This is a genomic window from Pseudomonas sp. PDM28 (assembly GCF_019219115.1).
Lineage (GTDB): Bacteria > Pseudomonadota > Gammaproteobacteria > Pseudomonadales > Pseudomonadaceae > Aquipseudomonas > Aquipseudomonas laurylsulfatiphila.
The window spans coordinates 1-56,894 of record NZ_JAHUWG010000013.1; the positions used below are offsets into that span (position 1 = coordinate 1).

A 56,894-nucleotide genomic window follows, 5' to 3' on the forward strand; every position below is an offset into this window, starting at 1 on the left:
AAGCTCGCTCCCACAGGTATTCGGTACATCTGCAAGATTTCGATCGGCTGGCAGGCCGTCATCGCGAGCAAGCTCGCTCCCACAGGTATTCGGTACATCTGCAAGATTTCGATCGGCTGGCAGGCCGTCATCGCGAGCAAGCTCGCTCCCACAGGTATTCGGTACATCTGCAAGATTTCGATCGGCTGGCAGGCCGTCATCGCGAGCAGGCTCGCTCCTACAGTTTTGAATTGAGCACGGTCAGGAAAACCAGGCCGGCCGGTAGGCCGCCTCGGCTGCTTTTGATCTGCCCGCCCCTTCGGAAGGCTGAGTGGAGGTGTTCATCCGGGGATGGGCGCGCAGCGCCGTTCGACGCAGTCGAACTCATTGCATGTAGGTCGAAGCGAAGCCGACCGGAGGGCAATGCCCCCGGATGAATACCGCAGCGAAGGTACCCCGAGCCTCAGCGAGGGGCCGTACGTTCGGGGCGAGCGTTTTTTGCTTCCTTTTTTAGGCGCTTGTAAAAAAGGGAGTCGCCGTAAGGGCGAAACCGCCAGCCGCCGTTACCTAAATAACGGATATGTACTCAACCAAAAAACCAAAACTACACCCCCAGACGAAACTGCTTGGGCGTAACCCCAAACCGCTTACGAAACGCCCGAATAAAATTACTGGCCTGCCGATACCCCAACCGCTCGGCTATCCGCTCAATCGGCTGATCCCCTGCCGTCAACCAATGCCGCGCCAACTCCAGACTGTCGCTACGACTATCTTGCGCCGCCGCAGTCTGCCAATGCCGCAACATGCTCTGATGCAAAAACGCATTAGCCCCCAGCAACGGTTCATCAAGGCTAACCGCTGGCAGGCTCAAACACGGATGTGCCCCCTCCAGCACCTCGATGCCCACGCTACGCAACCACTGCCCGGCTGCCTGCTGCGGCGTCAGGTGAACGCAGACAAACACCTCCGCCGGCGCCCGTCCCAAACGTCGGGCAATGTTGCGCACAAGCGTCAGGGTCGCCGCATCGAGGCCGAAAAAATGCGCCTGCCGGTCAGCGTTGCGCAGGTGCAGGCGGGCCTGCCCGTCACCCTCCTCCAGTTCCGCCACCACATAGTTGGTCACCCGTGGCAGGAAATCAGTGAAGCACGCCAGGCTCGCGCGCAAGGTGGCGGCGGAGTCCAGCAGGATGTTCAACCCCCGCAACGTGGTGGTCGCCATGCCATTGACCAGCTCACAGCCAAACGACACCCCCGCGCCCGCACGTTCGCATTCGTTCCACAAGCGCTCGACCAGGTGCGCAGGCACCTGCAGATCCTGCCCTTCGAGCAACGAAAGACAGATGCCGGCCCGTTGCAGCAGTTGGTCCTGACACAGGCCGGACTGCCGGGCATGGCTGAGAATGGTGCGGGTGAAGGCGCTGGAAATGAACGGTTGGCTGGTCATGGCACGTTACGGCGAGAAGACAGGCGTGTACTTATGCCAGCCTCTGTGTTATCGATCCAATGCATTAAAAGTATTCGCAAAATGCAGGAGACGCATGATGGATCTACGACAACTCCGCCACCTTGTCGCTCTGGCCGATTACCGCAATTTCGGGCGTGCCGCCGAGGCGATCAACCTCAGCCAACCGGCCTTCAGCCGCAGCATCCAGACCCTGGAGCGCGACCTCGACTGCGCGCTGGTGGAGCGCAGCAGCCGCGAATTCCGCCTGACGGGCCAGGGTGAACTGGTGCTGCAACATGCCCGGCGCCTGCTCGCCGGTAGCCAGGCCCTGCACAACGAACTGACGCAATACAACGGCCTGACCGGTGGCGAGTTGCACTTCGGCTGTGGTCCGTATCCGGCACAGTTGCTGGTGCCCGAGGCGCTGGCGGAATTCATCCAGGCGCACCCGGCGATCCGCATCAGTTTCCACCAGGGCGACTGGGAACAACTGGCGGTCTGGCTGCGTGAACAGCAGATCGAATTCCTCGTGGCCGACGCGCGGTACTTCACCGGCGACCCGCAATACCAGGTGCAGCTGTTGCGCCCCCGGCGCGGGCGGTTCTTTTGCCGTGTCGGTCATCCCCTGGCGCACCAGCAGGACCTGTCCCTGCGCGCCCTGCTCGACTACGCGGTGGTCGGCACGCGAATACCGCCGATGATTCGCAAGATCCTCGCCGACGCGCAGGGCGAGGCGGACTTCAACCCGAGCGTGGAATGCGCGCAGTTCGATGCCATCCGCCGCGTGGTGATGCGCTCCGACGCGGTGGGCATCGCGACCATCGAGGCCCTGGCCGAACTGGCCGACCAGGGCCTGATCCGCCTGCTGGAGTTTGCCGATGTGCCCAAGGACGACCCCGGCCTGCAATTGCACTACGGCATCGTCAGCCGCGCGGGGCACTCCCTGACACCGGCGGCGCTGGCGATGGTCGAGGCGGTGCTGACGGTTGACCGGCGTTTGTTGGCGTCGAACTAAGGCTTGCCTGCAACGCCGCAATCCTTGTGGGAGCGAGCTTGCTCGCGATAGCGGTTTGTCATTCAACAATGATGTCGGCTGACACGGCCCAATCGCGAGCAAGCTCGCTCCCACAGGGTTCGCCGTTGCCTTGATGTCACGCCCGCCGCGCCAGCGCCTGCAATGCCCGGGGCTCACCAAGGGCGCGCAGCAGGCAATGCATCGCTTCCTCGCGGCTGCGCTCGAAGCGATAGCGGGACTCGATGTACAGCGCCAGTTTCAACTCCACGGGTTCGTCCAGGGGCAGCGGCACCTGTTGCAGGCCCAGCACACTGGCGACCCGGCTTGGCAGGCTGATGCCCAACGGCTGTCGGTCGGCGATCAGTTTCGCGGCCAGGGTGCTCTGGGTGCTCATCGCGATATGGCGGCGCAGGCCTTTCAAGCCCAGTTGCAAGTCCACCGGGCTGAGTCCGTCGCGGCGGCTCGACACCTGAATCTGCGGTTGCTCCAGATATTCCTGCAGGGTGCGCGGCGGCGCCTTGAGCGCGGCGCCATAGGCGAACACGTAATGGTCGGCGGGCAATACCTGCTTGTGCAGGCCGGCAAGCCCGGCCAGCGGCTGGTCGAGGTCGATCAGGATATCCAGCTTGCCGCTGGCCAGGTCCTGCAAGGCGTCACGGCGCCGGGGCTGGAAATAACGCACCTGCCAATCGGCATGGGGCGATTCGAGCAAGGCATCGAGCAGCACCGGTTGCAGGCAATCCAGACAACTGATGCGCAGCAGCGGATTGTTCTGCCGCGCGGCGGGGATCATGCGCAAGCCATCGCGCAATGACTCGAGCGCCGCACGCACGTAGTCGGCCAGACGATGGGCGACCAGTGTCGGCGTCACGCCCAGGCGACTTTTGATGAACAGCGGATCGCCGCACAACTCGCGCAGGCGACGCAACGCGTTGCTCATGGCCGGTTGCGACAGGCACATCACCTCGGCGGCACGGGTGACGCTGCGCTGCTGGTAAATCGCATCGAAGGCGAGCAACAGGTTCAAATCGAGCTGGCGTAAATCAAGCATGGTCTTGCTCCGGCAAATCGCTTAACGTCGGGCAGCCTAACCAGTGTTCCGGAACAAGCTGTGAGCCCTACATGACAAAAAGCGATCAGCCAATGCACGATCAAGCCATACCCAATGCGTTCTACGCGCCGACCCTGCTGCCGGCCATCGAAGAGCTGCTGGCACGCGGTGTGGACCGCGAACACATCGAAGGCCTGTTTCGTCGCAGCCTGTTCGAGTTGCGCACACCCTTCATGCGCGTTCCGCTGTTCATGTCGCGGCGCTTCTGGGCGTTTGCCCTGGAACAGAGCGGCGACCCGCTGATCGGCCTGGCGGCCGGTCGGCGCTTCGTTTCCACCGCCACCAATGGCCTGACGTACCTGTTCGACGTGGCCGAATCACTGGACAGCGCCTGCCAGTATTTCGTGCGCTTCTTTCCGTTTTTCAACGGGCATTTCAAGGCGCAGATCCTGCGCGGCGGCGACACCGTCGAACTGCGTCTGCTCGATTGCGGCAGCGTGAAAGCCAGCGCAGCCACCGCCGATTACATCCTCATCAGCCTGTGCAGCATGTTGCGGCGCAAGTTCCTCGCCAGCGGCCTGGGGCGCGATCCGGTGCTGGGCATCGGGCTGACCGGGCCCTGCACCGCCAACCCGCAGGATCACGAGCAAGCCTTTCGCGCCCCTGTGCAATGGCAACAGGCACAACACTCGATCCGCCTCGATCCACAACTGTTCGTCATCCCGTTGACGCCCGGCAATCATGAACTGGAGCAGACACTGGTCGAACTGCTGGAGCAGACCCGACGCAACAGTGAACCGACCTTGCTGGAGCAAGTCTGCGACCATTTGATCGTCGACCTCGCACAAGCCAACTGGCAGCAATGGTGTAGCGCCCAGCATCTGCTCGAGCGCACCGCAGCCCGACGCTTGAAGGCGTTGGGCTGGAGTTTTTCCGAGTTGCTCGACGAGTACCGCCGCTACCGGACCGAAGACTTTCTGCAGGGGACAGACCTGGAGCTGGTGGAGATTTCCGACCGCCTGGGCTACAGCGATGTACAAAGTTTCAACCGCGCCTGCCTGCGGTGGCTGGGGTGCGCGCCGGGCGCCTGGCGAGCCCGGCTCCTGCAAGGGACCATGCCCACGCTGAAACTGTAGGAGCCAGCCTGCTGGCGATGGACTCTAATGCGCCGCGTTCATCCAGCTCACCCGCGTTATCGTTGACGACCATCGCTGGCAAGCCAGCTCCCACAAGGGACAGTGAAAGCCACAAAAAAACCAGGCTCGTGCGTCACGGGTGTCATCGGTTTTTTGCGTCCCCCCGGTTTCCAGCTACAAATGATGGGTGGGTTGAGTGTCCGCAATCCTGACAGCGATTGTCACGGGTCGGACGACGAGGGATGGCTGCGGTTTTAGGGATGGTCAGGCGCATGGCTCAAGGCAAGTATCGCTCCGACATTGATGGGCTGCGCGCTGTCGCGGTGATTGCAGTGCTGCTGCATCACCTCAAGGCCGGCCTGTTGCCCGGCGGCTACGTGGGCGTCGACATCTTCTTCGTCATCTCGGGGTTCCTCATCACTTCCCAGGTGTTTTCCGAGGTCAAGCGCAATGCGTTCTCGCTCAAGGGCTTTTATCAGCGGCGCATCAACCGCATCGTACCGGCGCTGGCGACGGTGTTGCTGGCGACCGTGATCGCCGGCGCCTTCATCCTGTCTCCGGTCGACCTGGTCCGGCTCAATGTCAGCGCCCTGCTCTCGCTGCTGGGCGTCTCGAACATCTACATCTGGGTCAAGTACGGTAACTACTTCGCCGCCGATGCCAGCGAAGCGCCTTTGCTGCACACCTGGTCGCTGGGTATCGAAGAACAGTTCTACGTCATCTGGCCGCTGTTCATCGTGTTGCTGTATCGCCTGGCGCCGCGTTACGTGTTGCCCGTGCTGGCCATCGGCGTGGTGCTGGCGGTGGGGGTTTCCGAGTACGCGACGGGGGTCTTCGCCACGGCCGCCTACTACCTGCTGCCCACGCGTTTTTTCGAACTGATGCTGGGCGGGCTGTTGGCGATCTACCTCCATTCACCGCGCGTGATCGGCAAACGGGCGGCCCATGGCTATGCACTGGCGGGCTACCTGCTGATCGGTTTCTCGCTGTTTGCCTTGAATCCCAACTCCACCTTTCCCGGGATCAACGCCTTGATTCCATGCCTGGGCGCCGCCTTGCTGATCCTGGCCGGCAGCGGTGAACGCCATTCACGCTTGCTCACCAGCCGGCCCATGGTGTTTGTCGGCCTGATCTCCTACTCGCTGTATTTGTGGCACTGGCCGCTGATTGCCTTCCTGAACTACGTGGAAATCCCCATCGACCTGCCCGTGGGCGCGCTGCTGATTGCCGCCGCTGTCCTGCTGTCGTGGCTGTCCTGGCGGTACGTCGAAGTGCCGTTTCGCCGTACCGGGACCAGCCTGCACTTTGCCCGGGTGTTCACCCGCCGGTTTGCCCTTCCGGCGTTGGGGCTGGCTGTGCTGGCGGGGCTGAGCCTGCAGTTCAACGGTTTTCCACAACGCTTCAACGCCGGCGTTTCGGCACTTGAAGCGATGACCCTGAACAAGCCTGCCGAGGTCCGCCGCGGCTGCCATGTGCCCAATGCGCTGTACAAGACCGAACCTAACGAGCACTGCCGGCTGGGCGCAACCAAGGATGAACTGGACGGCATCATGATCGGCGACTCGTTTGCCAATCACTTCACCGGCATGGTCGACATCCTGGCCAGGCCCAACAACATCATGCTCATGGACTACACCATGGACTCCTGCCCGCCGATCCTCGGCTACACCGCCGAAATGCCTGCGGTGTATGCGGCCCATTGTGCCAAACGCAACGAGCGGGTGTTCAGCCTGATCGAGCAGAACAAGTATCGCTACGTGGTACTGGCGGCGATCTGGCCCAAGGATGACCGGGCCAGGGATCTGGTCGAGGCGAGCCTGCGGCGGGTGGTGGAGAACAGTGGCCAGGTGATCGTCATCCTGAGCAACCAGCACATCGAAAAGGCCGCGAGCTGCCCGATTCGCCGGCTGATGTTCGGCACCGGGCGCAACTGCTCGGTCGCCCAGAGCGTTCTGCCGCCCTATTGGGCGGACGTGCAGGCCCGGTTCCCGCAGATACGCTTCATCGACCCCAATCAGGTGATATGCCCGGCCGGCGTGTGCAGCCCGATCATCGAGGGTCAGTTGCTGTACCTGGACGACTCACACTTGAACGAAGTGGGCTCGCGGTTTATCGGCCACACCTTGCTCGATCGTGGCTTCTCCCTGCTGCACGACCCCAAGGCCATCCCGCAAACCGCCGACGCCAGGTTGGGTGCCAGCGTGGTCAATTGACACCACCTCCACCCGCTCACGGGCGCCCGGCAGAAGGTGCGCCCGGCTCATGAAACCGCCAATGGCCAGCCTCTCTGTCGATCTGTCGGATCGTTGAATTTGCCATGCCCCGGCAGGCACCTGCCAATAGTTTGTCGGTTGATCCTTGACGATAGCATTGCGCCATACGTGCGCAAAAACTGCTGCACTTTGGGGAAAAGCGTCAAGAAACCGGTGACTCAAATCTGACACACTCAAGCTGCTACAACCCTTGTATTTCGCGGCTTACGACCGTTTATCGCTTTCTTTGGGCTTTCGCCAATCGCCCAAAATCGGGGGCAAACCCAACAGTGGTGCGAGGTTGATGGCAATTGGCCCCCCGAGTTTGGGGGTGTCTTGCCCATTTAACATGCCGGATGGCTGACGCGGTTTACCGAGGCTGGTCTATACCCCTTTTGACAGTTTTACTTCGCGACTCTCCACCGTCTTACGAGGCACGCCAATATGGACGTGAGCGTATTTGGTACGGGCTATGTTGGCCTGATACAAGCAGCGGCACTGGCCGATGTCGGGCATCGTGTCCTGTGTGTCGACATCGACCCGAACAAGATCCGGCAACTGCAACAGGCCGTGCCACCGATCAGTGAGCCAGGGCTTAGCGCCACCCTTGAAGAAAACATCAAGGCCGGTCGCCTGCTCTTCACCACCCAGGCCAGCGATGCGGTGGAGCATGCCGATCTGATCTTCATCGCCGTCGGTACGCCCGCCGACGAAGACGGTTCCGCCGACCTCAGCCATGTGCTGAACGTGGCCCGGCAGATTGCCAGTTTCATGGAGGCCGACCGCACCCTGATCATCAAGTCCACGGTGCCGGTCGGCACGGCGGACCAGGTCAGTGCCACCGCTGTCGAAGAGTTGCAGCGCCGCGGCAAAGGCTCGTTGAAGGTTCGGGTGGTGTCCAACCCGGAGTTTCTCAAGGAAGGCAGTGCCCTGGCCGATTGCATGCGCCCGGACCGGATCATCGTCGGTACCGCTGACGATGAAGCCCGCAGCCAGATGAGCGACCTCTACGCACCGTTCTGCCGCAACCGCGAAAAACTGATGTTCATGGACAATCGCAGTGCCGAGCTGACCAAGTACGCGGCGAACGCGATGCTGGCCACGCGCATCAGCTTCATGAACGAACTGGCCAACCTCACCGAGTTGCTGGGCGCCGATATCGAAGCGGTGCGCAAGGGCATCGGTTCGGACCCGCGCATCGGTTACCACTTCATCTACCCCGGTTGCGGCTTCGGCGGTTCCTGCTTCCCCAAGGACCTGCGCGCCCTCCTGCACACCGCCGAGCAAAGCGGCATGCCCTTGCGTCTGCTGCGCAGCGTGACCGAGGTCAACGACCGCCAGCGCCATATTCTGTTCAGCAAACTCAAGGCGCAATTCCCCGGCGGGCTGGCCGGCAAATCCATCGCCGTGTGGGGCCTGGCGTTCAAACCCAACACCGATGACATGCGCGAAGCCCCCAGCCGTTATCTGATGGAGGCACTCTGGGCCGAAGGCGCGAGCGTGCAGGCCTACGACCCGGAAGCCATGTCCGAATGCCGGCGCCTCTACGGCTACCGCGACGACCTGCATCTGTGCGCCACCCGCGATGACACACTCGAAGACGCCGATGCCCTGGTGATCTGCACCGAGTGGAAGAACTTCCGCGTGGTCGACTACGACCTGCTGGCGAGCAAACTGCGCTGCCGGGTGATCGTCGACGGGCGCAACCTCTACAACCCGGAACAGGTGGCAGCTGCCGGCCTGCACTACAGCGGCATCGGCTTGCGCCACATCGTGCCCGAGGCCGTACGGCCATGAAGATTCTCGTCACCGGAGCGGCCGGTTTCATTGGTGCCCATTGCGTGCTGCGACTGTTGCGCGACGGCCACCAGGTGTTCGGCCTGGACAACTTCAACAGCTACTACGACCCGCAACTCAAGCACGATCGCGTGCGCTGGGTGCAGGAGCAGGCACGCCCTTTCCCGCTATCAACGATTGACCTGGCCGATGCCACGGCCATCGAGACGCTGTTTGCCGAGGAACACCCTGAAGTGGTGATCCACCTCGCGGCCCAGGCCGGTGTGCGCTACTCCCTGGAAAATCCCCGGGCGTACCTGGACAGCAACTTGAGCGGTTTCCTGAACATCCTCGAAAGCTGCCGCAACCACCCGGTCAAACACTTGATCTACGCCTCGTCCAGCTCGGTGTATGGCGCCAACCAGCACACACCCTACTCGGTGCGCGATGGTGTCGATCATCCGCTCTCGCTGTATGCCGCGACCAAGAAGTCCAACGAGTTGATGGCCCACAGCTACAGCCACCTGTTCGGCATTCCCTGCACCGGGCTGCGCTTCTTCACGGTATACGGCCCCTGGGGACGGCCTGACATGTCGCCGATCCAGTTCGCCCGGGCCATCGCCGAAGAGCAGCCACTGAAGCTGTTCAACTACGGCGAGCACCAGCGCGACTTCACCTACATCGACGACATCATCGAAAGCATCACGCGCCTGATCGAGTGCCCACCGCAAGCCGATGACCAATGGGACCGCGAACACCCGGACCCGGCCACGAGCATGGCGCCCTGGCGGATTTTCAATATCGGCGGCCAGCACCCGGTAGCGCTCAAGGATTACCTGGCGCTGCTGGAAAAACACATGGGGCAAAAAGCCCGGGTCGAGCTACTGCCGCTGCAGCCCGGCGATGTCCTCAACACCTGCGCCGATGCCAGCGACCTGGCTCGCGCGACCGATTTCCAGCCGCGCATCGAGCTGGATGAGGGACTTGGGCGCTTCGTCGCCTGGTTCCGCGCTTACTACTAACCCAATAATTAGAACTAACTAAGTAACTATATAATTAGCACTAACCAAGTAATTAACTGATTAACACTAATCAACTAATTAATTAGTGATTAATACTAACTAACTGCCTATCGCCCACGCCGCACGCGGCTGAACTTTGCGGAGGAATTATGACTGGTCATGAGAAAAGTGTGCCCCTGGACACAATGCGCAGGGACAAGCGCATGGACCCCGAGCACCGCATGCGCATGGACGCCGCCATTCACATGCAGGGACGTGGCTGGATGACCGGTCGCGACGGTGGCCGACCCTGGACCCTGTCGCGCACCAACCGCGTGTTGGCCAGCTGCGGTGCGCTGCTGATCCTGGTGCTGATTGCGCCGGTGCTGCTGGGCCTGGCGCTGGCCATCAAATGTACAAGCCCGGGGCCGGTGATGTTCGTGCAGAAACGCACCGGTTACCGCGGCCGCCTGTTCGGCATGTACAAGTTCCGCACCATGGTCATCAACGCCGAGGAGCTCAAGGAGTCCCTGCGGCACCTGAACAAGCACGGCGCCGACGCCATCGATTTCAAGATCGACAAAGACCCACGCATCACCGGCATCGGCGGCTTTCTGCGGCGCACCAGCCTCGATGAACTGCCGAACCTGTTCAACGTCGTGACCGGCGACATGCGTCTTGTCGGCCCCCGGCCCACTTCGTTCAACGCCTACCGCTACAAGGACAAACACCTCGTTCGCCTGAGCATCTACCCCGGCATGACCGGCCTGTGGCAGATATCCGGGCGCAGCAATATCGATTTCGACCAGCGCGTTGAGCTGGATCTGCGTTACATCGCCCAACAGAGCCTGCTGCTTGATTTGAAGATTCTGTTGAAAACCCCTTTCAAAGTATTCAGCGGCCACGGAGCGAGTTAAATGGACGGTTCAACTGCTAAAAGCCTCAGCATTGCCAGCCCGAGCGAGTCCAACCTGACATCGACCGTGCTGGACCAGGACCTGCGGATCCTGTTCCTGACCGCCGCCAACCCCGGCGCGGGCACCACCACCAGCGCCCTGGCGCTGGCCAGCCAACTGGCGCAGATGAGCAGCGGCCTGGTGCTGCTGGTGGACGCCAGCCAGTCGGCGACCAACCTCACGCAACAGTTGGGGCTGACCAGGGAACGGGGGTTTCACGACTTGCTGTTCAACACCCAGAACCCGCCCTTGTTGCAGGACTGTGTGGTGAACGTGTCCAGCCTGCCGTTCCACGTCCTGCCGTTCGGCCGCCAGCCCCGGGGTAACGAACACATGACACCTGAACGCCTGGGCCCGCTGCTCGATCAACTCGGCAGTCAGTACCGCTTCGTGGTGATCGACGGCGATGCCGTGTATTCGGATTCCGACACCCTGGCCATCAGCACCCAGGCGGACGGCGTGGTCATGGTCGTGCGCTCTGAAGACACTCGCTGGGAAGTGGCCCAGGCCGCGGCCCAGCGCCTGAGCCAGGCTGGCGCGAAACTGGTCGGCAGCGTGTTCAACCGACGCAAGTACTACATGCCCAAGTGGCTGTACAAAAACCTGTGAGCCACCAGATAAGGATGACGCCATGAACGCCAAGATGCTTGTCCTGCTGTTGCTGCCGCTTGCAGGTTGCTCCAGCACTTCCTCCGACCAGTCCCAAAGCATGCCGGTGCAGATCCTCACGGCCCCGCCGGCCAATGCCCAGGCCACCGACGTGCCCAAGGTCGAGCAGACCTTGCGGCCACAAGATGTACTGGACGTGATTTTCCACATCAGCACCAGTGGTTCCGACGCCTATCGCGTGCAGTCCGGGGACATGATCTCGCTGAACTTCACCGCCGCCAGCCAGCTCAACGGCAACCAGCTGGTGCTGCCCGATGGCACCATCGAACTGCCCGGGGCCAACACCTCGGTGAAAATCGAGGGACTGACCCGCGATCAGGCTCGTGATGCGATTCAGCGCGCCTACGACCGCAAACAGCTGTTCCAGCCCAACCGCAATCAACTGTCGGTGAACCTGGTGAGCCCGCTGACCAATGAACAGAACCTCAAGTCCGTGCTCAACCACCCCGGCACCGGCATGAGCCGGGAAATCACCGTGGGCACCGACGGCTACGCCAGTTTCCCGGAAATCGGCGCCGTGCCGCTGCAAGGCATGACCGTCAACCAACTGGAGGCCTTCCTCAATAAACGCTACGCCACCTTGCCGGGGCGCATGACCGTGGACGTGCTGCTCAAGTCCACCGCCGGCAATGAGATTTTTGTGCTGGGTGAAGTCGGCCAGCCGGGCTCCTACCCGATCCGCCGCCCGGTGTCGGTGCTTGAGGCCCTGACCATGGCACGCGGCTCCAACGTCAAGGCGCGCCTGGACTCGGTGATGATCATGCGGCGCAACGGCAACCAGGTGGTCGCGCATCGTTATGACGTGGAGAAAGCCTTGTCCGGCGATGCCTCGCAGATCGCCTACCTGCAGGCGGACGACATGCTGTACGTGCCCAAGACCAAACTGGCCAGCGCCGGCGAGCTCGCCCGGCAACTGGCGGACGTGGTGTTGTTCCAGGGCGTGGGCATGAGCTTCAGCTATCGCGTCGACAACAAAGACAGCAACGACTAACTCTCAGGTGACCGCCATGAATCCAAAGGAAAACTACCTGCACGAGTTCTTCAGGATCTTTTTCGCCAACAAGCAGTTGGTGAAACGAGTATTCCTGGTCTTTGCAGTGATCGCCGTGGTCTTGCCGCTGATGCTCAAGCAGAGCTTCGATATCACCGCCCAGGTGATCGTGCAGTCCAAGAAACTCTCCCAGGGGGATGCCACCAGCACCCTCAATCAGGAGAACGCGTCCTTCATTCCGCCGTCGCTGGCGGACATGGAGACCGAGAGCAATATCTTGCGTTCGCCGGCCTTGATCCGCCAGACCATCGGCCAGTTGCGCGAAAAGGGTGAGTACACACCGCCCGTGAGCGTCTTCAACAAACTGCTGGTGCAGCCGTTCAAACGGTATGTCAGCAATCCCGTTCGCGAGCAGGTGATCAACCCGCTTCGCAGCATGCTGGGGCTGCAGACCGATCCGGTACGCGACACCGAACTCGATGTCCTCACGCAGGAAGCGTCCGACGCCCTCAAGGTTGAAACCTTGCCAGGCTCCAACGTGATCTCGATTGTCTACAGCTTCCCTGACCCGGCCCAGGGCACCCGCTTCGTCTCCGCCCTGCTGCAGAACTACCTGGTCAACCGCCAGGAAATGCAATCGATCGACCTGCCGCAGAGCTTCTACGAAACCAAGAAGTTGCAGTACCAGGTGCGTCTCGATGGCCTGGAAGCCAACCGCCTGGCCTTGCTCGAAAAGATCGGCTCGTCCGATCCCAAGGAAGAAATCACCTTTCGCCTCAACGCGATCAACACCGAGGAGCAGGCGCTCAACCTGTATCAGGACCGGTTGCTGCAAAGCCAGCGCTGGCTCGAATACCTGAAAACCAACCTGGCCACCGCCAACAACGCCCGGTTCAACGACTACACCTTCCCCTACACCTTCACCACCACGGTCGACAACGTCGCTTTCGAAGACCGCGAGATCAAGCAACTGGGTGAGCAACTGACGACCCTGGTCAGCCGCTACATGAGCGACCTGGCGATCTTTCAGCCCAGCAGTGAGCCGATGCTGCTGGCACGAGAGCAAATCACCCGCACCCGTGGGCAGTTCTTGAAGATTGTCAGCAACCGGATTCAGGAGCGCACCAGCGACCTGGCGACGATCAGTTCGGTCATCGACCAGAAAACCGCGCGCATTGCCGAGTTCAAGAACCGCATCCACCAGTTGCAGGAAACCCAGAGCAAGCTGCGGCAGATGGACACCGAGATCGATGCGCTGCATGCGGCGTTCTCCACCTATGCCCAGCGCTTCGCCGAAAGCAGCACCGCGCGCGCGCTGGACAACGACCTGTCCAACGCCCGGGTGCTCAGCCCGCCGTTCGAACCGACTGAAGCTGCGTTCCCCAAACCGCTGCTGATCATTCCGTTCGGGCTGTTCACCGGTCTGCTGCTGGCGATTGCCCTGGTCTACGTGCGTGAGTTCTTCGACCACCGCTTCAAGCACCCTGCGCAAATCAGCCATGAACTGGGCTTGCCGGTGCTGCTGGTGCTCAACGATCAAAGCACCCTGCCGCACAATCCGCACAAGAACTGGAGCGTTCCGGCCCTCGTGCATTGGGTGCGCAATTGAACGCGGCGCTCGGCACCACCCGCGACCTGCCGATCATTCATTTGCTCAGCAGTGGCGGTTTCTATGGCGCCGAGCGGATGCTGCTGGACCATTGTCTGGCGACGCCGGGGCAGCACCAGGTGCTGTTTCTCGATGCGCCGCCAGAGCTGATCGCGCGTTTTCGCGAAGCAGGCGTCGATTGCCTCGGCTGCACAGGCCTGGGCGGGTTGCTGGGGCATTTGCGCCAGCGTCGGGACTCGCGGCCACTGATCAATACGCACAACTTCAAGGGCCTGCTGTTCGGCTGGGTCGGCGCCACGCTGTTGCGCCTGCCCCTGGTGATCACCCAGCACGGCTTCACCCCGCGCAGCCGCAAGCAGAAGTTCTACACCTGGCTGAGCCTGCAACTGTGCCGCACGGCTTCGGTGGACCGGGTGGTGTGTGTCGCCGAAAGCATTGCGGCGCTGCATCGCCAGGCCAACGTGCGCATGGACAAGTTGCAGGTGATCCCCAACGGCCTGCCGGCGGCCAACGACCTGCTGCCGCACAGTGGCGCACGTCAACGCTGGCTGGCCGGTTACGTCGGGCGCCTGAGCAGTGAAAAAGGCCCTGACCTGTTTCTCGATGCGCTGATCCCGTTGTGTCAGCAGTATCCGCAACTGGATGCGGTGATGCTCGGCGACGGGCCGGAGCGGGAAAGCCTGCAGGCGCGCATCGACGAGGCGGGCATGCAGGCACGCATCACGTTGCCGGGTTACCAGACCGACATGCGCGCCTGGTGGCGGCAACTCGATGCGCTGGTGATCAGCTCGCGTACCGAAGGCACGCCGATGATTCTGCTCGAAGCGATGCAGGCCGGCGTGCCGGTGGTGGCCTTTGGCGTCGGCGGGATTCCCGATGTCCTGCAGGACCGCCACAACGGCCTGCTCGCAGCGCCCACCGACAGCGCCGCCCTCGCCCGACAAATCGGCACGCTGGTGCGAGACCCGGCACTGGCCGGCGAGTTGATCGACAACGCAAAACGTACGCAACGGGATCGCTACGACCTCAAGGCCCTGGCCGAACGCTGGTCGCAGCTTTACATCCGCACTGCACGGGAGGCACGCGCGTGATTTTTCCACTCTCGATCGTCAGTTTGCTCGGCCTGGTCTGCCTCGGTTTGCTGGCCAGCCCCTATCCGTACCTGGCGCCAGGCGCGGTGCTGGGCCTGGTGGGTGTCGCGGTGCTGTACCGCAAGCCGGCCTGGGGCCTGCTGGGCATTGTCGCCATCCTGCCGTTCGAGGGGTTGTTCAAGGACAACGCGTTATCGGGCTCCAAGTTCCTGGGGGCCTCGCTGGCGCTGGTCCTGATGCTGCAACTGGCGATTCGGCAACTGCCGGCGGATCGCCTGCGCAGCAATATCTGGCACTTGCTGGTCGGTTTCATGCTGCTGTACCTGCTGAGCCTGTTGAACACCGACGACATGGGCATCTCCCTGGGCCACCTGCGCGAATTGAGCGTCGGCCTGATTCTGTTTGTCATCACCCTGCTGGTGGCGCGTGAGTTGAACCTCGACATGTTCGCCCGGCTGGTCGCCATCAGTGTCGCGGTGACCTGCGCCATGGCCATGTTCTCCACCAAATACCAGGACGCGGGGCGCGCCTCCGGGCTGCTCAAGGACCCGAACAACTTTGCCCTGCTGATCGCCTTCGCCGTGCCCATGGCGTTGTTGCTGGTGGTGCGTAGCCCAAACCTGTTGCACCGGTTGTTCTGGGGGGGCTGCACCCTCCTGTTGCTGGGCGGCATGACCAAGACCGATTCCCGTTCGGGGCTGGTGGTGTTGTTCCTCAGCCTGTTGATCGGTGCGTGGCATTACCGTGCGCAGTTGCCACGCATTCGCCCGCGCCACCTGGGCTTTGCCATGCTCGGCCTGGCGATTGTGATTCCGCTGGGGCTCTATGCGATGCCGGCCGGTTACGTGGCGCGTATCCAGTCGCTGAGCATCCTCAGTTCCGGGGCCAAGAGCCAGGACCCGTCCCTGGGTCGTCGCGCCTCCTACATTGTGGTCGGCAGCGCGATGATCGCCGAGAACCCCTTGCTCGGCACCGGCCCCGGCACGTTCCCGCTGCACTACGCCACCACCGGTTACGCCAAGGCTTTTTCCATCAAGGGCGAGACGCAAGACCTGTACCGGCGCGCCCACAACACCTACCTGGAAATCTTCAGTGAACTGGGGATTCCCGCCGGCCTGATGTTCGTCGGCATGCTCGCCCTGGGCTTGTACAACCTGCTTCGCGCCCGCCGGGCCTGGCTGTTGCGCGGGGACGCAGCGCGGGCCGATGTGATGACCCACCTGAGCATGAGTTTTCTGTCGTTGACCTTGTTCCTGATGTTCCTCAGCGCGCCGAACCACAAGTACCTGTGGATCATGCTCGCGTTGACCAGCGTGCTGCGCACCAAAGCCGAAGAAGCCCCGTTGACGGAGGTCAGGGCATGAACCGCATCAGTATCGTCATCCCGATGTACAACGAAGCCCGGCACATCGCCCGGACCCTGTTTGCGGCACAACATGCCGCCGATGCGGCCAGGGTGGAATGCGAGTTGATCGTGGTCGACAACGGCTCCGACGACCAGGGCCCGCACATCGCCCGGCAGTTCGGCGCCCAGGTGCTGGTCCTGCCAGGCCTGCTCATCGGCGCATTGCGCAATCGCGGCGCGGCGATCGCCCGGGGTGAATGGCTGGCCTTTATCGATGCCGACGTCGAGATGCCCGAGAACTGGTTCGAGTTGCTGTTCGACCTCGAATCCGCCGGCCAGGCCGATGTCATGGGGCTTGACCTGCACACCCCGGCCGAAGCGCCGTGGTACGCCGATGCCTGGCAGCGCCGCACCTTGCGCCCCGATTCGCAGCCGTTGCATGTCGTGCAATGGCTGCCCAGTTCCAACCTGCTGATGCGCCGTCGCTGGTTCGACAAGGTTGGCGGTTTCAATGAACAGCTGCGCACCGGCGAGGACAAGGAACTGACCATGCGCCTGGCCGATGCGGGCGCCAGGCTGCGCTCGGTGAACCAGAGCGTGGCACTGCACTGGGGCTACGAAGGCAGTTGGCGCGAATGGATGGGCAAGGAGCTGTGGCGCCAGGGCAGTCATCTGCAACTGCTGCGCACCCACGGCCCAAGCCTGCGCTTGCTGCGTTTTCCGCTGCTGTCGATGGCCGCCTGGGGGATCGACTTCCTGGCCATTTCCGCCCTGCTCGACGGCTTCCCCCACCATGGGCTGCTGATGCTGTTGCTGACCGTCCTGCCCGCCCTGGGCCTGAGCCTGCGCCAGAGTGCCAAACACCACGACATGCGCCTGACCCTGCAACTCTGGGGGCTGCACTGGGTGCGCCTGCACCTGGCGGGTGCCGGATTCATCCTCAGCCTTTGTCATTGGAATGCCAGGAGGCCCGCCCGTGGCTGAATTCATTTTCTGGTTGTGCCTGTTGCTACCGGTCTACGCCTACCTCGGCTATCCCCTGTTACTGACGTTGCTGGCACCCTTTTATCGGGCACCGCGTCATGGGCCGGCTCAACCGATGGACGTGAGCATCGTGATTGCCGCACACAACGAGGCGCGGCATATCGAGGAAAAACTGCGTACCGTGCTGGCCCAGGATTACCAGGCCCGCTCGCTGCACATCATCCTCGCCAGTGACGGTTCGACCGACGACACCGTGGCCTGCGCCCGCAGGGTCGATGACCCGCGCATCAGCGTGCTCGACCTGACCCGCCAGGGCAAGGCGGCGACGCTCAATGCCGGGGTCGCGATCAGCAGCGGCGAGATCCTGGTGTTCACCGACGCCGACAACCAATGGTCCGGCGACACCCTCGGCCATCTGCTCGCACCACTCAACGACCCGCAGGTCGGTGGCTGCGCCGGGCACATGGTGATCCCGGTGACCGGCAAGGGCCTGAGCATTGGCGACAGCCTGTATCGGCATTACGAAGGCTGGCTGCGCTACGTGGAAAATCGCACCGGTTGCATGGTCTCCGCCGACGGCGCATTGCTTGCCCTGCGCCGCGAGTTGTTCCAGAACGTGCCGGCGGAGGTCAACGACGACTTCTTTATCAGCACCTGCGCCCCGGCGGCCTTCAAAAAGATTGTCTACGTGCCCCAGGCCCGGGTGATCGACCAGGGCGTGGACGAAGCCGACAAGCAGTTCCGCCGCCGTCAGCGGGTCACGGTCGGCGGCCTGCAAAGCCTGGCCCAGCGCCGCGAGCTGCTCAATCCGCTGACCCACGGCCTGTATGCGATTGCCCTGATCAGCCACAAGCTGATCCGGCGACTGGCGCCGATCCTGTTGCTGCCGTTGCTGCTGAGCAATTTCTGGCTGTGGGAAGAGCACGACTTCTATCGCCTGAGCCTGATCGCGCAACTGCTCGGCTACACGGTGGCCATTGCCGGCCTGCTGGATTCGCAACACCGCTTGCCCAAACCCTTTCGCCTCGCCGCGTTCCTTCTGGTGACCCTTGCCGGGATGAGCATTGGCCTGTGGCAGTTCCTGCGCGGTCAGCGTTACGCCCAATGGAACCCCGAGCAAAATCGATGAGAGGCGCGTGCCATGGCGATCAAGCAACTGTTAAAACGCACCAGTGGCTGGCTGTACCTCAATTCCCCGGTCGGGCGCAATCAACTGCACGGCGCCGGGGTGATCCTGATGCTGCACCGGGTGCTGGCCAGCGACCGGGCCGCCGCACTGCCCCATCGCAATGAACTGTGCGTCGGGCCAAAGGCATTTGAACACCTGCTGCTGTGGTTGAAGAAACACTTCGACTGCGTGCCGCTGATGGACATTCTGCAACCCGGCACGCCGCGCTCGGAGCGGCCGAAAGTGACGCTGACCTTCGATGACGGCTGGCGCGACAACGCGGTGAATGCCTTCCCGTTGCTGCAGCAATACCAGGTGCCGGCGAGCATTTTCCTGTCCACCGATTTCATCGGCAGCCGCCAGCGGTTCTGGTGGGAAAGCATCGGCGAAACCCTGTGGAACAGCCATGGCGAACAAGCACGCCGGCATCTGATCGAACGCTTGCAGCTCGCGGGGCGTCCGCTGCCGACACTGTGCGATGACCCGCACGAGCAGCGCCGCAGCCTGGCGTTGCTGAATTTCCTGCAGAGCCTGAAGACCCTGGCGCCGCCGGACCTCCATCGCCTGACCGACGACTGCGCGCAGGAGTCGTTGCCCCAGGCGCTGGACTGGCAGCAGGTGCGTACGCTCGAAGCGTCCGGCCTGGTGCGCTTCGGCCCCCACGGTGCCAGCCACGCGATCCTCACCGGTCTCGACGATCAACGCCTGGACGAAGAACTGAGCCGCAGTCGCGACGCGCTCCTGCACGGTTGCAACCGGCCGTTGCCGGTCTATTGCTACCCCAATGGCGACAACGATGCGCGGGTGCGTCAACAGGTGGCCAGGCAAGGCTTCCCGTTTGCCCTGGGCACCGGCACCGGCCTTTATCGCGGGGCCGAAGATCCGCTGGCCCTGCCGCGCTTCGGCGTCAGCCAGCGTACCGCGCGCAATCCCGAGTTGCTGTCCTGGCGTATCTACCGTGGGGCACGTCCATGAGTCGCAGCCACTACCTCAAGCATCTGGCCCTGAGCATGGGCACCAAACTGGCGATGATCGCTTTGCGCCTGCTGCGCAACGTGCTGCTGGCGCGGATTCTCGGCCCCAGCGAACGCGGCCTGTTTGCCTTGCTCAGCACCCTGCCCGACCTGATCAGCGCGGCCACCAGCGGCGGCTTGAACTCCGCGGTGGGTTATCAGGCGGCCAAGCAGCGACCGATGGGATTGCTGCTCAGCCAGGTGCTGGTGTTCGGTTGCCTGCTGGCGGCGTTGCTGACCCTGCTGGTGGTGGCGCTGACCCGCGAGTTCGGCAGTGAACTGGACATCACCACGCAATTGGGCCTGCTCGCCTGGCTGTTGCTGCTGGCGGTGCCGCTGACGGTGCTCAAAAGCGGTTTGCTGACCTTGCACAACGCCTCCGGCGGCGTAGTCGCCTTCAATGCCTTGCGCCTGATCGAATCGCTGGTGCCGCTGTTGCTGTTCCTCGCCTTGTTCTGGATGTGGCAAAGCGCGGCGCTGGAAGCGGCGCTGATCAGTTGGCTGGCGGGCATCAGCCTGGTGGTGCTGGTCGGTTGGGTGTGGCTCAAGCGCAACCAGCCACTGACCCTGCAATGGGACCGCGCCAGCCAGAACGAACTGCTGCGCTACAGCGCCCGCAGCCATCCGGACCTGCTGTTCCAGCAAGTGATCCTGCGCTCCGACTACCTGTTCATCGGCGCCCTGCTCGGCAGCACCGCGCTGGGTCACTACGCCATGGCCAGCGCCGCCGCCGAGTTGTTGCTGATCGTCCCGGAAGCGGTGACCACGCCGCTGATGAAACGCCTGCTGCAACAGGAAGAAGGCATCGACAAAGTCACGCCGCTGGCCTTGCGCCTGACGGCCACGGTGATGCTCGGCGCCTGCCTGAGCATGGCGCTGATCGGTGAATGGCTGATCGTCACGCTGTTCGGCGTGGCCTACCAACCGGCCTATCCGGCATTGCTCGCCCTGCTGCCGGGCCTGCTCGGGCTGTGCTACGCGAGCATCCTGCGCCTGGACTTGCTGGGCAAGAATCGCCCGGGTTCGATTTCGTTGTTGATGGGCCTCGGTGCCCTGCTCAACCTGGCGTTGAACCTGGTGCTGATCCCGGCCTACGGCATCGTCGGTGCGGCGGCGGCCTCGTCCATCGCCTACCTGGCGGTGACGGTCGCCCTGCTGGTGATGTATTGCCGCCTGAGCCAGGTGCCGTTCTGGCAAACCCTGATCATCCTGCCCAGCGATATCGCGCCGATGCTGCTGGTATTGCAACGGAAGTCGGCATGAAGTATTTCGCGCTGCTGGTGAGCCTTGGCCTGAGCGTCGACGTCTACGCCGGGCCGATGCGCTGGGCCGATATCCGCGACGGCAGCCTGTACCTGCAAACGGATCGCCCCGACACCCTGAGCGTGCAATGGGTGGCGGCGTGGCAGGCCGGGGCCAACGAAGAACATCTGTATCTGCTCGATGGCCAGGGCAAGCTTGCGGGCGAACGGGCGATTGCCGCCGCCGAGACCCAGGGCAGCCAGCGCTGGCCACTGGCACCGGGTGCCAGCAGTTATCGCCTGGAGATTCCGGGCTACAGCTTCCGCCGCTACCGCGTGGAACACGATGAGCGCACGGTAGCGCTGTTCGCTCCGGCCAAGGTGCATTTCAGCGCGGAAACCCGTGACGGCGACGAGCTGTATTTCAAGGTCGCGGCCGGCGAACACGCCGTCCTCGCCGGCAAGTTCCACGATGGCGTCCAAGCCCTGCAAACCCAGCGCGTGGGCGACGGCAAGCAACTGACGTTGCCCCTCAAGCCCTACCGCGCCTATTGGCAATTCGACAAGGCCGAACTGCCGGTCGCCGACAGCGACCAGGTCTGGCGCCTGCGCCTGCAAGGCAGCGGCAAGGCGGCGTTCTGGCTCGATGGCACGGCCAATCTGTTCGCGCAGAATCCGCAACAGCTCAAGCCGCTGCGCGAGGACGATGGCCGGACCCGGTTGACCCTGCACAAGGACCTGCTCGGCAACACACCGAACCTGGGCATCGCCCTGCCCTACGTGATGCCACCGCCCGCCAGCTTTGCCGTGCTCGATGCGCTCAAACCGCAGGCGGCGACTTACTACAGCCTCGTCGACATCATGGCCACGCGGCCGCACTACGAAGACGCGTTCCGTCGCCTGTACCAGGAGCGGTTCGGCATCACCCAGGACATCACCCTGTTGGCTGGCAGCCAGCGCCAGGCCGAACTGCGCGCCGACAGCACCAGCCATGGCGGCCTCGAGGCCTGGCTGGCCGCGACCCGTGCCCTGGGCGGCAAGGGCACGCACTACATCGGTTTTGCCGACGAGCCGAACCTCAATTACCCGGACTACGCCAGTTTCCAGACCCAGTTCAACAGCATGGCCCGGCAGGTTCGCGGCAACCCCGACAATGCCAGGGCCGGCGTGCGCATCGCCATTCCGGCCAGCTCGCGTTTTATCAACGGCCCGTTGTCCGACCACGCCAGCGAGCGGCGTGGTATCGATTGGGCCCGGCGCTTGCTCAAGGACAACGGCGAGCAGATTGACGCCCTGGCCTGGCACGAATGGATGATCCGCGACCTGCTCGCGACCCGCGTCTACCGCGACAGCGTGCGCCGTGCCGCCGAACTGGTGGGGCTCGACGCCCAGGGTCGGCCGCGCAAGGCCTTGTTGCTCGACCAGACCAACATGTCCAGCGGTGCCAGCCTCAGCCCTTACGATCAGGAAACCCACTACGCCTCGCTGTGGTGGGCCTCGGTGGTGATCAACGCGTCCCAGGACGGCCTGCTCGACATGCTCGGCTGGTTCCAGGCCGCGGACGAACCCGAGTACCCCAAGGGCATGCTGCGGGTGCTCGGCGATGATCATTTCGAACTCAAACCCGTCGGCCTGGCCCAGCAGTTCATCCAGCAACACTGGCTGCACCAGGTGGTGCGCCTGGACAACGATGCCTTCGAAGTCGATGCGCTGGCCATGGCCGATGACCTCAAGCGCACGCTGCTGGGGGTGAACAAGGGCACGCGTTTGCAGCGTGTCGACCTCAACGGTGTGGCCTGCCCGCTGGGCAAGGGCGCCCTGCGTTACTTCGGTGCTGACAATCGCAGCCGCGACGCGCCCTTCAACTGCCGGGACGGTCGCGTGAGCTTCGAACTGCCCGGGCAAACCCTGTTCGCCCTCAGCTGGATCGCCTCATGACCGCCCTCTTGTGCTTGGCCGTGTCGGCATTTCGCCGCGCGCAGGAATCACTCCACTCACGGGCAATCCCGTCAGGAGCCAACAACATGAGCGCACTGCACAAACTCAGCGAACACATCAAGCGAAGAGGCCTGAGCGCCACCCTGAAAAAAATCTGGAAGCACTTCGTGTTTTCCCACCACGAACTGCTGTGGATGGAGCGTGACCTGGTCAGCCCGGTGCCACCGCACAAACTCAAGGCCTACCCGCCGCTGCGGGTCGTCAGCATCACCCCGGAGAACGCCGTGGCCTTCACCCGTCACTTTGGCGACCGGGTAGAGACCATGGCCGAACTGGCCCGCGAGGGTTACACCGGGCAAATGCACCTGGACGACAAGGGTGACGCGGTGGCGTTCATCTGGGGGGCCGCCCGCAACTATCACGACAAGCACTACTACGGTTGCTGGTTCCCGGTGAAGCCAGGGGAGTTCTTCGAGTTCGGTGGCGAACTGGCCAGGCCCTACTGGGGTACCCGGCTGTCGATGGACCTGCAAACCGAGCTGTGGAAAGCCATGCACGCCCAGGGCTGCAACAAGGTGGTGGACGTGTGCGAGTGGCACAACATCCCGGCACTCAAGCTGCATATACGCACCGGCTACAGCGAACAGGGACGGATCATGAACATCTACAAACTGTTTGGCCGCTGGCGCTTCTTCCGCGAAACACGCTACACCGGCTCGCGCCTGGAAACCTTGCGCAAACCGGTGCGTGAACCTGCCACTGCCGAGGCGACGTGATCCCATGACGCTACGATTCGAATGGCACACGTCGCTGTGCACCCACGACTTTCCCGCGGCGGCTTACGAAACGTTGCGCCAGTGCGTGACGGACCACACGCCGTTCAACACCCTGGCCTGGCTATGCGCATCGGAACAGGCACTCAAACCCGGCGAGCAGTTGCACGTGCTGCTCGGCTGGCAGGGTGACGAACTGGCGCTGTGCCTGCCGCTGGTGGCGTCCGTGGAGCGCTTTGCGCGTGTGCCATTTCGTGTCCTGCATCATTTGGGCTATCCCCTCGCCGACCGCCTCGCGCTGCTGACCTGGCTGGACGGCGACGCTTTAGGCAAGGCACTGACGCAGATCCGCCAGCGCCTGCCCCATGCCTTGCTGCAATTGAACGAACTGGCCGGTGCCACGGCCCAGGCCCTGGCACCGTGGCAGGCGCTGAGTTCGACCGCCGAACAACGCCTAGGCTGTCGAGTGCCGGTGCACCTGATCAGCGAAGCCGACCATCAGGAAGTCTCCGGCGATCCGCGCTACAAACTGCGCCGCGCACGCAAACGCATCGCCGCCTGTGGCGCCCGGGTGCGGCGGATTACCCCCGACGCGTTGACCATGGGGCCGCTGTTGCAGGAAATCAGTGAAGTCGAAGCCGTGAGCTGGAAAGGCGATGAAGGGGTCGGGATCTTTTCCGATGCACGCCATCGCCAGTGGATGGACCGCGCCTTCACCGCACTGGCCGCCCGCGGCCTGGTACGCGTGGTGGTGCTGGAACTTGAGGGGCGCTGCATCAGCTATCGCCTCGGCTTGCTGGAACAGGGTCGGCTGTACGACTACAACCTGGCGTTCCTGCCGCAATATGCCGACCTGGGCAGCGGCCGGGTGCTGCTCGAAGAGTGGATTCGCTGGGGCCTGGAAGACCACTGGGAGTGGATCGATGCGTCACGGGTCAGCCTGGAAAACTCCAGCCATCAACTGCACGAACGCATGACCGGGCAACTGGAACACTGGCGCTGGAGTTTTTACTCCTGGCGCCCGAGCGGTCTGGTGCTGGGGCTGGCCTTGCGGGTCTGGCAACGCTTCAAACCCCGATTGCAGCAATGGCGTGCCCGGCAAGCAGCGGCTGCAGTCGCCACCCCGGCGCCCGTCGCGACACCGGCTGTCAAAACACCTGCGCCTACGGAAAAACTCAAGGAGGCTGAACATGCCCCGGCAAGTGATAGTCAACGCTGACGACTTCGGCCTCAGCGCCTGCGAAAACGCGGTGATCCTCGGCGCGTTCCAGGCCGGGCTCATCAGCTCCGCCACCGCCATGGCCAACATGCCGGCGTTCGAAGCGGCCTGCGTCCTGGCCCGGCACCCGTTGCTCGAAGGCCGCATCGGCCTGCACTTCAACCTGACCTACGGCCGCCCGTTGAGTCAGAGCATTGTGCAGCGCCCGACCTTTTGCGACGGTGCCGGCGAGTTCGACCTCAACCTGCGCCGCACCCGCCTCTGGCTCGGGCGCCGGGATCGCCACGCCGTGCTCGAAGAACTCCAAGCGCAGTGGCAACGCTGCCTGGACAACGGCTTGCGCCCCAGTCACCTGGACTCCCATCAACACGTGCACAACATCTGGCCGATCGGCGAAATCGTCGCGCGCTTCGCCGCCCGCCAGGGGGTGCCCGTGCGTCTGGCGCGCAACCTGGGGCAAAACCTCAGCCTGCCCAAGCGCGTGTTCAAGGACCTGCTCAACCGTCGCCTGAGCCATCTGGCCGGCACCACCGCCGACTACGTGTGCACCCCGGTGGATCTGCGCAACGGCGAGCCGCCGCCCGACGGACTGCTGGAAATCGTCGCCCACCCGAACCGGCTCGGCGCCGACTTCGGCGATGCCTACCTGGAACCGGGAGAGTCCTTGAGTGCGTTGCTGGAACAGCGTTTGCCGGGTGTGCCGCGGGTGGCCTATACCGCTCTGGAGTAACACCGACCCCCTGTGGGAGCGGGCTTGCTCGCGAAGGCGTCAGTTCAGGCACCCATGATGTTGCCTGACACTGCGCCTTCGCGAGCAAGCCCGCTCCCACAGGTTGTACACCTTGCAGTCGGCTGTTTTCCTCGCGAATACGTCCGGGATGAGCAGCTTTTTGACGCCTGAAAACTGTGTCAAGACTGACACACAACTTGAAATACATTGCTGACAAGGACATAGCCATGCAATTGCCATTAGTGATCTATACCCATCACTACCTTCACTACACCCCACCAATCCTCGGTTAAAGGAGGGATTCATGAGCGTACTCGACAAGCTTCACGAACACATCAAGCGCAAGGGCCTGGGTCGCACGTTCAGTACGCTGTGGAAGCGCTATGTGTTCTTCCACTGGGAGTTGCTGTGGATGGAGCGCGACCTGGTCAGCCCGGTACCGCCGCACAAGCTGCGTCCCTATTCTCCCGTGCGCCAGGTGACCATCACCCCGCAGAACGCCACGGCGTTTGCCAAGCACTTCGGCGACCGCGTCGGGACCATGGCCGAGCTCGCCGCGGAAGGTCATACCGGGCATATGTACCTGGATGACGAAGGCCATGCGATCGGTTTCATCTGGGGCAGCACCCGGGATTATTTCGACCGTCACTATTACGGCTGCTGGTTCCCGGTCAAGGAAGGCGAGTTCTTCGAGTTCGGCGGCGAAATGACCCGCGCCTACTTCGGCACCCGCCTGTCCGTGGATGTCCAGGTGGCTCTCTGGGAAGCCATGGCGCTGCAAGGCTGCAACAAGGTGGTAGACGTCTGCGAGACCCACAATATCCCGGCGCTGAAACTGCACATCCGCATGGGCTACCAGGAACAGGGCCGCGTCACACACGTCTACGGCCTGTTCGGGCGCTGGCGCTTCTTCCGCGAAACCCGCTACAGCGGCTCACGCCTGGATCCGCTGCGCAAACCGGGGCGGCCGGTGGTGACGCAGGCGCAGGCGCAGGCTTGATTCCGGGGTTATCCGCTTTAGCGCGTCGCCCCCTTCGCGAGCAAGCCCGCTCCCACACTGGATTTGTGAACGACACAGATCAAATGTGGGAGCGGGCTTGCTCGCGAAGGGGACCAACAGCAACAGCACGCTATAGAGTTCCGGACATCAGCCCTTCACCACCACCCAGGTAAAACACAACGGCAACTGCGCCACCTGCTGCTGATAGCGGTCATACAGTTCTTCGCGGTTGGAGTGCGGGTATTCCTTGAAGTGACGGATCTGCAGGCCTGCGGCAATGGCGGCGCCGAAGAGGTCGCCCAGGGTGTGGGCGAACCAGTAGGACGGCGCGGCCGGCTGTTCGACCTTGCCCTCGTAGACGATCGGTTCGTGCTGCACGAAGGGTTCGCGACGGAAGTATGAACTGGTCGGGCGAAAAGGATCGGCGTCCTCGGGGTCGAACATTTCCAGGAACGGGTGGGTTTCGTAGACCACCAGCGCGCCACCCGGCTTCAGCGTACGCGCCACATGGCGGAAGAATTCGCCGATGTCCGGCATCCAGTTCAAGACCCCGATGGTGATCAGCGCCAGGTCGAAGCGCTCCTGCAGTGGCGCAGGCAAGTGGTGAATGTCCGCTTCGATGAATTGCGGCGCATGGGGCGAGCGGGAAGCCAGTTCCCGTGCCTGCTCGAGAAATGCGCCGGACTGGTCGACGCCCACCACGCTGCGCGCGCCCAGGGCGAACAGCGACAGGCTTTCGCGGCCGTTGTTGCAGCCCAGTTGCAGCACCTCCTTGCCGTCGACACCGGTCTGGGCCAGCAGCGCGGTCAGGGTGTCATCCAGGCAGGAAAAATCCGCCTGTTCCACGCCCTTCAACAAGGCTTGCCATTCGCTGGAGTCTTTGTGGTGACGGGCGGAGTCATTCCAGGCCTCGCGGTTGCTGGCGATGGCTTGTTCTTTTGTCGGCAGTTCCATTGCACGCTCCAGGGTTCGGGTTGTCGATTTGACCGGCCGGAGTCTAGATCAAGCCCATCCTGACAGATGTTGCGAACTTGTAATCCGCACAGCGCCGACGGCCGCCCCCGGCGCCAGCTATAGTTAATGACCTTGGAAGAAATGTGGTTAAACCGATTTAGCAGGTGTTGCCATGAAAAAGACCGACCTGACGCTTTTGTTCGCCTTCTGCCTGAGCCTGTCCGCTGCGGCCCACGCTGACGACTTTCCCAACACCACCGACTACAGCAGTGAATTCAACTATTACGGCGCCGACCAACCCTTCGCCCACCCCGCACCACCGTCCATGAACATCATCCCGCCGGGCTCATACATCCCGACCGCGCCCGGGGATTTCATTCCGGTTTCAAGCCAGCACGTGTTTACCGACTCGCGCCTGCCAACCGTGGCCGATGCCACGGTCCGGGTGTTTATCCGCTCCTACGATCCGGAGCGTGGCGTCTACGTGAACCAGGAAGTCGAGAATCCCGGTTGCTTGATGTCCTGCCTCAGACAGGGTCCGATGTTGCAGTGATTACCACTGGCGCTTGTCCGGACGGGCGAGGCCGAGCTTCTCGATCCGGTAGCGCAACATGTCACGGCTAAGGCCCAGCAGGCGTGCCGATTTGGTGACGTTCCAGTCAGTCTTGTCGAGCATCTTGCGCACCATGTCGCGCTCCACTTCCGGCAGGTTCATGGACTCGCCGCCGTTGTAGGACGGACGCTGTTCGCTGAAATGCTGCGGCTCGTGATGAAACATCGGTGGCTCATCCACCAGGCTCAGGCAGACGTTCAATTGATGGGCGGCGATGGTGTCGCTTTGCGCCAGCAACACGGTTTGCTCGAGCATGTTGCGCAATTCGCGTACGTTGCCTGGCCAGCTGTAGCTGAGCAGCAACTCTTCGGCCTGGTTGCTGAAATACAGGTTCGGCTTGCCGTAGCGTTTGCCATGCAGCCCCAGGAAGTGCCGGGCCAGCAGCAGGATATCGGCGCCACGGGCGTACAGGCGCGGTACCTTGATTGAAATGATGCGCAGGCGGAAAAACAGGTCGCGGCGGAATTTGCCTTGCTGGACCATCTGTTCGAGATTGCAGTTGGTGGCGCTGATGACCCGCAGATCGACCTTGCGCTCCTTCACCGAGCCGACCCGGCGAATGGTCCGGTCTTCCAACAGTTTGAGAAGCTTGGCTTGCAACAGCAGGTCCATTTCACCGATTTCATCGAGGAACAGCGTGCCGCCATCGGCCGCTTCCACCAGCCCCATGCGACGGTCCTTGGCGTCGGTGAAGGCACCTTTCTCGTGGCCGAACAGCTCTGATTCCACCAGGTTGGAAGGGATCGAGGCGCAGTTGAATTCAATGAACGGGCCTTTGCTGCGCGGGCCGTCGAAGTGCAATGCCCGGGCTACCAGTTCCTTGCCGGTACCGGTCTCGCCTTCCACCAGAACCGGCGGCAAATCGCTGTTGGCCATCCGCCGTTCGGCGTCGAGCAACTGGCTGATGGTGCCCTTGAGATACACCATCGGTGCCGACTCGCCAATCAGTGCCTGCACCCCCGACTTCTGGGCCTCACGCTCCTGGTAAAAGGACAGCGTGCGCTCCATGCGGTCGGTCGCCAGGGCCTTGTCCAGCAGCAGCTTGAGTTCCGGCAGGGCCACCGGTTTGGTGACGTAGTGAAAGGCGCCCTCTTTCATTGCCACCACGGCGTCTTCGACGTTGCCATAACCGGTCATCATGATCACTTTCAGATCCGGCGCGCTGATGCGCAGCTTCTGGATCAGGTCGTGACCACTCATGCCCGGCAACGAGTTGTCGGTCAGTACCACGTCAGGTGCGAAAGAACCCAATTGCTCCAGTGCATCTTCAGCCGAGTGGCAGACGGTCACCTCGAAGTCCTTGCGCTCCAGGTAAGTCTGAATATTCTCGGCGAGGATCTCGTCATCCTCGACCAGCAGAATGCTGTGCTCCATATACCCCTCCCGTTGCCACTTTGAAATTGAGACAAACACGGGTTCCTTCCTGCTCCCGGCTGGTCAGATCGACCGAGCCGTCAAACCGCTCCATTATTCTTTTGACCAGGGCCAGCCCCACACCCAATCCACCTTGTTTGGTGGTGAAAAACGGCTTGAAGACCATTTGCTGTTGTTGTTTGGACATCCCCTTGCCGGTGTCGGTCAGGATCATGCTCAAGTAGCCGGGCACCGGGGAATCGATCTCGATCGTCAGCATGCCCCCCTTGGGCATGGCTTCCAGTGCGTTGGCAAACAGGCTATTGAGTATTTGCGTCAGTAGCACCTGGTGGCTGACGACCGGTGGCACGCTGGCGGGAGCGAAACGCACTTCGACGTTCGAACGCTTGATCAGGGACTCGAAGGCACTCAGGGTGTCTTCGATGGCGAGCACCAGGTCGACCGTTTCAAAGTCGTCATTCATCGGCCGCAACGACACCAGCAACTCGCGCACCCAACGCGACATGCGGTCGACCTGATTGATGATATCGCCAATGTTTTTCTGTGCCGGCTGGCTGGCGATGACCTGGGCCAGTTCGGCGCTGGAACGGATATTGGCCAGTGGATTGCGCAAGCTGTGGGCGACCGCCGAGGACATCTCACCCAGGGCGACAAAGGTTTCATTGGCGATCAGCTGTTTTTGCTGGCTTTGCAACAGCATCGCTGCACGCCGCACGATCCAGAACAACCCCAGGTAGATCGCCGCCCCGCCAATCAGGGTCGCCAGCCAGATCGCCTTGAAGCCACGCTGGATGCGGCCCACCAGGTCCACCGGTTCCTTGTAGATCTCCACCATGGCAATCACTTTGCTTTTGTCGGCGTTGAACATCGGGATGTAGTTCTCGACGAACAGGTATTCCGGTTCACGCAACAGGCGCTGCTCGGGACGCTCTTCATCGATCTCGTGGTAGCTGGTGGACACCGGCGATTTCATTTCGAAGGATTCATCCAGCTCATCGTCGCCTTCGATGCGCACGCCGATCAACTCGGAGTTGGTCGACCAGACCACGGTGCGGTCCTGGGCATACACCGTCGCCAGCAGGATGTCCGGCAGATGTTTCACATGGTCGAGAAACTCGGAGCGTACGGTGGCCCGGGATTCGGGAGGGACGTCGGCATAGGCATGGTCCAGTCGCGGGTCGAGCATTTCGCCCATGGTCCTGCCCGGCGAAATCCCGGCATGACGGACTTCGGCCTCGCCAATGGCGTGGATGAACTGCGCGGTCAGCATCGAATCGCGTTCAATGCTTTCATCGACCACAAAGCGCGTGGAGATGTAGCCCAGCCCCAGCGCCACCACGCCAATGATGAAAAAACTGGCCAGGGAGAACCAGCGCAGCAAGTTGAACTGGGGCAGCCACCCCTTGCGCGGAGCGGCCGGGGCCTGCGGCGCAGGTACTTTTTGTTGTTCCAGTATCTGCATGGGGTCTGTCCTGAGTTCTTGAAAACCAGCCTTTGCAGCCATGTATCCAGTCAGTGTAGGTAACATTGATAGCAATTGACCGGCCCACGAAACTATTTCGACGCTATTGCATTTGGGGCACGTTCGGTTGTGCGACTGAGTGATGCTGTTCAGGTTCCTCGCTACCACTGGCCAGTGGCGCCACTGGCGGATGCTGACGGTCGGTTTCTTCTTGCAGGAAGTCGATGATGGACTGGGCGGACTTCTTGTCCAGCCGCAGGTTGGGCATCGAGATCCTGTTGTAGCGTTCGAACAGCTGCATCGCTATCGGGTCCTTTTCCGCCAGCATGCGATCCGGTTCGCGGATCCAGCGGTTGAGCCAGGCCGGATCGCGCTGACGGGTCACGCCGATCAGGTCCGGGCCGATGCTGCGCACACCGATGCCCTGCCCGTCCGTTGGGCCGAGGCTGTGGCAAGACGCGCAGCGGGTGCGGAACAGCTCTTCGCCATTGCTTGGGGGACGGATTTGCGGTGCATCGACGTAGCTTTCTTCCACGCTGGGCTGCTTCCAGTTCTGCAGGGTGTTGGCCAGTTGGTCGGCCAGAATCCACGGATTTTCGAACGGCGAGGCTTTCATCCAGCGGCCCGTTTCCTGGTTGCCGACGATCAGGCTCAGGTTGTGGTCCTTGTTGCGCCCGTTATCGACGCCGTCGATGAACAGGCCCAGTTTCTGCCGCAGCTCGGTGACGTCGGCGAATTCCCCGGTGAGGAATTTCCACCCGGGCCCGACCTGGAAGCGTTGCGCATAGGCCTTGAGCACCTCGGGGGTATCGCTCAAGGGGTCGATGCTGATGGAGTAGAAGAAAATGTCCTTGCCGACCCTGTCGCCCAGCAGTTTCTGCACCTGACGCAGACGCGCGGTTTCCAGGGGGCAGGAGTCGCTGCACGTGGTGAAGATGAAATTGATCACCACCACCTTGCCTTTGATCATGTCATCGAAAAAACGCAGTTGCTTACCGTTCTGGTCGGTCAGCAGGGTGTTGGGGAAATAGTCGCCGCCCCACGGGGTGGCGTCCTCAACGACAGCGGGTTCGGCAGCGGCTGCCGGAGCCGGTGCGGGCGTCGACAATGGCTGGCTGGCGACCAGCAACTGGCTGGCCAGCAAACCGGTCACCAACATCAGCACCAGGTGCATGCCCAAAGCGCGTGAGCGTGGTGAATGCGTCTTCATGTTCATGTCGACACCCTCCCTGTTCAAGTTCAGGACTGAAGCCGTTGCGATTGAGGAAGGTTGGCAGTGCGGCGCAACGGGCCAATGGCCGTCGGTGGAAACGGCAAGGGCGCCGCTGGCGTGGTGGGGTAATCAAAACGGGCCTGCACTGCAGGCAACAGAGCGTTCTGCCCCCGCGCGATGTTGCGTGAGCCTTTGACCCCGTCAGGCAAATCGAAGAATTCTTCGCTGCACTGCGCTTTTTTTTCCATCACCAGCCGCCTTGATGTCGTGAAGGGGGGTGATGGTGGTTTTGCAAGGATCTCGCCAGTTCTGTAACTGTTTTATGCAAAATCATTAACATTTGATAAACAATGGCTTATCAACATCAATGCGCAACGACCGGGGAAATGACTGGGGATTTGACCCGATAACGGGGAAAGTTCATCCCCATTTTCAGGGGGCGAGATTAAATGAAAGCCGGACGGTGGTGCCCTCGCCTTCACGGCTATCGAGGGTCACTGCCCCGCCAAAACGCTCCATGATCCGCTTGACCAGCACCAGCCCGACGCCCAGCCCGCTCTGCTTGGTGGTGAAGAACGGCCGGAAGGCCATGGCGCGCTGTTCTTCGCTCATGCCTATGCCGGTATCGCTGACCGTCACGCTGACACGCTGGGCTTCGCGCGGCTCGATCCGGATGGTCAGCGTTCCGCCGCTGCCCATGGCTTCCAACGCATTGGACAGCAGGCTATTGAGGATCTGGGTCAATTGCACGTGCTGGCTCAGGACCATGGGCGTCTGGTCCGGCTCGAACACCACGTTGACCCTGGCCTTGCCGATCTGCTGCTCGTAAGCCAGCAGGCTGTCGTGCAGTGCAGCCACCAGGTTCACCGGTTCAGCCTCGTCATTGAGCGGTCGCAGGGACTGGAGCAACTCCCGTACCCAATTCGACATGCGATCGACCTGTCCAATGATGTCGTTGATATTGCCGTGTGCCGGACCGTCGTCGAACTCTATCGCCAGCTCGGCGCTTGAACGGATGTTCGCCAACGGATTGCGCAGACTGTGGGCGACCGCCGAGGACATCTCCCCCAGCGCGACGAAGGTTTCGTTGGTGATCAATTGCTTCTGCTGCGTCACCAGCAGGATCGCCGCACGCCGCACGATCCAGAACAGGCCCAGGTAAATCAGAGCGCCGCCCAGGGCGGTCGCCAGCCAGATCAGCACCAGACCGCGCTCCATGCGGTTGATCAGGTCCTGCGGCTCCTTGTAGATCTCGACCATCGCCGTGACGGTGGTGCCATCGGCGTCGAACAGGGGAATGTAATTCTCGAGGAAGATGAATTTGGGGGGCACCACGAACTTCTGCTCCATGCGGGATTTGTCCACATCGTGGTAACTGGCCGACACGGAAATCCTGGAGTTGAATGCCCGTTCGAGGTCTTCATTGTCATGAATCGTGGTGCCCATCAAGGACGGATTGGTGGACCAGATCACCATGCGGTCGGGGGCATAGATATTGGCCAGGATCACGTCCGGCAGCTTTTCGATATGGTCGAGGAATTCACCACGGGCACTGGCCCGGGCCAGCGGGTCGACGTCGGGAAAGTCCTTGTCTGTTCGTGGGTCGAGCAACTCGCCCATGGTCCGCACGTTGGGAATCGATACATGACGTACCTCGGCCAAGGCAATCGACTGAACGAACTGTGAGGTCAACAGCGCATCGCGCTGCACGCTTTCGGTAATCACGAACCGCGTGGACACCGCCCCCAGCGCCACCACCACCGTGCCGATCACCGCCATGCTGATCAGCGAGAACCAGCGCAGCAGATCGAACGGCTGCTTGCGCGTTCTCAAGCGGACTTCGCTTTCGCTCGCAAGCACTTTAGCGATTGTGGTCATGGACACCTTCCCGGTAACCCCCCATTGGTTTATAGCCCACCCAAGGCAAATTGCCCGAACCTGGGGGTTGTGATTCCCCGCCCGCCCCTACGCCCCATCACCCCCAATATTGGGGGCACCCGCCCGTTTGAGCCCTTCCCGGTCTCTCGGCCGCGACTGCGTCAATGCCTTTACTCCGGGCCTCTCCCGGGCGTTTTCGCTGATTGGTATGGAAGTTGCCATCCTCCCTGCCAACTGGCCCATCCCCAAGGGGCAGGTACTTCGATAGAGGGAATACTCATGCACCCTTTACTGTGCAAAACCGCGACTGCACTGGTCGTGACCGCTCTGGCCCAAGGCATCGCCCAGGCAGCGCTGTTTGCCGTAGACCCGGGACCCTACCTGCCAGCCAATGGCAATTTCGCCGCCTGGTATCAAGATTCCCACGGCCGAACACTTGACCTGTGCCTGTCAAAGGCTGTCAGTTCCAGGGTTGCCAGCGCACCTGGAGCCCCGACTTACATGTGCTCGTTGATCCCGAACCCCGGGATTTTCGATGACACCCAACCGTTGGTCTTCCCGACCAACTTCCCCGACGAAGCGTTCTGGGCGACCGGCGAAACGACCATCGTCGACGCCGCCCGAGGCATCGACCTGACCTATGTCTCGGCGCTCGAAGCCGCCTTCAGCGGGGGTGATCCGCTGGAGGGCGATCAGATCAGTTTCGCCCGTATCCGTATCCGCGTCGACGTGCCCGTCGCCGGCACCTATGTCATCACCCACCCCTATGGCGTCGAGGTATTCAATATCGACACCCCCGGCCGGCGGGCGATCAACATGACCCGGGACATCGGCATCGGCGCGCCAAAAACCTACAACGGCGCGCTCAAGGGTGACGTCGGGCCGTTCCTGCGCAGCGTCAACGGCCCCTACACCGAGACCAACCCGACCACGGGCCAGGCGGAAAAATTCGTCGGCGACCCAAACCTCAACGAAGCCGTGACCGGCAGCCCGTTCAATACCAACTACGTGCGCATCGAAGGCCCCAATGGCCTGGACTTGCGCACCACCCTCTTCGCCGTTTCCGGCAAGTTGTCGTCGGTGGTCCGGCCGACTCCGGTGATCGCCGAACGCAGCACCTACTCGCGACATGCCGGCGCCAGCGCACCGGTGGCCCAGCAGGATGTGTTCGTGATGGCCCCGCCGCCACCGGCCAGCGTGACCCTGACCAGCAACAACCCGGTGCTGAACTTCTCCGAAGCGGACACCACCGGCCACTGGTATGCGCAGTCGCCGAGCAATCCGGCCCTGCCGAGCACCTTGCAGGTGACCGCCGACAACCACCTGGCGATCCCAAGCAGCACGCCGACCGTCTTGCCCATGCCGCTGACCGACCTGGTGACGATCTCACGTGCCGAGTACAGCCTGAACACCGGGCAAATCAGCATCACCGCCTCGACCAGCGATGAAACATCGCCACCGGTGCTCACGGCTACCACCGGCGCCGGTCTTGCCATCGGCGCCCTGAGTGGCGACGGCGCCGTGAAAAGCCTGGCCACCGGCATCACGCCGATTCCGCCAGCCCAGGTTCGCGTGACGTCATCCAATGGCGGCAGCGATACCGAAGAAGTGGTCATCGTGCAATGAACGCTCACATGCCCAGATCCTCATCAGGAGGCATCATGAACAAATGGCCACGCCTGGCGGTCAACGCCCTGGGACTGACTCTATCGCTGTCCGGCAGTGCTTTCGCGCAACTCGCCGCCGTCGATCCCGGCCCTTACACCTTTGCCACCGGGAAATTCCCGATCTGGTATCAGGACCAAAATCAGCTGTCGATGGAGCTGTGCCAGTCCCGCGCCGTCAGCACACGGGTCGCTGCCAGTGTGCCGCCGGCCTACATGTGCACCCTGCTGCCGACACCCGGCATTTTCGACGACACCCAACCGATGGTGTTCCCCGATAACTGGCCGGACGAAGCCTTCTGGTACCTGGCCGAAACCACCATCCCCAACAACGCCGCCGGTTATGGCATGGATGCTTATGTCGCCGGGATCGAGGCTGCATTTGCCGGCGGCAATCCGGTCGACGGCGACCAGATCAGCTTCGCGCGGATTCGCATGCGGATAAATGTTCCCACTGCCGGGACCTACACCATTACCCACCCCTATGGTGTGGAAACGGTCAACGTCACCACTCCCGGACGTCGTGCGATCAACATCACCCGGGACGTCGGCATCGGTGCGCCAGGGGTGTTCACCGGTGCGGTCAACGGCGCGATCGGGCCGTTCCTGCGCAGCGTCAACGGCCCCTACACCGCGGTGAATCCGGACACCGGCGCGGTCGAAACCTTCATCGGTGACCCAAACCTCACCGAGGCCGTGACCGGCAGCCCCAACAACACCAACTTCGTACGCATCCAGGGTCCGGCCGGGACCATCCAGACCAACCTCTTCACCGTGGCCGGCAAGGTGCTCGACAGCCGTGCGCAAACCGCGGTGGACATGAGCCGTGCCACCTACCGGCGCACCGCTGGCACGGGGGGCAACAGCACCCGGGTCGAAGTGTTCGCCAAAGCCGCCAACGGTTCGACCCTGTGCTTTCGCGAAAGCATCGCCCTGGTGCCCGGCCCGCCACCCACGCCTTGCCAGACCAGCATGGTGAGCGATAACAACGGCACGTTCTTCGCCCAGCATCTGCTGGCCAACGGCACCGTGCCTCCGGTCGTGGTGGTGACCGCCACCAACCCGGCCGGCACCACCCGCCCGACCGCGGTGTCGAGCAAGCTGTCGGACGTGGTGAAAATCCAGACCGCTCGGTATAGCTGGAGCAACCACAGCCTGCTGATCGAAGCCACCTCCACAGACGAAGTGGTGGTACCGGACATGGTCGCCCAGGGTTTCGGACGACTGACGAAATCCGGCACCCTGCAACGCCTGACGGTGGCTGACCTGGCCCAACCACCTGCAACCGTCACGGTGAAATCCGCCGCCGGTGGCAGTGACACCGAGCCGGTTGTCGTCGTCGGCACTGCACCGGACACCGGCGCCAACCAGGCACCGATCTCCGTCGCCGATACCGGCAGCACCAGCTTCGGCGTGCCGATCACCCTCAACCTGCTGGCCAACGACAGGGACCCTGATGGCAACACACCGCTGAGCATTACCGCGCTGACCCCACCGGCCACCGGTCAGGGCACCGTGGCATTGAGCGGCACCACGGCGGTGGTCTACACCCCTCCCGCCGTGGTCAACGCGCCGCTGACCGCGACCTTCACCTACAAGGCCCAGGACGTCAAAGGCCTGGCCTCGACGACGGCGGCAACCGTGACCATTACCGTGGCGCCTAACCGGCCTCCGGTGGCAGTCGCCGATGCTGTCACGACCCTGGGTGTGGCGATCCCGATCAACGTGCTGGCCAACGACACCGATCCGGAAGGCAACCTGCCGCTGGCCGTCGCCAGCTTCACTCCGCTACCGACAGGTCGCGGCACCGTCAGCAGTAACGGTACGGTGCTCACCTACACGCCACCGGCCAGCGTCCCCACGGCCTTCACCACGACCTTCACCTACTTCGCCAGGGACAGCTTCGGCGCCGTGTCGACGACGCCGGCCACGGTCACGGTACAGGTCTCGCCAAGGCCTGCTGCGGAAACCTTCGCCGTGACCACCGCAACGGTGAGCGCCCGCTCCAACAACCGCTTCACCTGGAACTTTGCCGGCACCTCATCGGTGACCACCGGCAACACCATCACCGTCAAGGTCACGACCCCTGCCGGGCTGGTCACACTGGGCACCACCTCTGTACCGGTGAATGGACGCTGGAAGTTGACGGTGAACAACACCACCACGGTGGTTCCGTCGGCGAACCCGACCGCCACGATCACCTCGTCCCAAGGCTCCGTGCGTTCGGTGCCGGTGATCGCCAACTGAGCCCACGCCCCATCAGCCACGCGGGTTGATGGGGCCGGCTTCAAACCTAAGGACAGGTCCATGAAAACTTCGACTGCCACCTTGCTCTGCCTGCTTCTGCTGTGCGGCATTACAGGCGTGCACGCCGACGATCTGCTGGAAAACGCGGACCTCGGCCCCGGTGGCGATCTTGGTGAGTTGCCACCACCCACAGGTCAGCACGCGCTGATCGACCAGAACGGCCAGGCCAACGTCGCGATGCTGCAACAGAACGGTCAGTCGTTGCTGGGCACCATCGTCCAGGCGGGAAGCAATCAGGAGGCTTACATCCTGCAACAAGGAAGCGACTTGATGGCAATGATCAATCAGCAAGGCTCCGGTAACGATGCCTCGATTACCCAGACAGGCAGCCACAACCGCGCCCGGATCTCGCAGAACGGCAATGACAACAGCGCCAGCATCGACCAGGCCGGCACGGGGCTGCAAAGCGCCGTGAACCAGTCCGGGAACGGCATGAGCGTTTCGGTCAAACAATATCGTTAAAGCACTGCACCCTATATGGAGATTCAATCATGTTCAAATTGACGCCCCTCACCGCCGCGATCCTCGTCATGGCCAGTGCCCAGGCCATGGCTGAAGACAGCATTTCCAACCAGTTTCAGGACGGCACCGCCAACATCGCCGACGTGAAGCAGATCGCGGCTGCGCTCAGTAGCGCCAATCAACAGCAACAGGGGCTGGCCAACGATGCCGCGGCGGTGCAGGACAGCGCCACCAGCACCATCGACCAGCAACAGTCCGGCCAGTACAACGCCGGATATGCCGAGCAGTTGCACGAAGACGGCAGCACCATCCAGCAGCTGCAATCCGGCACGTACAACAACACCCATGCCAGCCAGTCAATCGGCGTGGGTAGCAGTGAGGCCTTGCAGCAACAGGAAGGTAACGGCAACTTCTCGCTCATCTACCAGAGCAGTCAGGACGGCGCGTCCGCCAAGACCTTCCAGTTCGGTGACAACAACGAAGCCAACGTCGAACAGACGGAGGTGGGCATCGGCAACAAAGCAACGGTCACCCAGCACGGTAACGAGAACTACGGCACCGCCGAACAGGTGTTGCACAACGGCGCCCGGATGGACATCAACCAGAACGGCGACGGCAACTATGCCTATGGCGACCAGCGCAACGGCCAGGGCGGTAACCTGTCCATCAACCAGCAGGGCAACGGCAACGGCACCGAAGTCTGGCAAGAGACTCAGGTCGCCAGCCAGGCCACCATCAACCAATACGGGAACACCAACGAAACCATCGTCGACCAGAGCTTTGGCGATAACAACGTGGCTTCGGTGCTGCAGGTCGGCAACCTCAATGCCATCTATGCCGACCAGTACGAATCCGCCAACTCGACCCTGGCGCTGTATCAACAAGGCAACGGCAACGTGCATTTCACCTATCAAAACGGCACTGACCAGGTGCTCAATGTCACCACCACAGGTGACGGCAACAAGGTCTACGCCAGCAACTGGAAAGGCCCGCAAGCCGGCGGCCAGTTCGGCAAGAACCAGCGTGCGACCATCAACCAGAATGGCTACGACAACGTCGCCAATTTCACCCAGAACGGCACCGGCCATATCGTGACCACTAACCAGACCGGTACCGGCAACAAAACCACCGTCAGCCAGGACAATTTGTATAACGAGCTGTACTTCGACCAGAACGGCACTGACAACATCCTGATCTCCGACCAGCGCGGCGAGACCAACCTGGCCATGGGCAGCACAATGGGTTCGGGCAACAGCACCGAGTTCAATCAGGACGGCAGCAGCAACCGCGCGTACACCCAGCAATTGTCCGGCAGCAGCGACAACATGATCACCGTCAAACAGGCCGATACCATGAACGTGGCGTACGTGACCCAGGGCGGCACCGGCAACATCGCCAACATCGACCAGAGCGGCATGACCCAGACGGCCACCGTGCAACAATATGGTTCGACCAACCAGGCAACCGTGATGCAGCAGTAATCGGGGGGGTTGCGGGGCGGGTTACTTGGAAAAACGGAACACCGCCCGACATGTAGGAGCGAGCTTGCTCGCGATGGAGGTCAACGATGATGCGGGGAGCCTGACACCCCGCGGTGTTCTCAGGTTTATCGCGAGCAAGCTCGCTCCTACAGGGTAGGAGCTGCCGAAGGCTGCTCCTACCGGCGCGGTGTGTTGAATGGGCGGCCTTAGCGCACCAGTCGCTCGGCCAGCGCCTTGGCCTGGCTCGCCACATCGGTGACGGCCGTGCTTTCCCACCACATGCCGCGCAACGGCGGGCCCATGGCAAACAGACGGCTGGCGGGCAGCCCCTCGGCGTTCAGCACCGCGCCATCGACTTCTGCCGCGATGCCCAGGGCCAACGGCCCGGGCCGCACCAGGCCACGGGCGAGCAGTTGCCGGGGCAACGGTCGAGCGACCCGGCGCCAGTCGTATTCGATACCGCTGGAGTTGATCAGGGCAGCACCGCTGACCACACAGGCCTGCGCCTCGCCGCGTCGTCGAAGGCGGATGCTCACCCCGCCATTGATCGAAGGCTCAAGGCCCTGGTAGGACGCTGCGTGAATACGCAGCCGTCCTTCTTTATACAAACGCTCGACCAGTTCGGCACTCAAGGGTGGCGAGCGGTGGTGATGGCTTTCCCACCAGGGCCGCACATGCCGCACGAACTGCCGACGCTGCACATCCGTCGCCTGATGCCACAAGCGGCCAATGTGTGCCCGTACCGTGTCCAGTGGCGCCTGCCAGTCGATGCCCTGGGCGATGGCGTCCCGGCAGTGTCGACGCAATTCGCGCAGCAACTGGCGAGGTGTGCGGATGTCCTGATCCTCGGCGAGAAAATCCACCCAGGCCGGTGGCTGGCGGCGCACATGGGGCAGCAGACCATGGCGGGAAAACACTTCGATCGGCCCGCGATGGCCGGCCTGTTCGAGGGACACCACGGCGTCGACCATGGTCAGGCCCGAGCCGATGATCATGACCGTCGATTGCGCATCGAGCTGCTGCATGGCCGCCACATCCCACGGATCGAGGGCGGCCGCATTCAAGCCGCTGGATTGGGTTTGTGGCGTGCGCGCGGCGGGAAACATCCCGGTGGCCAGTACCGCAAAAGCGCCCTGCAAGCATTGGCCGTCGCTCAAGGTCAAACGCACGGCGTCTGCATCGGTTTGCAAATCGACCACCTCGGCCTGCACATGCTCGACCGTCGAACCGACCAAGGCGCCCACCGCCTGCGCTTCTGCAAGGCGCTGCCGAGCGTACAGGCCGAAGATTCCCCGAGGCGGAAACAATTCGCTGATCGGCACATGCTGCTGGTCCGACTCCGGCCAGCCCCCGCCGGCAATGTAGTCGGTGAGCCATTGGGTCAGGTCGTCGGGGTTGTCCGGGTCGACACTCATCCGCGCCGCGTTGCCGTTGAGCGTGTGGCCCAACTCCACCGCGCTGTAGGCTTCGCCCCGCCCCAACTCGGCCCGGGGTTCGATCACCAGCACCCGACGCCGGCCGGGCAAGCGCATCAACTGCGCCGCCAGCATCGCGCCACTGAGGCCGCCACCGACAATCAGGACATCGGCGTCATTGTTCAAGGTCTGGCCCATCCTGCTCTCCCTGTTCAGATCACCACATTTCGCACAAACCGCGCCGCTACCGTCCCGTCATTGCGATAACAGTGCGGCTGGTTGCTGGCGAACATGAAGAATTCACCCGCCGCAATATTCTGTGGCCGGTCGCCGAGCATAACGGTCAGGCAACCTTCGAAGACATAAATCTGCTCGCTCCAGCCATCGGCGTCCGGCTCCGAGGGATACACCTCGCCCGGTTGCAGGCACCACTCCCACTGCTCGACTTCGCGGCTGGCGCTGGCCTTGGAGAGCAACACCGCCCTACTGCCGGGGATCGTGCCGGTCCAGGCCAGTTCGTTGATACGGCTGGGATCGCGAGCATCGGGGGCCTGGATCAAATCACTGAAGGCGACGTCGAGCGCTTCGGCCACCCGGTCGAGGGTGGTCAGACTGACATTCTTTTCCCCCGCCTCGATCGCCACCAGCATTCGGCGGCTGACACCGGACTTTTCGGCCAGCGCGGTCTGGCTCAGGTCGGCGGCATGACGCAAACGACGAACATTTTGACTGACGTGCTGGAGGACCGAAGCCCGTTGGGTAGAATCTTTGTGCACTATATTGCTCACTGAGTGGGGTTGGGCAGTATACTGCGCAACATTCGGCGCATTGTGCGTCGCCCTCCAATAGCGTGCAAGGTCATGACGTCGGTGAATTCCCCAAAGGCTTCCTCCCGTTTCACAAGGTTCAGCAAGGCCGAATGCGTGCTGGTGCTGATCACGATGGTCTGGGGCGGAACCTTCCTGCTGGTCCAGCATGCGATGACCGTCAGCGGCCCGATGTTTTTCGTCGGCCTGCGCTTTGCCGCCGCCGCGAGCATCGTCGCCCTGTTCTCCTGGCGTCACCTGCGCGACCTGACCCTGTTCGAACTCAAGGCCGGTTCGTTCATCGGCGTGGCGATCATGCTCGGCTACGGCTTGCAGACGGTCGGGTTGCAGAGCATTCCCAGCAGCCAATCGGCATTCATTACCGCGCTTTATGTTCCGTTCGTGCCATTGCTGCAATGGCTGGTGCTGGGGCGGCGTCCGGGGTTGATGCCGAGCATCGGCATCATGCTGGCCTTTACCGGGTTGATGCTGTTGTCCGGGCCGTCCGGTGCTTCGTTCAACTTCAGCCCCGGTGAAATCGCCACCTTGATCAGCGCCGTGGCCATTGCGGCCGAGATCATCCTGATCAGCACCTATGCCGGCCAGGTCGATGTGCGCCGGGTGACGGTGGTGCAACTGGCGGTCACGTCGGTGTTGTCGTTCCTGATGGTGGTGCCGACCAACGAGGCGATTCCGGACTTCTCCTGGCTGCTGTTGTGCAGCGCACTGGGCCTCGGGGCGGCGAGTGCGGCGATTCAGGTGGCGATGAACTGGGCACAGAAAAGCGTGTCTCCGACCCGCGCCACGCTGATCTATGCCGGTGAGCCGGTATGGGCCGGGATTGTCGGGCGCATCGCCGGGGAACGCCTGCCGGCGATTGCCCTGGTCGGGGCCGGGTTGATTGTCGCGGCGGTGATTGTCAGTGAGCTGAAGACCAAGGGTAAGGCGGCTGCTGAGCGGGAACTGGAGCAGGAAACACAGCGATAAACCGCAGGTTTCCGCATCGCCAGATAAATCGCCTTCGCGGGCAAGCCCGCTCCCACAGGTTCAGAGGCGTTCACATAACTTGTGTACGACGCGGACACTGTGGGAGCGGGCTTGCCCGCGAAGGGGCCGGTCCAGACACCCCCCTCTCTGAAACAATGTTAAACAGGGCTTTTCCGTCTACCGTGTAGGATTCTGCGACAGCTTGGCGTTTGGCGATCCGGGAGCTGGCACGTATGATGCCTCACAAACTTCCGCAGATTAGAAGCCTATGTCCCTGATAGTTCTACTGCTTCTGCCATTCATAGGCAGCTGTTTGGCGGCCGTGTTGCCGCACAATGCCCGTAACGCCGAATCCCTGCTGGCTGGCCTGATCGCCCTGATCGGCAGCGTCCAGGTCGCATTCCTGTACCCGCAGATCGCCCATGGCGGCGTCATTCGCGAAGAGTTTTCCTGGCTGCCCAGCCTGGGCCTGAACTTCGTCCTGCGCATGGACGGTTTCGCCTGGCTGTTCTCCCTGCTGGTGCTGGGCATCGGCACCCTGGTGTCGCTGTACGCTCGCTACTACATGTCGCCGAACGATCCGGTGCCGCGCTTCTTCGCGTTTTTCCTGGCCTTCATGGGCGCCATGCTGGGGCTGGTGATCTCCGGCAACCTGATCCAGATCGTGTTTTTCTGGGAGCTGACCAGCCTCTTCTCGTTCCTGCTGATTGGTTACTGGCACCATCGCGCCGATGCCCGGCGCGGTGCCTACATGGCGCTGATGGTGACCGGTGCGGGCGGTTTGTGCCTGCTGGCGGGGGTCATGCTGCTCGGCCATGTGGTCGGCAGCTATGAACTGGACAAGGTCCTGGCCGCCGGCGACCTGATTCGTGCCCATGCCCTCTACCCCATCCTGTTGCCCCTGATCCTGATCGGCGCCTTGAGCAAAAGCGCGCAATTCCCCTTCCACTTCTGGCTGCCCCACGCCATGGCCGCGCCGACGCCCGTGTCGGCGTACCTGCACTCGGCGACCATGGTCAAGGCCGGGGTGTTTCTGCTCGCGCGGCTATGGCCGTCGCTTTCGGGCAGTGAAGAATGGTTCTACATCGTCAGCGGCGCCGGTGCCTGCACCCTGTTGCTCGGGGCGTATTGCGCGATGTTCCAGAACGACCTCAAGGGACTGCTGGCCTACTCGACCATCAGCCACCTCGGCCTGATCACCCTGCTGCTCGGCCTGAACAGCCCGCTGGCCGCCGTCGCCGCGGTGTTCCACATCCTCAACCACGCGACGTTCAAGGCCTCGTTGTTCATGGCCGCGGGCATCATCGACCATGAAAGCGGCACCCGCGATATCCGCAAACTCAGCGGCCTGTACAAGCTGATGCCGTTCACCGCCACCCTGGCCATGGTCGCCAGCGCCTCGATGGCCGGCGTGCCGTTGCTCAACGGCTTCCTCTCCAAAGAGATGTTCTTCGCCGAAACCGTGTTCATCAATGCCACGCGCTGGGTCGAGCTGAGCCTGCCGATCGTGGCAACGATCGCCGGTACCTTCAGCGTGGCCTACTCCCTGCGTTTCACCGTGGATGTGTTCTTCGGTCCGCCCGCGACCGACTTGCCTCACACCCCCCACGAACCACCGCGCTGGATGCGCGCCCCGGTCGAGCTGCTGGTGTTCACTTGCCTGCTGGTGGGGATATTCCCGGCGCAGGTGGTCGGCCCGTTGCTCGCGGCGGCGGCGCAACCGGTGGTTGGCGGCACGCTGCCCGAATACAGCCTGGCGATCTGGCACGGCCTGAACGCGCCGATGATCATGAGCCTGATCGCCTTGTCCTGCGGCACCGTGCTCTACCTGCTGCTGCGCAATCAATTCAAGCGCGGACGCTTCAACCGCCCGCCCGTCATCGGTCGCCTGGACGGCAAGCACCTGTTCGAATGGGCACTGGTCGCCAGCCTGCGCCTGGCCCGTCGTCTGGAATCGCGGATGGGCACCCGGCGCCTGCAGATGCAGTTGTTCCTGGTGGTGCTCGCCGCCGTGCTGGCCGGCTTGATTCCCATGCTGCACAGCAGCCTGCACTGGGGCGACCGGCCGAAGATCCCCGGCTCGATCGTCTTCGTCACCCTGTGGTTGCTGGCCATCGCCTGTGCCCTTGGCGCGGCATACCAGGCCAAGTATCACCGTCTGGCAGCCCTGACCATGGTCAGCGTCTGCGGCCTGATGACCTGCGTCACCTTCGTCTGGTTCTCGGCGCCGGACCTGGCCCTGACCCAACTGGCGGTCGAAGTGGTGACCACGGTGCTGATACTGCTGGGCCTGCGCTGGCTGCCACGACGGATCGAAGAAGTCTCGCCGTTGCCGGGCAGCCTGCGCCGCGCGCGGGTGCGGCGGATACGCGACTTGCTGTTGTCGTCCTCGGTCGGTGTCGGCATGGCGTTGCTGGCCTACGCCATGCTGACGCGCCAGACCCCCAACGACATTTCCTCCTTCTACCTGAGTCGCGCCTTGCCCGAAGGCGGCGGCAGCAACGTGGTCAACGTGATGCTGGTGGATTTCCGTGGTTTCGACACCCTCGGTGAAATCACCGTGCTGGTGGCCGTGGCCCTGACCGTGTACGCCCTGCTGCGTCGCTTCCGCCCGCCGAAAGAAAGCCTGCAACTGCCGGCCCAGCAACGCTTGCTCGCACCGGATGTGGTCACCGACCTGGTCAACCCGCGTCACGCCAGCGACACCGCGCTCGGCTTCATGATGGTGCCGGCGGTGCTGGTGCGCCTGCTGTTGCCAGTGGCGCTGGTGGTGTCGTTCTACCTGTTCATGCGCGGGCACAATCAACCGGGTGGCGGCTTTGTCGCCGGGCTGGTGATGTCGGTGGCGTTCATCCTGCAATACATGGTCGCCGGCACGCAGTGGGTCGAGGCACAAATGAGCCTGCGACCGCTGCGCTGGATGGGCACGGGCCTGATGATTGCCACGGCCACCGGCCTGGGTGCGATGCTGGTCGGCTACCCGTTCCTGACCACCCATACCTGGCATTTTTCGTTGCCGCTGCTGGGTGACATTCACCTGGCCAGCGCGCTGTTCTTCGACATCGGCGTATACGGCGTGGTGGTCGGCTCGACCCTGCTGATCCTCACCGCCCTCGCCCACCAATCGGTGCGCGGTCACAAAACCGCTGCCCAGCCTAAGTCCGTTACCGCCAAGGGAGCCGTCTGATGGAAGAAGTCATCGCAATCGCCATCGGCGTCCTGGCCGCGTCCGGCGTCTGGCTGATCCTGCGCCCACGGACGTTCCAGGTGGTGATGGGGCTGTGCCTGCTGTCCTACGGCGTCAACCTGTTCATTTTCAGCATGGGCAGCCTGTTCATCGGCAAGGAACCGATCATCAAGGACGGCGTGCCGCAGGATCTGTTGCACTACACCGACCCGTTGCCGCAAGCACTGGTACTGACGGCGATCGTCATCAGCTTCGCCATGACCGCGCTGTTCCTGGTGGTGCTGCTGGCGTCCCGAGGCCTGACCGGCACCGACCATGTGGATGGCCGGGAGCCCAGGGAATGATGGCGATGACCCACCTGATCGTCGCGCCCATTCTGCTGCCGTTGCTGACGGCCGCGATCATGCTGATGCTCGGCGAGAAGCACCGGCCGCTCAAGGCCAGGATCAATCTGTTCTCCAGCCTGCTCGGGCTGGGCATTGCCGTGGCGTTGTTGCAATGGACGCAAACCACCGGCGTGCCCGGCTCCATCGGCGTGTACCTGCCGAGCAACTGGCAAGTGCCGTTCGGCCTGGTGCTGGTGGTCGATCGTCTTTCAGCGCTGATGCTGGTGCTGACCGGCATCATCGGCGTCAGTGCCCTGCTGTTCGCCATGGCCCGCTGGGACAGCGCCGGTTCGAGTTTCCACGCGCTGTTCCAGATCCAGTTGATGGGGCTTTACGGCGCATTCCTCACCGCGGACCTGTTCAACCTGTTCGTATTCTTCGAGGTGTTGCTGGCCGCGTCCTACGGCTTGATGCTCCACGGCTCGGGCCGTGCAAGGGTGTCGTCGGGGCTGCATTACATCTCGATCAACCTGCTGGCCTCGTCGCTGTTCCTGATTGGCGCGGCGCTGATCTATGGGGTGACCGGCACGCTGAACATGGCCGATCTGGCGGTAAAGATCCCGCTGGTGTCCGAAGCCGACCGGGGCTTGCTGCACGCCGGCGCGGGGATCCTGGCCGTCGCGTTTCTGGCCAAGGCCGGCATGTGGCCGTTGAACTTCTGGCTGGTGCCGGCCTATTCCTCGGCCAGCGCACCGGTGGCGGCGATGTTCGCGATCATGACCAAGGTCGGCGTCTACACCTTGCTGCGCCTGTGGACGCTGCTGTTCTCCGCCCAGGCCGGGGCATCGGCGTTCTTTGGCGGGGAGTGGCTGATCTACGGCGGCATGGCGACCATCGTCTGCGCCGCCCTGGCGATCCTCGCCGCGCAACGCCTGGAGCGCATGGCCAGCCTGAGCATTCTGGTGTCGGCGGGCATCCTGTTGTCGACCATCGGTTTCGCCCAGCCGAACCTGGTGGGCGCAGCGCTGTTTTATCTGTTCAGCTCGACCCTGGCGTTGAGCGCGCTGTTCCTGCTGGCCGAACTGATCGAGCGTTCGCGCTCGGCCAACGAGATACAGCTCGAGGATGAAGCCGAACTGCTGCCCCGCCCCCTGGAATCCCTGCATCCACCCAAAGGCACCAACCTCGACGACGACCAAAAAGCCGTGGTCGGCCAGGTGATCCCGTGGACCATGGCGTTTCTCGGCCTGAGCTTCATCGCCTGCGCCTTGCTGATCATCGGCATGCCGCCGCTCTCCGGGTTTATCGGCAAACTCGGGTTGATCGGCGCCCTGCTCAGTCCGCTGGGCCTGGGCAACAGCGGCGACGCACCGATTTCCAACGCTGCGTGGGGCCTGCTGGTGCTGTTGATTGTGTCGGGGCTGGCGTCGCTGGTCGCATTCTCGCGCCTGGGCATCCAGCGCTTCTGGACGCCGGCGGAACGACCATCGCCCCTGCTGCGACGCCTGGAATGCGTGCCGATCTTCGCGCTGCTGGGCTTGAGCATTGCGCTGACCTTCAAGGCCGATCCGCTGCTGCGCTACACCCAGGCCGCCGCCGATGCCTTGTACAACCCGCAGCAATACGTGATGGCGGTACTCGACACCCGCGTCGTACCGAACCCCACGGCCAAGGCGACCCCGCAGGAGGTGCAACCATGAAGCGTCTGTTTCCCGCACCCGTGCTGTCGCTGGCCTTGTGCCTGCTGTGGCTGTTGCTGAACCTGTCGACCAGCCCCGGCAATCTGCTGCTGGGTGCGGCGCTGGGGTTCTGCGCGCCGCTGATGATGCGCAGGCTGCGTCCGCTGCCGGTGCGCATCCGTCGTCCGGGGGTGATCCTGCGCCTGGTCCTGCTGGTCGGGCGCGATGTGCTGGTGTCCAACCTCGCCGTGGCCTGGGGCGTGCTCAATGCCGGTCGTCGTCCGCCCCGCTCGCAATTCATCAAGGTGCCGCTGGACTTACGTGACGCCAACGGCCTGGCCGCGCTGTCGATGATTACCACGGTGGTGCCCGGTACGGTCTGGTCGGAGCTGGCGCTGGACCGCAGCATTCTGCTGTTGCACGTCTTCGACCTGGACGACGAGGCGCTGTTCATCCAGCACTTCAAGACGACCTACGAGCGTCCGTTGATGGAGATCTTCGAATGAGCCCCTTGCTGGCGAACGCGATCCTGCTGAGCCTGTTCCTGTTTTCCCTGGCGATGATCCTGACCCTGATCCGCCTGTTCAAAGGGCCGTCGGCCCAGGACCGGGTCCTGGCGCTGGACTACCTGTACATCGTCGCGATGCTGATGATGCTGACGCTGGGTATTCGTTATGCCAGTGACACCTACTTCGAGGCGGCGCTGCTGATCGCCCTGTTCGGTTTCGTCGGCTCGTTCGCCCTGGCGAAATTCCTGCTGCGTGGTGAGGTGATCGAATGAATACGCCCTTGTCGTTGTGGGTGGAAATCCCGGTGGCGATCCTGCTGGTGCTCGGCAGCCTGTTTGCCTTGATCGGCGCCACGGGCCTGCTGCGCATGCAGGATTACTTCCAGCGCATGCACCCACCGGCCCTGGCCTCGACACTCGGGGCCTGGTGCGTGGCGCTGGCTTCGATCATCTATTTTTCGGCGCTCAAGTCTGGGCCGGTCTTGCACGCCTGGCTGATTCCGATCCTGCTGGCGATTACCGTACCGGTGACCACCTTGCTGCTGGCCCGGGCGGCGCTGTTTCGTAAGCGCATGGCCGGGGATGATGTGCCGGCTGAGGTGAGTAGTCGGCGTACGGAGAGCGGTAGTTAGACCAAGGATTTGCATCGACTGGACCGGCCTCATCGCGAGCAAGCTCGCTCCCACAGTGGATTTGTGGCGCACACAAAACCTGTGGGAGCGAGCTTGCTCGCGATGAGGCCAGTACTGTCACTACAGAAACGTCGCTGTATCAGACCCAGGCCACCGCCAACAACCCTGCACCCAACACCACACACAACGGCGAATAAACCCAGGTGTCGAGCCGGGCAAATTTCGAGCCCTTGACCTCCTTGAAAAAGCCCACCAGCTCCGAATCGCCAATGGCCCGGGCAAACAGCAAGATCGCAATGGCACTGATCGCCCACTGCAACGACCAGTGATGCAAGGGTGGCAGCCACCAGCCCACCCGCCAGCACACCAGCACGGCGATCAACAGCAATGCCCCGGCCACCACCAGCGTGATCCAGCCTCGCGGCTTGAACGCCGGTTTCAGTTTTGCGCTGCCTTCCTGCGGTACTTGCGGGACCGCCGCCACCGCCGCCCACTCGCCACCCAACGCCCAATACACATGCACCAGACTGATCACGGCGAAGATCGTCACCAGCGACTGAGCCAACAACAGGGTCATGGTTCAGAGATCCTTGAAAGGGATATGAACCGAACATTGTAGGAGCTACCGCAGGCTGCGATGTCTTGATTTTGCTTTTTCATGACAAAGATCAAAAGATCCCGACCTGCGGCAGCGCCTACAGGGCGGCGGAGACTTTGTCCGCCACATCCTTGGGCAGCCAGGCGCGCCACACGTCCGGGTGAGCCTTCATGAACGCCTGCGCTGCCTGGCGCGGCGGCGTATGTTTCTCGCTCATTTCGGCCAGCGCCTTGTTCAGCGGGTCGATCGGAAAGTCGACCTTGGCAAAGAACTCGGCAATCTGCGGATATTGCTTCTGGAACGGAGTGGACACACCGATCGACAGCTTCGAAGCCAGGGAACGGGTCGGCCGTGGATTGGGGTTGTCGGCGTCGGTCAGGGTCTTCCAGGCTTCGGCGTCGAACGCAGGCTCTTCCAGTTGAATCAGCTTGAAGCGGCCTAGCAACGGCGTAGGCGACCAGTAGTAGAACAGCACCGGCTTGCCACGATGAATGGACGAACTGATCTCTGCATCCAGGGCCGCGCCCGAACCGCTGCGGAAGTTCACGTAGCTGTCGTCCAGGCCGTACGCCTTGAGCTTCTGCTTGTTGACCACTTCCGAGGTCCAGCCGATCGGGCTGTTGAGGAAACGCCCCTTGGTCGGGGCTTCCGGGTCCTTGAACACGTCTTTGTAGCGCGGCAGGTCGCTGACACTGCGCAGGTCCGGCGCCAGCGGCTTGATGCCCTTGGCCGGGTCGCCCTTGATCACGTATTCCGGCACCCACCAGCCTTCGGTCGCGCCCTTGACCGTGTCGCCGAGGCTGACGACTTTGCCTTCGGCTTCGGCCTTGACCCAGACCGGGCTGCGACCGGCCCACTCCTCGCCAATGACCTGGATGTCATTATTGGCCAGCGCGGTTTCCAGGGTGATGGTGGTGCCCGGCAAGGTATCGGTGGGCAGCCCGTAGCCCTTCTCGACAATGATGCGCAGGACATCGGTGATCAGGCTGCCGCTTTCCCAGTTCAGGTCGGCAAAGTGGATCGGCGCCTGGGCGGCAAACACCGGGGCGGGTGTCGCCAGCAAACCGAAAGTGGCCAGGACAGCAGCCAGCAACCGTCGAAATCCGTTCATGCTTTTGCACCTCGTGCTGTTCACAGCAATAGCAGGATGGCCTGGCAGTAGACCGCGAAGCCTCTGAATACTCAGTCCAATGACTGTAGTAGAGGTTCCCGTTTTCGAGGTGCGTGGATCAGTTTTCGGACGTTTCCTGCAAACGCGCCAGCTCACGTCTGACCATGCTGGCGTAGGGCGCCGGTTGCAGTTGGTAAAGCTGTGACGCCACCCAGTTCAGCCAGGCTCCTTGCAGAAGTGTCTTCTGCCCGAACAGCCGCCGCGCTTCGTCTTGAGCGCTGGCCAGGTTCTGTTCGTGGAAGTCGGCGCGGGTCAGGGTCATCACTCGCTGGCCTTGAAGGTCACCAGCTCGCCCTTGCGCCACTTGGCCGCTTTGGCGGTCACGGCCTTGAGGGTCTTGGTCAGGCCTTCCTGCAACTGTTGGTGGGCGGCAAACACCATCACCACGCTGTGACCTTCCTTGAACACGATCCCCTGACCGTCGGCCGTGGTCACGAAGGCGTAATCGCCAATGCCGTAAACCGTCAGCTTGATGTCGCGGAACTTGATGTCCAGCTTGCCGCCTTCGCGACTGGGCAGCACAGAGGCGCTGAAATGATCGCCGACCTTGAGCTTGAGTCCGGGCTTGTCGTCCACCACCAGGGCTGATTCGGTGTCGATTTCGGCAATGTAAATGCCTTCAGCGTTCTGTTCGGTGATGTAAACGAAACGTGACTGAAACTGCTTGACCAGCTTTGCGCGCAAATCGCCCAGCACGAACAGGGCATGCATATCGAGATTACTTACTGCCAAGGAAACATCCCCACATCTGAAAAATGGTGCCGTACGCGAAAATAATCGCACAGCCAAAAAAGCGGCAATGCCGAAGGTGTAGCCAGAGAACCCGGATTGAAGTCCTGAATGAGCAGTGCACTCATTCATCACGAAGCTTGAGAAGACTACTGGAACGTCACTCGCGTCGTCCTGACTGGCGTTCGTCACAGGCTGAAGGAAAACGCCCTTCCTGCTGCCAGAAAATTATGGACTATCAACTTCGGGGAAAAATCTCACCAAGAGAACAAATTTTCCTACATATCATCAGCAAAAAATTGCTTTAGATAAACATCATTCACCCACCAGTACGGGTGATTCTAGAGCAGCGATGCTCCTGGAGACTAGCCAAAACGACGTACACACGTCGGTAAAACAATGAAAAGGACTTCATATGTGCACACTGACACACTTTGCCTATCCCTTGCTGCCTGACTCGGAAACAGCAGCGTTCTCGCAGCCGTTACCGTTCGGCCGTTCTGAACCGCTTCCGGATGTCCCTCCCCGCCTGCGCTTTCAGGTGGTGATGGCGGGCATTGCCTTCTTTCACATCAAGGATAGTTCTACAGGCTGTGTAAGAGGTTTCCGAGCCAATCATAACGAAGCCTGCGCCCTCGCCCGGTTTCTTGAATCACAGGGTTGACAGGCCCGCCGCGCTCATTTTCATCGACGTTTGGTCTGCCCGTCGACTTATCTCAGCCGTCGACGGGCAACTACTGCCATACTGCCCGCCCAATAAAACGGATCCGCAACCAATCGGATGGCGTTGACAACAACAATGTATTTCCAGGGGAAGTCTGCAACGTGACGGAATTTGATATCGGCGAGTTTTTTATCCGGGGTGAAGCCAGAGAAGTCGAGGGTGAATTCCAGGCCGTGATTGTCATGCGTGCCAAACCACCGCTCAAGACCGTGACCTATCACCAGGTCGAAAAGGATCGCTGGTTCAAAACCCCGGATGTCGCTGCGATTGCGGCCCAGGAATCGGCCAGGGAACTGAAGGCGGCGGTCGATGCCGGGGCACTGAAAGCCTGATAGCCGGATTGGCGGTCTATGCTCTGTGTTGCGTTTGAACATCGTGATCGAACTCCACCCGTGCGGCGCCCTCGAAACCAGGAGACCGCACGTCGCCCCTCGACCCGACTGATGACCTGCAAGGAGATGAAGATGGAATCACCGACACATGACTTGAAAGGCCTGTTCGACCAGCTCGGCCTGGACTCGAGCCAGAAAGCGATCGACGACTTCATTGCCGGCCATTCCCTGCCCGACGACAAGAAGCTCATCGACGCCGAGTTCTGGTCACCGCAGCAGGCCGGCTTCCTCAAGGAACAACTGCGCGAAGACGCAGACTGGGCGCGGGTGGTCGACGACCTGAACCTGCGCATGCACCAGACCCACTGAGCACTTCAATGCAGGCTGTCCGGTCGTTCGGCGTTCAATTGCGCCAACCAGGCAGCCCTGCACTCCTCCGCTTCGTCGCGACTGGAGAACGCCGTGCCCCGGCGCTCGCCATTGAGCAACACCACCCAGCAAACCTTGCGTCCCATGGAGCGCAGATTGGCAGGTACGCCGCTGCCGATCATGACCGCGACATCAACTTTGCCTTGCATGCTGACCTCGAACTTCATTAGCAACCTAATTAATAGGCATGCTAGTTAAATTTTCGACGAGGAAACAGCAAAACGCTGCACAGGTTAATTGCAGGTTTTGTAACAATCACCCGGCAACCCGATCCACTGTAGGAGCGAGCTTGCTCGCGATGGTCGTTAACGATGCCGCGGGTTTACTGACTAAACGCGGCGCTCTTGAGTCCATCGTCGGAACGCCGCCCGGAGCAAGCTCGCTCCTACAGTTGAACAGCATTACCCGGCAACCCGGAGTTTCTAGCGCGGCTTTTCCGGCTTGTAGCCCAGGCGCAAACCGCCCCAATGCCGGCCCTTGAGCATAATCGGCACCGAGAGATCGTGCATCAATTCGCCGGTGTCGCGGGTATAGGTTTGCAGCAGCACGGCCTTCTGATGGCTGCCGCAGCGGATTCCGGTGCGGTCGGCGAACTTGCGTTTGGTCCGGTTCTGCAAGGCATCGACCTGCGCATCCCCCGTCAGCGGCTGGCTGAACGCATGGTTGTGGGTCGGCACATAACCCTGCTGGGTGCAGGCGATGGCGAACACCAATCCTTCGTGACGCGGCAACAAGGGTTCCTGGATCGTTGGCAAGACCTGATCGGTGTAGCGGTCGAAACGCGTCTGGTACTTGGCCGGGCTGGTATTGGGGATGACCTGGTAGTTGCGGTCGAACAGATCGTCCAGACTGATTCGACCGGCATCGATATCCGCCTCGAAACGCTCTGCAATCCGGCTCGCGCCTTCCCGGGCCAGGTCATAGATCCGCTGGTGATAATCATCCAGCCCCACCTCGGCCAGTCGCTCGCTGATGGTTTCGGCCTGCCCTTCCATTTGCACCGCCGCCTGGGCCAGACGTTGAGTCTGCTGGTCGCTGACCGCCAGGTCGCTGCGCATCTGTTCGATAGCGTGAAACAGGCTGTCGAGCTGTTCACGGTTGGTGTCTGCGCCCTGGGCGATTTCCCCGACCTGGGACTCGACACTGGCCGCCAGACGGGCAATGTTCTCCAGGTGCTGCCCGGTGCGCTCGACCTGCTCGACGCCAGTGTCGAGGTCGCTGGACAGTTGGCGGATCTGCTCCACCACCTGTGCGGTACGTTGCTGGATATCGGCCACCATCTCGCCGACTTCGCCCGTCGCGGTCGCCGTGCGCGCGGCAAGCCCGCGAACCTCGTCGGCCACCACCGCAAACCCGCGCCCGTGCTCCCCCGCCCGCGCCGCTTCAATGGCGGCGTTCAACGCCAACAGGTTGGTCTGGCTGGCGATGGACTGAATCACCAGGGTCACGCGCTGGATATCATCGCTGCGCAGGCTCAAGGCTTCGATCAGTTCACGGCTGTTGCTGGCGCGCTGGCTGAGCTGATGCATGCGGGCAATGGACTCGATCAGTTCCGTACGCCCCACCGCGCCGCATTGATGAGCCTCACTGGCGGCGCTCAGCGCCTGGCGACTGAGCAGCGAGGTGGCGTGTTCGGTGGTAATCATGACCTCGGCGTTGCTGACGATCTGTGCCGCCGCCGAGAGCTGCGATTGCAGTTTTTCCGCCAGTTGCCGAACCGAGAACGCCACCCCGGCGGCCGAAAGCGCGTTATGGCTGGTGGTGTAGGAAAGATCGCGAGTCAACTCGCCGATGGCATCGGGGTTGTCGGGGGAAGCTGCCTGTGGGGTCGCACGCGAACGCAAGCGAGGCAGCCAGATGATAAGGACGGCCAGGGTCAGGCCAAGGTAGAGCGACCAACCGCCCAACGACATGCCACATAACAACAGCATCAAGGCGATGCTTTGCAGCGTCGGTGTCAGCCAGCGGTTTTTCGGCAACAGCACTGGTGCAGGCACTGCCGCAGCCAGAGACCCGTCTCTAGTCATCATCGTCACCCCGGAAAACTTCTAATTGTTGTCTCCGCATTAAACGCCGGCATAAGGCCATTATCCATGAGCCTTTAGTCGCGAACGTTGCAGCAGATCAATAGAAGAATCGGGAAATCGCAGACGGCAGAAAACAAAGATCGCAGCCTGCAGCAACGCCTACGGAACAAATGTAGGAGCTGCCGCAGGCTGCGATCTTTTCAGGCAGCCCGGTTCAACAGGGCTGCCTGACAGAATCAGGCCTGACGCTGGTGCTTGTCGATTTGCTCGTGACGCTCTTGAGCTTCGATGCAGTACTTGGTGGTCGGGCTGATCAGCAGGCGCTTGAGGCCAATGGGCTCGCCGCTGTCGTCGCACCAGCCAAAGCTGTCTTCCTTGATGCGCTCAAGGGCTTGTTCCAACTGAGGCAGCATGCGCTGGTCGCGATCGATCGCGTTCACCAGCCAGGTGCGCTCTTCTTCGACCGAAGCCGCGTCTGCCGGATCGGCCGGGGTGTCCAGGCTTTCGATGGCGATGCGGTTCTGTTCGATGCGCTCATGGGTTTCGACTTTCATGTTCTGCAACAGCTCGGAGAAAAAAGCATGTTGCTCGGCATTCATGTAGTCATCCGCCGGCATGGCCAGCAACTTGTCCTTTGTCATTGATATCTCTATAAAAAAACGTGCATTAAGGCGAATAAGGGAGCGTTCCGGCAGACCTGGGCAGGCCATCGGAAAGGCGCCGTTTGTTCCAAGCGCCACCCGGCACTCAATTTACGAGGGGCGGCAGTCTAAGGCCGACTTGAGGCCTCAGCAACTGAAAAGACAGCGAATTTGTCCGACAAAGCCCTGAAAATGCTCTACGGCAGGCTTTGAGGCGGTAATCGGAGTGCGTTTATAGCAAGAAATTCAATCGAGCGGCTGTATATAGAAGACAAACGGCCTGCACGGGGCCATTTTCCCCGCCTTTTTCCCTGCCATTTGCATGGCTGCGAACCTCAGCTAAGGTTGTCCCTCCCGAAATGGCCATATAAAGGAAAGGACCATGAAGCTGATCGGTATGCTGGACTCGCCCTATGTCAGGCGCGCCGCCATTTCTGCCAAATGCCTGGGAATCACGCTGGAACATCAATCGGTCTCGGTGTTCCGCCACTTCGAACAATTCCGGCAGATCAACCCGGTGGTCAAGGCACCTACGCTGGTGCTGGATGACGGTGAAGTGTTGATGGACTCGACGCTGATCATCGACTACCTGGAAACCCTGGCCGATAACAGCCTGATGCCCGTCGAACCGGCTCAGCGTCTGCGCGCGTTGCGCCTGATCGGCCTGGCGCTGGCCGCCAGCGAAAAATCCGTGCAGCTTTACTACGAGCGCAACCTGCGGCCGGCGGAAATTCAGTTCGAGCCTTGGGTGCAGCGGGTTGAAGGACAGCTGGTGGCGGCGTATTCGGCGCTGGAGCGAGAGCTGGAAAAGCAGCCGCTGAAGATTGATGGCTCGATTGAGCAGGACGGTATCACGCTAGCGGTGGCCTGGAGCTTCACCAACCTGGTGGTGCCGGACCAGGTGACTGCGGCGC

53 protein-coding genes and 1 pseudogene (1 of these 54 running past the window's edge) are annotated in these 56,894 nt (G+C 62.2%); 37 read left to right on the plus strand and 17 right to left on the minus strand.

The genetic code is table 11. The features are described 5' to 3' along the window. Positions 1-234 (plus strand): annotated as a pseudogene (locus tag KW841_RS26630) (hypothetical protein); the annotation flags it as partial. A 349-nt stretch (positions 235-583) separates the two neighbouring features. Here the strand turns inward: KW841_RS26630 and KW841_RS26635 are convergent. Further along, the gene (locus KW841_RS26635; RefSeq protein ID WP_218480337.1) at positions 584-1,423 is read right to left on the minus strand and encodes an AraC family transcriptional regulator; all 840 of its coding nucleotides are present in this window, start codon (positions 1,421-1,423) and stop codon (positions 584-586) included. Between the two features lie 94 nt (positions 1,424-1,517). On the opposite strand from KW841_RS26635, the gene KW841_RS26640 reads away from it, so the two are divergent. Continuing rightward, complete coding sequence (locus KW841_RS26640; RefSeq protein ID WP_256357968.1) at positions 1,518-2,438, plus strand: LysR family transcriptional regulator; 921 nt, start codon at positions 1,518-1,520, stop codon at positions 2,436-2,438. 136 nt (positions 2,439-2,574) lie between these two features. Here the strand turns inward: KW841_RS26640 and KW841_RS26645 are convergent, their stop codons facing one another. Beyond that, positions 2,575-3,489, minus strand: a complete 915-nt coding sequence (locus KW841_RS26645; protein ID WP_218480338.1) for a LysR family transcriptional regulator — start codon at positions 3,487-3,489, stop codon at positions 2,575-2,577. Between the two features lie 71 nt (positions 3,490-3,560). Between KW841_RS26645 and KW841_RS26650 the strand changes: the two genes are divergently transcribed. From KW841_RS26650 to KW841_RS26740, 19 genes are all read left to right on the plus strand, one after another. Next, positions 3,561-4,625: an AraC family transcriptional regulator gene (locus KW841_RS26650; RefSeq protein ID WP_218480339.1), complete on the plus strand. Its 1,065-nt coding sequence runs from the start codon at positions 3,561-3,563 to the stop codon at positions 4,623-4,625. Positions 4,626-4,897: 272 nt separating this feature from the next. Further along, complete coding sequence (locus KW841_RS26655) at positions 4,898-6,838, plus strand: acyltransferase family protein (protein WP_218480340.1); 1,941 nt, start codon at positions 4,898-4,900, stop codon at positions 6,836-6,838. 483 nt (positions 6,839-7,321) lie between these two features. Further along, positions 7,322-8,674, plus strand: a complete 1,353-nt coding sequence (locus KW841_RS26660) for a UDP-glucose/GDP-mannose dehydrogenase family protein (RefSeq protein WP_218480341.1) — start codon at positions 7,322-7,324, stop codon at positions 8,672-8,674. Beyond that, on the plus strand, positions 8,671-9,675 hold the full coding sequence (locus KW841_RS26665; RefSeq protein WP_218480342.1) for an NAD-dependent epimerase: 1,005 nt from the start codon (positions 8,671-8,673) through the stop codon (positions 9,673-9,675). The genes KW841_RS26660 and KW841_RS26665 overlap by 4 nt, the downstream gene beginning before the upstream one ends. Before the next feature lie 149 nt (positions 9,676-9,824). Beyond that, complete coding sequence (locus tag KW841_RS26670; protein WP_218480343.1) at positions 9,825-10,571, plus strand: sugar transferase; 747 nt, start codon at positions 9,825-9,827, stop codon at positions 10,569-10,571. After that, the gene (locus KW841_RS26675; protein WP_218480344.1) at positions 10,572-11,219 is read left to right on the plus strand and encodes a CpsD/CapB family tyrosine-protein kinase; all 648 of its coding nucleotides are present in this window, start codon (positions 10,572-10,574) and stop codon (positions 11,217-11,219) included. It begins immediately after the preceding gene. 22 nt (positions 11,220-11,241) lie between these two features. Further along, on the plus strand, positions 11,242-12,270 hold the full coding sequence (locus KW841_RS26680) for a polysaccharide biosynthesis/export family protein (RefSeq protein WP_218480345.1): 1,029 nt from the start codon (positions 11,242-11,244) through the stop codon (positions 12,268-12,270). A 16-nt stretch (positions 12,271-12,286) separates the two neighbouring features. Further along, positions 12,287-13,879: a Wzz/FepE/Etk N-terminal domain-containing protein gene (locus KW841_RS26685; RefSeq protein WP_218480346.1), complete on the plus strand. Its 1,593-nt coding sequence runs from the start codon at positions 12,287-12,289 to the stop codon at positions 13,877-13,879. After that, positions 13,876-14,970, plus strand: coding sequence for a glycosyltransferase family 4 protein (locus KW841_RS26690; protein ID WP_218480347.1), 1,095 nt, complete (start codon positions 13,876-13,878; stop codon positions 14,968-14,970). The genes KW841_RS26685 and KW841_RS26690 overlap by 4 nt, the downstream gene beginning before the upstream one ends. Beyond that, positions 14,967-16,334 (plus strand): O-antigen ligase family protein, encoded by a 1,368-nt coding sequence (locus tag KW841_RS26695; RefSeq protein ID WP_218480348.1) that lies wholly within the window; start codon positions 14,967-14,969, stop codon positions 16,332-16,334. The genes KW841_RS26690 and KW841_RS26695 overlap by 4 nt, the downstream gene beginning before the upstream one ends. Continuing rightward, on the plus strand, positions 16,331-17,299 hold the full coding sequence (locus KW841_RS26700) for a glycosyltransferase family 2 protein (protein WP_218480349.1): 969 nt from the start codon (positions 16,331-16,333) through the stop codon (positions 17,297-17,299). Before KW841_RS26695 ends, KW841_RS26700 begins: the two co-directional genes overlap by 4 nt. Next, complete coding sequence (locus tag KW841_RS26705; protein ID WP_218480350.1) at positions 17,292-18,428, plus strand: glycosyltransferase; 1,137 nt, start codon at positions 17,292-17,294, stop codon at positions 18,426-18,428. The genes KW841_RS26700 and KW841_RS26705 overlap by 8 nt, the downstream gene beginning before the upstream one ends. 12 nt (positions 18,429-18,440) lie before the next feature. Continuing rightward, the gene (locus KW841_RS26710; RefSeq protein WP_218480351.1) at positions 18,441-19,442 is read left to right on the plus strand and encodes a polysaccharide deacetylase family protein; all 1,002 of its coding nucleotides are present in this window, start codon (positions 18,441-18,443) and stop codon (positions 19,440-19,442) included. Beyond that, the gene (locus KW841_RS26715; protein WP_218480352.1) at positions 19,439-20,743 is read left to right on the plus strand and encodes a lipopolysaccharide biosynthesis protein; all 1,305 of its coding nucleotides are present in this window, start codon (positions 19,439-19,441) and stop codon (positions 20,741-20,743) included. The genes KW841_RS26710 and KW841_RS26715 overlap by 4 nt, the downstream gene beginning before the upstream one ends. Then, complete coding sequence (locus tag KW841_RS26720) at positions 20,740-22,659, plus strand: hypothetical protein (protein ID WP_218480353.1); 1,920 nt, start codon at positions 20,740-20,742, stop codon at positions 22,657-22,659. The genes KW841_RS26715 and KW841_RS26720 overlap by 4 nt, the downstream gene beginning before the upstream one ends. Before the next feature lie 86 nt (positions 22,660-22,745). Continuing rightward, positions 22,746-23,435, plus strand: a complete 690-nt coding sequence (locus tag KW841_RS26725; protein WP_218480354.1) for an N-acetyltransferase — start codon at positions 22,746-22,748, stop codon at positions 23,433-23,435. Positions 23,436-23,439: 4 nt separating this feature from the next. After that, positions 23,440-24,651, plus strand: a complete 1,212-nt coding sequence (locus KW841_RS26730; protein WP_218480355.1) for a GNAT family N-acetyltransferase — start codon at positions 23,440-23,442, stop codon at positions 24,649-24,651. Continuing rightward, positions 24,623-25,381: a ChbG/HpnK family deacetylase gene (locus KW841_RS26735; protein WP_218480356.1), complete on the plus strand. Its 759-nt coding sequence runs from the start codon at positions 24,623-24,625 to the stop codon at positions 25,379-25,381. The genes KW841_RS26730 and KW841_RS26735 overlap by 29 nt, the downstream gene beginning before the upstream one ends. A gap of 304 nt (positions 25,382-25,685) precedes the next feature. After that, positions 25,686-26,381 (plus strand): GNAT family N-acetyltransferase, encoded by a 696-nt coding sequence (locus tag KW841_RS26740; protein WP_218480357.1) that lies wholly within the window; start codon positions 25,686-25,688, stop codon positions 26,379-26,381. A 147-nt stretch (positions 26,382-26,528) separates the two neighbouring features. Here the strand turns inward: KW841_RS26740 and KW841_RS26745 are convergent, their stop codons facing one another. Beyond that, a complete protein-coding gene (locus tag KW841_RS26745; protein ID WP_218480358.1) occupies positions 26,529-27,335 on the minus strand; it encodes a bifunctional 2-polyprenyl-6-hydroxyphenol methylase/3-demethylubiquinol 3-O-methyltransferase UbiG in 807 nt (268 codons plus the stop codon). A 172-nt stretch (positions 27,336-27,507) separates the two neighbouring features. Between KW841_RS26745 and KW841_RS26750 the strand changes: the two genes are divergently transcribed. After that, positions 27,508-27,888, plus strand: coding sequence for a hypothetical protein (locus KW841_RS26750; RefSeq protein ID WP_218480359.1), 381 nt, complete (start codon positions 27,508-27,510; stop codon positions 27,886-27,888). Here KW841_RS26750 and KW841_RS26755 read toward each other — a convergent pair whose 3' ends face one another. The 5 genes from KW841_RS26755 to KW841_RS26775 form a co-directional block, all read right to left on the minus strand. Then, positions 27,889-29,322 carry a sigma-54 dependent transcriptional regulator gene (locus KW841_RS26755; protein WP_102701425.1) on the minus strand — a complete coding sequence of 478 codons (1,434 nt, stop codon included), beginning with the start codon at positions 29,320-29,322 and terminating at the stop codon, positions 27,889-27,891. Further along, positions 29,291-30,784 carry a sensor histidine kinase gene (locus KW841_RS26760; RefSeq protein ID WP_218480360.1) on the minus strand — a complete coding sequence of 498 codons (1,494 nt, stop codon included), beginning with the start codon at positions 30,782-30,784 and terminating at the stop codon, positions 29,291-29,293. The genes KW841_RS26755 and KW841_RS26760 overlap by 32 nt, the downstream gene beginning before the upstream one ends. Positions 30,785-30,887: 103 nt before the next feature. Beyond that, positions 30,888-32,000: an SCO family protein gene (locus KW841_RS26765; RefSeq protein ID WP_218480361.1), complete on the minus strand. Its 1,113-nt coding sequence runs from the start codon at positions 31,998-32,000 to the stop codon at positions 30,888-30,890. A 23-nt stretch (positions 32,001-32,023) separates the two neighbouring features. Further along, entirely contained in the window at positions 32,024-32,245 is a 222-nt protein-coding gene (locus KW841_RS26770) for a hypothetical protein (protein ID WP_218480362.1), read from the minus strand. A 184-nt stretch (positions 32,246-32,429) separates the two neighbouring features. Beyond that, positions 32,430-33,875 carry a HAMP domain-containing sensor histidine kinase gene (locus KW841_RS26775; RefSeq protein ID WP_218480363.1) on the minus strand — a complete coding sequence of 482 codons (1,446 nt, stop codon included), beginning with the start codon at positions 33,873-33,875 and terminating at the stop codon, positions 32,430-32,432. A gap of 279 nt (positions 33,876-34,154) precedes the next feature. On the opposite strand from KW841_RS26775, the gene KW841_RS26780 reads away from it, so the two are divergent. The 4 genes from KW841_RS26780 to KW841_RS26795 are packed head-to-tail and all read left to right on the plus strand — an operon-like array spanning position 34,155 to position 39,789. Then, a complete protein-coding gene (locus tag KW841_RS26780) occupies positions 34,155-35,501 on the plus strand; it encodes a hypothetical protein (RefSeq protein WP_218480364.1) in 1,347 nt (448 codons plus the stop codon). 35 nt (positions 35,502-35,536) lie between these two features. Beyond that, positions 35,537-37,786: an Ig-like domain-containing protein gene (locus tag KW841_RS26785; protein WP_218480365.1), complete on the plus strand. Its 2,250-nt coding sequence runs from the start codon at positions 35,537-35,539 to the stop codon at positions 37,784-37,786. A 60-nt stretch (positions 37,787-37,846) separates the two neighbouring features. Next, on the plus strand, positions 37,847-38,308 hold the full coding sequence (locus tag KW841_RS26790) for a curlin (protein WP_218480366.1): 462 nt from the start codon (positions 37,847-37,849) through the stop codon (positions 38,306-38,308). Between the two features lie 29 nt (positions 38,309-38,337). Next, on the plus strand, positions 38,338-39,789 hold the full coding sequence (locus KW841_RS26795; RefSeq protein ID WP_218480367.1) for a curlin: 1,452 nt from the start codon (positions 38,338-38,340) through the stop codon (positions 39,787-39,789). Positions 39,790-39,995: 206 nt separating this feature from the next. Here KW841_RS26795 and KW841_RS26800 read toward each other — a convergent pair whose 3' ends face one another. After that, positions 39,996-41,402, minus strand: a complete 1,407-nt coding sequence (locus KW841_RS26800) for an FAD/NAD(P)-binding protein (RefSeq protein WP_218480368.1) — start codon at positions 41,400-41,402, stop codon at positions 39,996-39,998. Positions 41,403-41,416: 14 nt separating this feature from the next. Next, complete coding sequence (locus tag KW841_RS26805; RefSeq protein WP_218480369.1) at positions 41,417-41,980, minus strand: XRE family transcriptional regulator; 564 nt, start codon at positions 41,978-41,980, stop codon at positions 41,417-41,419. A gap of 15 nt (positions 41,981-41,995) precedes the next feature. Between KW841_RS26805 and KW841_RS26810 the strand changes: the two genes are divergently transcribed. The 7 genes from KW841_RS26810 to KW841_RS26840 all read left to right on the plus strand — a co-directional run bounded on the left by KW841_RS26810 (position 41,996) and on the right by KW841_RS26840 (position 49,329). Beyond that, complete coding sequence (locus KW841_RS26810; RefSeq protein WP_218480370.1) at positions 41,996-42,997, plus strand: DMT family transporter; 1,002 nt, start codon at positions 41,996-41,998, stop codon at positions 42,995-42,997. A 268-nt stretch (positions 42,998-43,265) separates the two neighbouring features. Next, a complete protein-coding gene (locus KW841_RS26815) occupies positions 43,266-46,184 on the plus strand; it encodes a monovalent cation/H+ antiporter subunit A (RefSeq protein WP_218480371.1) in 2,919 nt (972 codons plus the stop codon). After that, entirely contained in the window at positions 46,184-46,528 is a 345-nt protein-coding gene (locus KW841_RS26820) for a Na+/H+ antiporter subunit C (RefSeq protein ID WP_007973781.1), read from the plus strand. The genes KW841_RS26815 and KW841_RS26820 overlap by 1 nt, the downstream gene beginning before the upstream one ends. Beyond that, the gene (locus tag KW841_RS26825; RefSeq protein ID WP_218480372.1) at positions 46,525-48,210 is read left to right on the plus strand and encodes a monovalent cation/H+ antiporter subunit D; all 1,686 of its coding nucleotides are present in this window, start codon (positions 46,525-46,527) and stop codon (positions 48,208-48,210) included. The genes KW841_RS26820 and KW841_RS26825 overlap by 4 nt, the downstream gene beginning before the upstream one ends. Continuing rightward, positions 48,207-48,695, plus strand: coding sequence for a Na+/H+ antiporter subunit E (locus tag KW841_RS26830; RefSeq protein WP_218480373.1), 489 nt, complete (start codon positions 48,207-48,209; stop codon positions 48,693-48,695). The genes KW841_RS26825 and KW841_RS26830 overlap by 4 nt, the downstream gene beginning before the upstream one ends. Beyond that, entirely contained in the window at positions 48,692-48,970 is a 279-nt protein-coding gene (locus tag KW841_RS26835) for a K+/H+ antiporter subunit F (RefSeq protein ID WP_007973773.1), read from the plus strand. Before KW841_RS26830 ends, KW841_RS26835 begins: the two co-directional genes overlap by 4 nt. Continuing rightward, positions 48,967-49,329, plus strand: coding sequence for a Na+/H+ antiporter subunit G (locus tag KW841_RS26840; RefSeq protein ID WP_104447662.1), 363 nt, complete (start codon positions 48,967-48,969; stop codon positions 49,327-49,329). The genes KW841_RS26835 and KW841_RS26840 overlap by 4 nt, the downstream gene beginning before the upstream one ends. A 139-nt stretch (positions 49,330-49,468) precedes the next feature. Here KW841_RS26840 and KW841_RS26845 read toward each other — a convergent pair whose 3' ends face one another. The 4 genes from KW841_RS26845 to KW841_RS26860 all read right to left on the minus strand — a co-directional run bounded on the left by KW841_RS26845 (position 49,469) and on the right by KW841_RS26860 (position 51,830). Further along, complete coding sequence (locus tag KW841_RS26845; protein WP_218480374.1) at positions 49,469-49,906, minus strand: DUF3995 domain-containing protein; 438 nt, start codon at positions 49,904-49,906, stop codon at positions 49,469-49,471. Between the two features lie 118 nt (positions 49,907-50,024). Then, a complete protein-coding gene (locus tag KW841_RS26850; RefSeq protein ID WP_218480375.1) occupies positions 50,025-51,038 on the minus strand; it encodes an ABC transporter substrate-binding protein in 1,014 nt (337 codons plus the stop codon). Between the two features lie 118 nt (positions 51,039-51,156). Then, the gene (locus tag KW841_RS26855) at positions 51,157-51,360 is read right to left on the minus strand and encodes a hypothetical protein (protein WP_218480376.1); all 204 of its coding nucleotides are present in this window, start codon (positions 51,358-51,360) and stop codon (positions 51,157-51,159) included. After that, positions 51,360-51,830, minus strand: coding sequence for a hypothetical protein (locus tag KW841_RS26860; RefSeq protein WP_007986246.1), 471 nt, complete (start codon positions 51,828-51,830; stop codon positions 51,360-51,362). The genes KW841_RS26855 and KW841_RS26860 overlap by 1 nt, the downstream gene beginning before the upstream one ends. 412 nt (positions 51,831-52,242) lie before the next feature. Between KW841_RS26860 and KW841_RS29835 the strand changes: the two genes are divergently transcribed. The 3 genes from KW841_RS29835 (at position 52,243) to KW841_RS26870 (ending at position 53,252) form a co-directional block, all read left to right on the plus strand. Beyond that, positions 52,243-52,491, plus strand: coding sequence for a hypothetical protein (locus KW841_RS29835; RefSeq protein WP_256357971.1), 249 nt, complete (start codon positions 52,243-52,245; stop codon positions 52,489-52,491). 161 nt (positions 52,492-52,652) lie between these two features. Continuing rightward, positions 52,653-52,883, plus strand: a complete 231-nt coding sequence (locus tag KW841_RS26865; protein WP_007973761.1) for a hypothetical protein — start codon at positions 52,653-52,655, stop codon at positions 52,881-52,883. Between the two features lie 132 nt (positions 52,884-53,015). Continuing rightward, positions 53,016-53,252 (plus strand): DUF2789 domain-containing protein, encoded by a 237-nt coding sequence (locus tag KW841_RS26870; RefSeq protein ID WP_007973758.1) that lies wholly within the window; start codon positions 53,016-53,018, stop codon positions 53,250-53,252. A gap of 5 nt (positions 53,253-53,257) precedes the next feature. Here KW841_RS26870 and KW841_RS26875 read toward each other — a convergent pair whose 3' ends face one another. From KW841_RS26875 to KW841_RS26885, 3 genes are all read right to left on the minus strand, one after another. After that, positions 53,258-53,461, minus strand: a complete 204-nt coding sequence (locus KW841_RS26875; RefSeq protein WP_102701451.1) for a hypothetical protein — start codon at positions 53,459-53,461, stop codon at positions 53,258-53,260. Between the two features lie 273 nt (positions 53,462-53,734). Continuing rightward, a complete protein-coding gene (locus KW841_RS26880; RefSeq protein ID WP_371319544.1) occupies positions 53,735-55,342 on the minus strand; it encodes a methyl-accepting chemotaxis protein in 1,608 nt (535 codons plus the stop codon). Positions 55,343-55,575: 233 nt separating this feature from the next. Continuing rightward, on the minus strand, positions 55,576-55,980 hold the full coding sequence (locus KW841_RS26885) for a TraR/DksA C4-type zinc finger protein (protein ID WP_007935965.1): 405 nt from the start codon (positions 55,978-55,980) through the stop codon (positions 55,576-55,578). A gap of 382 nt (positions 55,981-56,362) precedes the next feature. On the opposite strand from KW841_RS26885, the gene KW841_RS26890 reads away from it, so the two are divergent. Then, a protein-coding gene (locus KW841_RS26890; protein WP_218480377.1) for a glutathione S-transferase crosses the window boundary here: on the plus strand, positions 56,363-56,894 show its 5' portion. 74 nt of this gene lie beyond the right edge of the window; 532 of the gene's 606 nt are visible here — the first part of the coding sequence; it begins with the start codon at positions 56,363-56,365; the stop codon falls past the right edge of the window.

Excerpts from the sequence above, each read along its gene's own strand:
- KW841_RS26740 (WP_218480357.1), top strand. The coding sequence starts at position 25,686 with ATGAGCGTACTCGACAAGCTTCACGAACACATCAAGCGCAAGGGCCTG.
- KW841_RS26680 (WP_218480345.1), top strand. The coding sequence starts at position 11,242 with ATGAACGCCAAGATGCTTGTCCTGCTGTTGCTGCCGCTTGCAGGTTGC.
- KW841_RS26750 (WP_218480359.1), top strand. The coding sequence starts at position 27,508 with ATGAAAAAGACCGACCTGACGCTTTTGTTCGCCTTCTGCCTGAGCCTG.
- KW841_RS26635 (WP_218480337.1), bottom strand. The coding sequence starts at position 1,423 with ATGACCAGCCAACCGTTCATTTCCAGCGCCTTCACCCGCACCATTCTC.
- KW841_RS26720 (WP_218480353.1), top strand. The coding sequence starts at position 20,740 with ATGAAGTATTTCGCGCTGCTGGTGAGCCTTGGCCTGAGCGTCGACGTC.
- KW841_RS26685 (WP_218480346.1), top strand. The coding sequence starts at position 12,287 with ATGAATCCAAAGGAAAACTACCTGCACGAGTTCTTCAGGATCTTTTTC.
- KW841_RS26855 (WP_218480376.1), bottom strand. The coding sequence starts at position 51,360 with ATGACCCTGACCCGCGCCGACTTCCACGAACAGAACCTGGCCAGCGCT.
- KW841_RS26845 (WP_218480374.1), bottom strand. The coding sequence starts at position 49,906 with ATGACCCTGTTGTTGGCTCAGTCGCTGGTGACGATCTTCGCCGTGATC.
- KW841_RS26755 (WP_102701425.1), bottom strand. The coding sequence starts at position 29,322 with ATGGAGCACAGCATTCTGCTGGTCGAGGATGACGAGATCCTCGCCGAG.
- KW841_RS26700 (WP_218480349.1), top strand. The coding sequence starts at position 16,331 with ATGAACCGCATCAGTATCGTCATCCCGATGTACAACGAAGCCCGGCAC.
- KW841_RS26725 (WP_218480354.1), top strand. The coding sequence starts at position 22,746 with ATGAGCGCACTGCACAAACTCAGCGAACACATCAAGCGAAGAGGCCTG.
- KW841_RS26650 (WP_218480339.1), top strand. The coding sequence starts at position 3,561 with ATGACAAAAAGCGATCAGCCAATGCACGATCAAGCCATACCCAATGCG.
- KW841_RS26760 (WP_218480360.1), bottom strand. The coding sequence starts at position 30,784 with ATGCAGATACTGGAACAACAAAAAGTACCTGCGCCGCAGGCCCCGGCC.
- KW841_RS26780 (WP_218480364.1), top strand. The coding sequence starts at position 34,155 with ATGCACCCTTTACTGTGCAAAACCGCGACTGCACTGGTCGTGACCGCT.
- KW841_RS26710 (WP_218480351.1), top strand. The coding sequence starts at position 18,441 with ATGGCGATCAAGCAACTGTTAAAACGCACCAGTGGCTGGCTGTACCTC.
- KW841_RS26675 (WP_218480344.1), top strand. The coding sequence starts at position 10,572 with ATGGACGGTTCAACTGCTAAAAGCCTCAGCATTGCCAGCCCGAGCGAG.
- KW841_RS26715 (WP_218480352.1), top strand. The coding sequence starts at position 19,439 with ATGAGTCGCAGCCACTACCTCAAGCATCTGGCCCTGAGCATGGGCACC.
- KW841_RS26880 (WP_371319544.1), bottom strand. The coding sequence starts at position 55,342 with ATGATGACTAGAGACGGGTCTCTGGCTGCGGCAGTGCCTGCACCAGTG.
- KW841_RS26670 (WP_218480343.1), top strand. The coding sequence starts at position 9,825 with ATGACTGGTCATGAGAAAAGTGTGCCCCTGGACACAATGCGCAGGGAC.
- KW841_RS26835 (WP_007973773.1), top strand. The coding sequence starts at position 48,692 with ATGAGCCCCTTGCTGGCGAACGCGATCCTGCTGAGCCTGTTCCTGTTT.
- KW841_RS26820 (WP_007973781.1), top strand. The coding sequence starts at position 46,184 with ATGGAAGAAGTCATCGCAATCGCCATCGGCGTCCTGGCCGCGTCCGGC.
- KW841_RS26770 (WP_218480362.1), bottom strand. The coding sequence starts at position 32,245 with ATGGAAAAAAAAGCGCAGTGCAGCGAAGAATTCTTCGATTTGCCTGAC.
- KW841_RS26745 (WP_218480358.1), bottom strand. The coding sequence starts at position 27,335 with ATGGAACTGCCGACAAAAGAACAAGCCATCGCCAGCAACCGCGAGGCC.
- KW841_RS26730 (WP_218480355.1), top strand. The coding sequence starts at position 23,440 with ATGACGCTACGATTCGAATGGCACACGTCGCTGTGCACCCACGACTTT.
- KW841_RS26775 (WP_218480363.1), bottom strand. The coding sequence starts at position 33,875 with ATGACCACAATCGCTAAAGTGCTTGCGAGCGAAAGCGAAGTCCGCTTG.
- KW841_RS26665 (WP_218480342.1), top strand. The coding sequence starts at position 8,671 with ATGAAGATTCTCGTCACCGGAGCGGCCGGTTTCATTGGTGCCCATTGC.
- KW841_RS26765 (WP_218480361.1), bottom strand. The coding sequence starts at position 32,000 with ATGAACATGAAGACGCATTCACCACGCTCACGCGCTTTGGGCATGCAC.
- KW841_RS26850 (WP_218480375.1), bottom strand. The coding sequence starts at position 51,038 with ATGAACGGATTTCGACGGTTGCTGGCTGCTGTCCTGGCCACTTTCGGT.
- KW841_RS26885 (WP_007935965.1), bottom strand. The coding sequence starts at position 55,980 with ATGACAAAGGACAAGTTGCTGGCCATGCCGGCGGATGACTACATGAAT.
- KW841_RS26815 (WP_218480371.1), top strand. The coding sequence starts at position 43,266 with ATGTCCCTGATAGTTCTACTGCTTCTGCCATTCATAGGCAGCTGTTTG.
- KW841_RS26870 (WP_007973758.1), top strand. The coding sequence starts at position 53,016 with ATGGAATCACCGACACATGACTTGAAAGGCCTGTTCGACCAGCTCGGC.
- KW841_RS26660 (WP_218480341.1), top strand. The coding sequence starts at position 7,322 with ATGGACGTGAGCGTATTTGGTACGGGCTATGTTGGCCTGATACAAGCA.
- KW841_RS26645 (WP_218480338.1), bottom strand. The coding sequence starts at position 3,489 with ATGCTTGATTTACGCCAGCTCGATTTGAACCTGTTGCTCGCCTTCGAT.
- KW841_RS26640 (WP_256357968.1), top strand. The coding sequence starts at position 1,518 with ATGATGGATCTACGACAACTCCGCCACCTTGTCGCTCTGGCCGATTAC.
- KW841_RS26825 (WP_218480372.1), top strand. The coding sequence starts at position 46,525 with ATGATGGCGATGACCCACCTGATCGTCGCGCCCATTCTGCTGCCGTTG.
- KW841_RS26875 (WP_102701451.1), bottom strand. The coding sequence starts at position 53,461 with ATGCAAGGCAAAGTTGATGTCGCGGTCATGATCGGCAGCGGCGTACCT.
- KW841_RS26800 (WP_218480368.1), bottom strand. The coding sequence starts at position 41,402 with ATGGGCCAGACCTTGAACAATGACGCCGATGTCCTGATTGTCGGTGGC.
- KW841_RS26795 (WP_218480367.1), top strand. The coding sequence starts at position 38,338 with ATGTTCAAATTGACGCCCCTCACCGCCGCGATCCTCGTCATGGCCAGT.
- KW841_RS29835 (WP_256357971.1), top strand. The coding sequence starts at position 52,243 with ATGTGCACACTGACACACTTTGCCTATCCCTTGCTGCCTGACTCGGAA.
- KW841_RS26655 (WP_218480340.1), top strand. The coding sequence starts at position 4,898 with ATGGCTCAAGGCAAGTATCGCTCCGACATTGATGGGCTGCGCGCTGTC.
- KW841_RS26735 (WP_218480356.1), top strand. The coding sequence starts at position 24,623 with ATGCCCCGGCAAGTGATAGTCAACGCTGACGACTTCGGCCTCAGCGCC.
- KW841_RS26785 (WP_218480365.1), top strand. The coding sequence starts at position 35,537 with ATGAACAAATGGCCACGCCTGGCGGTCAACGCCCTGGGACTGACTCTA.
- KW841_RS26830 (WP_218480373.1), top strand. The coding sequence starts at position 48,207 with ATGAAGCGTCTGTTTCCCGCACCCGTGCTGTCGCTGGCCTTGTGCCTG.
- KW841_RS26790 (WP_218480366.1), top strand. The coding sequence starts at position 37,847 with ATGAAAACTTCGACTGCCACCTTGCTCTGCCTGCTTCTGCTGTGCGGC.
- KW841_RS26840 (WP_104447662.1), top strand. The coding sequence starts at position 48,967 with ATGAATACGCCCTTGTCGTTGTGGGTGGAAATCCCGGTGGCGATCCTG.